The sequence below is a fragment of the Paenibacillus intestini genome (assembly GCF_030803945.1).
GTDB lineage: Bacteria > Bacillota > Bacilli > Paenibacillales > Paenibacillaceae > Paenibacillus > Paenibacillus polysaccharolyticus.
In genome coordinates, this window is sequence record NZ_JAURUN010000003.1 from 288,358 (window position 1) to 346,028 (window position 57,671).

The 57,671-nt window shown below is 45.8% G+C and carries 36 protein-coding genes (2 of these 36 only partly in view); 23 read left to right on the plus strand and 13 right to left on the minus strand.

The window, feature by feature from the left end; translation table 11 throughout:
* A protein-coding gene (locus J2T16_RS10595; RefSeq protein WP_154887894.1) for a DUF5050 domain-containing protein crosses the window boundary here: on the plus strand, positions 1–312 show its 3' end. Its footprint begins 633 nt before the window's first position; the window shows 312 of its 945 coding nt (coding positions 634–945); the start codon falls outside the window, past its left edge; its stop codon occupies positions 310–312.
* 154 nt (positions 313–466) lie between these two features.
* Here the strand turns inward: J2T16_RS10595 and J2T16_RS10600 are convergent, their stop codons facing one another.
* Together J2T16_RS10600 and J2T16_RS10605 are read right to left on the minus strand one after the other, a co-directional pair.
* On the minus strand, positions 467–5,446 hold the full coding sequence (locus J2T16_RS10600) for a discoidin domain-containing protein (protein ID WP_499018321.1): 4,980 nt from the start codon (positions 5,444–5,446) through the stop codon (positions 467–469).
* A 439-nt stretch (positions 5,447–5,885) separates the two neighbouring features.
* Positions 5,886–6,704 carry an alpha/beta fold hydrolase gene (locus J2T16_RS10605; RefSeq protein ID WP_221789854.1) on the minus strand — a complete coding sequence of 273 codons (819 nt, stop codon included), beginning with the start codon at positions 6,702–6,704 and terminating at the stop codon, positions 5,886–5,888.
* Positions 6,705–6,850: 146 nt separating this feature from the next.
* On the opposite strand from J2T16_RS10605, the gene J2T16_RS10610 reads away from it, so the two are divergent.
* Positions 6,851–7,462, plus strand: coding sequence for a hypothetical protein (locus tag J2T16_RS10610; protein ID WP_499018322.1), 612 nt, complete (start codon positions 6,851–6,853; stop codon positions 7,460–7,462).
* A 139-nt stretch (positions 7,463–7,601) separates the two neighbouring features.
* Here J2T16_RS10610 and J2T16_RS10615 read toward each other — a convergent pair whose 3' ends face one another.
* Positions 7,602–8,042, minus strand: a complete 441-nt coding sequence (locus tag J2T16_RS10615) for a hypothetical protein (protein WP_154887899.1) — start codon at positions 8,040–8,042, stop codon at positions 7,602–7,604.
* A gap of 460 nt (positions 8,043–8,502) precedes the next feature.
* Here J2T16_RS10615 and J2T16_RS10620 point away from each other — a divergent pair, with 460 nt between their 5' ends.
* Complete coding sequence (locus tag J2T16_RS10620) at positions 8,503–10,062, plus strand: acetamidase/formamidase family protein (protein ID WP_336120715.1); 1,560 nt, start codon at positions 8,503–8,505, stop codon at positions 10,060–10,062.
* 226 nt (positions 10,063–10,288) lie between these two features.
* Here J2T16_RS10620 and J2T16_RS10625 read toward each other — a convergent pair whose 3' ends face one another.
* Entirely contained in the window at positions 10,289–11,062 is a 774-nt protein-coding gene (locus tag J2T16_RS10625) for an SDR family NAD(P)-dependent oxidoreductase (protein ID WP_221789848.1), read from the minus strand.
* A gap of 125 nt (positions 11,063–11,187) precedes the next feature.
* On the opposite strand from J2T16_RS10625, the gene J2T16_RS10630 reads away from it, so the two are divergent.
* Positions 11,188–12,027, plus strand: a complete 840-nt coding sequence (locus J2T16_RS10630) for a helix-turn-helix transcriptional regulator (RefSeq protein WP_336120714.1) — start codon at positions 11,188–11,190, stop codon at positions 12,025–12,027.
* Between the two features lie 151 nt (positions 12,028–12,178).
* Here J2T16_RS10630 and J2T16_RS10635 read toward each other — a convergent pair whose 3' ends face one another.
* The gene (locus tag J2T16_RS10635; RefSeq protein WP_336120713.1) at positions 12,179–13,015 is read right to left on the minus strand and encodes a sulfurtransferase; all 837 of its coding nucleotides are present in this window, start codon (positions 13,013–13,015) and stop codon (positions 12,179–12,181) included.
* A 34-nt stretch (positions 13,016–13,049) separates the two neighbouring features.
* Positions 13,050–13,994 (minus strand): DMT family transporter, encoded by a 945-nt coding sequence (locus J2T16_RS10640; RefSeq protein ID WP_090915032.1) that lies wholly within the window; start codon positions 13,992–13,994, stop codon positions 13,050–13,052.
* A 380-nt stretch (positions 13,995–14,374) separates the two neighbouring features.
* Between J2T16_RS10640 and J2T16_RS10645 the strand changes: the two genes are divergently transcribed.
* The 3 genes from J2T16_RS10645 to J2T16_RS10655 all read left to right on the plus strand — a co-directional run bounded on the left by J2T16_RS10645 (position 14,375) and on the right by J2T16_RS10655 (position 17,080).
* Positions 14,375–15,277, plus strand: a complete 903-nt coding sequence (locus J2T16_RS10645) for a polysaccharide deacetylase family protein (RefSeq protein ID WP_253492356.1) — start codon at positions 14,375–14,377, stop codon at positions 15,275–15,277.
* A gap of 26 nt (positions 15,278–15,303) precedes the next feature.
* On the plus strand, positions 15,304–15,960 hold the full coding sequence (locus tag J2T16_RS10650) for a YkyA family protein (protein ID WP_308722849.1): 657 nt from the start codon (positions 15,304–15,306) through the stop codon (positions 15,958–15,960).
* A 226-nt stretch (positions 15,961–16,186) separates the two neighbouring features.
* Positions 16,187–17,080 (plus strand): DUF8580 domain-containing lipoprotein, encoded by an 894-nt coding sequence (locus J2T16_RS10655; RefSeq protein WP_253492362.1) that lies wholly within the window; start codon positions 16,187–16,189, stop codon positions 17,078–17,080.
* A gap of 160 nt (positions 17,081–17,240) precedes the next feature.
* Here J2T16_RS10655 and J2T16_RS10660 read toward each other — a convergent pair whose 3' ends face one another.
* The gene (locus J2T16_RS10660; RefSeq protein WP_336120712.1) at positions 17,241–18,413 is read right to left on the minus strand and encodes a mannitol-1-phosphate 5-dehydrogenase; all 1,173 of its coding nucleotides are present in this window, start codon (positions 18,411–18,413) and stop codon (positions 17,241–17,243) included.
* A gap of 46 nt (positions 18,414–18,459) precedes the next feature.
* On the minus strand, positions 18,460–19,128 hold the full coding sequence (locus tag J2T16_RS10665) for an HAD family hydrolase (RefSeq protein WP_221789837.1): 669 nt from the start codon (positions 19,126–19,128) through the stop codon (positions 18,460–18,462).
* A gap of 518 nt (positions 19,129–19,646) precedes the next feature.
* On the opposite strand from J2T16_RS10665, the gene J2T16_RS10670 reads away from it, so the two are divergent.
* Positions 19,647–20,594 carry an ADP-ribosylglycohydrolase family protein gene (locus tag J2T16_RS10670; RefSeq protein ID WP_221789836.1) on the plus strand — a complete coding sequence of 316 codons (948 nt, stop codon included), beginning with the start codon at positions 19,647–19,649 and terminating at the stop codon, positions 20,592–20,594.
* Positions 20,595–20,659: 65 nt separating this feature from the next.
* Entirely contained in the window at positions 20,660–21,943 is a 1,284-nt protein-coding gene (locus J2T16_RS10675; protein ID WP_260511009.1) for an MFS transporter, read from the plus strand.
* An 83-nt stretch (positions 21,944–22,026) separates the two neighbouring features.
* On the opposite strand, the gene J2T16_RS10680 is transcribed toward J2T16_RS10675, so the two are convergent.
* Positions 22,027–24,438, minus strand: a complete 2,412-nt coding sequence (locus J2T16_RS10680; protein WP_221789835.1) for a galactose-binding domain-containing protein — start codon at positions 24,436–24,438, stop codon at positions 22,027–22,029.
* Positions 24,439–24,904: 466 nt separating this feature from the next.
* Between J2T16_RS10680 and J2T16_RS10685 the strand changes: the two genes are divergently transcribed.
* The 4 genes from J2T16_RS10685 to J2T16_RS10700 all read left to right on the plus strand — a co-directional run bounded on the left by J2T16_RS10685 (position 24,905) and on the right by J2T16_RS10700 (position 28,790).
* Positions 24,905–25,837, plus strand: a complete 933-nt coding sequence (locus J2T16_RS10685) for an alpha/beta hydrolase (protein ID WP_090915019.1) — start codon at positions 24,905–24,907, stop codon at positions 25,835–25,837.
* Positions 25,838–26,070: 233 nt separating this feature from the next.
* A complete protein-coding gene (locus J2T16_RS10690; RefSeq protein WP_221789833.1) occupies positions 26,071–26,250 on the plus strand; it encodes a hypothetical protein in 180 nt (59 codons plus the stop codon).
* Positions 26,251–26,376: 126 nt separating this feature from the next.
* Entirely contained in the window at positions 26,377–27,075 is a 699-nt protein-coding gene (gene sigK, locus J2T16_RS10695; protein WP_090915017.1) for an RNA polymerase sporulation sigma factor SigK, read from the plus strand.
* 365 nt (positions 27,076–27,440) lie between these two features.
* Positions 27,441–28,790, plus strand: coding sequence for an amino acid permease (locus J2T16_RS10700; protein WP_154887923.1), 1,350 nt, complete (start codon positions 27,441–27,443; stop codon positions 28,788–28,790).
* Positions 28,791–28,947: 157 nt separating this feature from the next.
* Here the strand turns inward: J2T16_RS10700 and J2T16_RS10705 are convergent, their stop codons facing one another.
* The 3 genes from J2T16_RS10705 to J2T16_RS10715 all read right to left on the minus strand — a co-directional run bounded on the left by J2T16_RS10705 (position 28,948) and on the right by J2T16_RS10715 (position 31,040).
* Positions 28,948–29,802, minus strand: coding sequence for an alpha/beta hydrolase (locus J2T16_RS10705; protein WP_499018325.1), 855 nt, complete (start codon positions 29,800–29,802; stop codon positions 28,948–28,950).
* A 53-nt stretch (positions 29,803–29,855) separates the two neighbouring features.
* Positions 29,856–30,278: a MarR family winged helix-turn-helix transcriptional regulator gene (locus J2T16_RS10710; RefSeq protein ID WP_499018326.1), complete on the minus strand. Its 423-nt coding sequence runs from the start codon at positions 30,276–30,278 to the stop codon at positions 29,856–29,858.
* Positions 30,279–30,413: 135 nt separating this feature from the next.
* The gene (locus J2T16_RS10715) at positions 30,414–31,040 is read right to left on the minus strand and encodes a DUF421 domain-containing protein (protein ID WP_499018327.1); all 627 of its coding nucleotides are present in this window, start codon (positions 31,038–31,040) and stop codon (positions 30,414–30,416) included.
* A gap of 190 nt (positions 31,041–31,230) precedes the next feature.
* Between J2T16_RS10715 and rnhA the strand changes: the two genes are divergently transcribed.
* The 7 genes from rnhA to J2T16_RS10750 all read left to right on the plus strand — a co-directional run bounded on the left by rnhA (position 31,231) and on the right by J2T16_RS10750 (position 36,984).
* On the plus strand, positions 31,231–31,884 hold the full coding sequence (gene rnhA, locus J2T16_RS10720; protein ID WP_090915011.1) for a ribonuclease H: 654 nt from the start codon (positions 31,231–31,233) through the stop codon (positions 31,882–31,884).
* Positions 31,885–32,096: 212 nt separating this feature from the next.
* Positions 32,097–32,966, plus strand: coding sequence for an alpha/beta fold hydrolase (locus J2T16_RS10725; protein WP_336120706.1), 870 nt, complete (start codon positions 32,097–32,099; stop codon positions 32,964–32,966).
* Positions 32,967–33,262: 296 nt separating this feature from the next.
* Complete coding sequence (locus tag J2T16_RS10730) at positions 33,263–34,252, plus strand: serine/threonine protein kinase (protein ID WP_336120705.1); 990 nt, start codon at positions 33,263–33,265, stop codon at positions 34,250–34,252.
* Positions 34,253–34,436: 184 nt separating this feature from the next.
* The gene (locus J2T16_RS10735) at positions 34,437–35,018 is read left to right on the plus strand and encodes a hypothetical protein (protein ID WP_336120704.1); all 582 of its coding nucleotides are present in this window, start codon (positions 34,437–34,439) and stop codon (positions 35,016–35,018) included.
* 44 nt (positions 35,019–35,062) lie between these two features.
* On the plus strand, positions 35,063–35,968 hold the full coding sequence (locus J2T16_RS10740) for a nucleotidyl transferase AbiEii/AbiGii toxin family protein (protein WP_499018328.1): 906 nt from the start codon (positions 35,063–35,065) through the stop codon (positions 35,966–35,968).
* A gap of 16 nt (positions 35,969–35,984) precedes the next feature.
* A complete protein-coding gene (imm48, locus tag J2T16_RS10745; RefSeq protein ID WP_336120702.1) occupies positions 35,985–36,425 on the plus strand; it encodes an Imm48 family immunity protein in 441 nt (146 codons plus the stop codon).
* A 19-nt stretch (positions 36,426–36,444) separates the two neighbouring features.
* The gene (locus tag J2T16_RS10750) at positions 36,445–36,984 is read left to right on the plus strand and encodes an RNA 2'-phosphotransferase (RefSeq protein ID WP_336120701.1); all 540 of its coding nucleotides are present in this window, start codon (positions 36,445–36,447) and stop codon (positions 36,982–36,984) included.
* Positions 36,985–37,133: 149 nt separating this feature from the next.
* On the opposite strand, the gene J2T16_RS10755 is transcribed toward J2T16_RS10750, so the two are convergent.
* Positions 37,134–37,991: an SDR family oxidoreductase gene (locus tag J2T16_RS10755; RefSeq protein WP_499018329.1), complete on the minus strand. Its 858-nt coding sequence runs from the start codon at positions 37,989–37,991 to the stop codon at positions 37,134–37,136.
* Between the two features lie 564 nt (positions 37,992–38,555).
* Between J2T16_RS10755 and J2T16_RS10760 the strand changes: the two genes are divergently transcribed.
* From J2T16_RS10760 to J2T16_RS10770, 3 genes are all read left to right on the plus strand, one after another.
* Positions 38,556–39,032 (plus strand): DUF6790 family protein, encoded by a 477-nt coding sequence (locus J2T16_RS10760; protein WP_167375605.1) that lies wholly within the window; start codon positions 38,556–38,558, stop codon positions 39,030–39,032.
* A gap of 62 nt (positions 39,033–39,094) precedes the next feature.
* Positions 39,095–55,828 carry an amino acid adenylation domain-containing protein gene (locus J2T16_RS10765; RefSeq protein WP_499018470.1) on the plus strand — a complete coding sequence of 5,578 codons (16,734 nt, stop codon included), beginning with the start codon at positions 39,095–39,097 and terminating at the stop codon, positions 55,826–55,828.
* On the plus strand, positions 55,818–57,671 hold the 5' portion of the coding sequence (locus tag J2T16_RS10770; RefSeq protein WP_499018330.1) for a beta-ketoacyl synthase N-terminal-like domain-containing protein. 2,289 nt of this gene lie beyond the right edge of the window; the window shows 1,854 of its 4,143 coding nt (coding positions 1–1,854); the start codon lies at positions 55,818–55,820; its stop codon lies off the right edge, out of view. Before J2T16_RS10765 ends, J2T16_RS10770 begins: the two co-directional genes overlap by 11 nt.

Genomic DNA, 57,671 nt, shown 5'->3' on the forward strand with positions numbered 1-57,671 from the left:
GGTTATAGCTACAAAGGTCATTTTTCCGATTTAAATGCAAATATAAAAAAAACATTTGCCTCTAAAGAGTATATTGATCCCGTAGCATATATAAATAATAAGTTTTATTATCGAAGTTTTTCAGTAGACAAGAATGGCAAAAATAAGAGTGACTTGTATATTTATAATCGTTATACAGGCAAGAAGAGCAAGCTACGTTCTTTAGACTCAAATGATCGATTTATAGGTTTAGTAGGCGACGGTCTTGCATTCCTATCTTTTGATAAAGGTACTGTTTATAAGCTTGGATATGATGGTAAAATCAAAAAGTAATGATTAGCCTGACGATGGGCATTCTATCATATATCACAAAAGGAAACAGGGATCTCTGCCGATTATGGCTTGAGGTCCCTGTACTTTTTTACATCTTTAGTTATAAGATGTGCTGAATTTGAATCTTTTAAAGTTTAGTCATTGGTTCAGCGTATCAACGGTACAGTCTCAATTCAGCAATAGACCACCACCACTCGGGAGTATCCGCAGTCAAAGCGATTTTGACATATCGTGCCTGTTGGGTCGCAAACATCACGGAGATTACAGGATAAGTTCCCAAAGCTTCTGAAACTAAATTCCATTGCTCGCCATCCGTTGAAGTGAAGACTTTATAACTGCGGGCATAGTCATTGGTGCTGCTACCTGAGTCCATAGTTAACCGGCTGAAATTCTGGATGCTTCCCAGATCAATCTGAATCCATTGGTCTGGTTGTTGTGCAGATGCAGAGGTCCAGCGTGAGTTCAGATCATCATCCAGCAGTGCGCTAACGTCTTCAGACGTAGAAGCAGTAACTGTCCAAGACGTCCGATCCAGTTCAGTAGGTAACAAATGATCCTGGTCTCCGGGTGTCCATGGCGTCTGATCAGCGGTATAAACTGCGATTTCAGCTACAGACCACCAGTGGGAATCCGTTCCGGTCTGAACTATTTTGATATAGCGAGCCTCACGGGGAGCAAAAGCAATAGAGAGCACGGCATTTTGTCCTTCACCCGCTACCACAGCTTTACCCCAATCCATACCATCCAGTGAGGTGAATACTTCATAACCACGAGCATAATCGTCACTGCTGTGAGCACTATCCAGTACAATCCGGTTCACAATCTGTGAGTCACCCAGATCCAGCTGAATCCACTCGCCGCCTGTTTGTGTCTGGCCCGAAGTCCAGCGTGTTTGGTCCGAGCCATCCAGTATCGCCGTTGCAGCCTCCTCATTGGAAGACGCTGTAACGGACCATGCGTCTGGCAGGAGACGTTTTTGTTTTCCTGTTCCATAGTGCTGAACGAACAACTCAGAGATCGACCACCATTGGTCGGATTCACCCGTCTGCATGATCTTCACATAACGGGCCTGTTGCTCAGGGAAGGAGATAGAAAGACGTCCTGACGTTCCTTCGCCTCCAGCAATGGATGTTCCCCAGTTTTGCCCGTCATCGGAAACGAAAATGCGATATTGCCGTGGATAGTCATCCTTGGCGTTCCCAGAGTCCAACTCGACTGCATCAAAAGCACTCGTTTGTCCAAGATCAATCGTGATCCACTGTCCCTCCGTTTGCTTTCGCCCGTTCGTCCATAATGTCTCTTTTTTTCCATCCAGCATGTAAGCTGTGACATCGGTTCCTTGTGTGGAGGAAGCGGTCACGATCCAGGTTGACCGATCGGGCAACGGTGATGGAGTTGGATTTGGATGCTCAGGTGTTTGAGCCAATTTCCCAAATCGGGCGAGCTTGAGTTCCGAGATGGACCACCAACTGTCTGCGGGAGCAGTCAATACAATTTTGATATAACGCACAGTCTGCATCCCCAAATCAACGGACAAGCTCGGCGATGTTCCTGTTCCCTGTGCAATCGGCTTGCTCCAGTTCTCATCGTCTTTCGAAACGTAAACTTCATACCCTTGGGCATAATCACCCCAGTTATTGCCGGAGTTCATAAAGAGAGTATCCATCATCTGCTCGCTGCCCAGATCAATATGGAGCCAGTCTCCAGGCTGTTGCGTTTGTCCAGATGACCAGCGAGTAGCCAAATCTGCATCAATCATGCGTTCCACTGCTTCCGAACTGGAAGAGGCGGTAATTGTCCATGAGCTGCGATCCAGATAAGTGACGCCTTGTGAAGCATCCGGCTGCTTGACTACCGTATTTTCTAATGGATTGACCTTTACTTGAGCCTTCGCATAGACGGTAGCTGAACCCAAAGCCCCGCTGGCATTATAAAATCGAACCGTTTTGGCGGTATCGGACGGATTCCAGATTTGCGCTGTGTAGACGCCGTCCTTTTCGTAGACGGTTACTGCCGGAGAATCAGCCCAAATATCCATTGTACGTGTTCCCGTGGATGCCATACTGTGCATGAACCAGTATGCGTTAAAGACTTCGTTTTGCTGCATGTCTTTCGTATTCCACTTTGCAAGAGCAGCCTCCGGGTCCCCGATGGATTGGAAAGGCCAGATGATGTGTTGCCATGTGCGCTCTTGATGACCACCCAGATCCTTGATCATACCGTTGTATAGTGCGGCGGTATTCTTCGGATCACGGCCATAATAGGTCATCCACTCCGCCGGCGGCAGCCAATGAATGCCGTAAATATGCTCTGCGTCGTTGGAGAAGTACGTGCCATACAGGTAAGCACTGCCGTATACATGCCCTACGGTAGCGTGTTTGTATCCTTCCAGCCAGTTATCTCCATCGTAGTTGAACCAATATTGCTCGGCCGCTTTTTCTTCGGTGACAAAGCCCCAGATGCCTGTATCGCGATAGGCTTTATTCCCTGTGACCTCGCCCCACATATATTGCCCGACCCAGCTGAACAGAGCTTCGCCTGCCGCTTCCTGATTGTTTCCGCTGCGATTGTCGGCATAACCGCCAGCCCAGGAATGGCCTGAATAGGGATCAAAATTACGCATCCATGGGAATTGATCATCTGTACGCGAAGGGTTGGCATAATCCCGAATCAGCAACTCAACCATATCTCCATAATCCTCTACAAATGTTGGATCATACATAGCCAGCACCGCAGATGCAAAGACGTAATAGCCATACGTAAAATGATGATCCGTCAGCCCGGTGTTGACGCCGAACCCGCTTCCGTAAGGGAAGATCGTTCCCCATTGCTCCGAGTAATAAAAATAATAGGAGTGCAGACGTTCATCCGGTGAGTAAGTGTACCAGTCTGTCAAAATGTTTCTTAACAGGGACAGGTAGTGGTCCCGACGTTCGTGATCCCCAAGCTGGTCGCTAATGAGCACACCCAGCGCAAGCGGATGAAGCTTTTTCCCCTGCCAGTAGGGATCTTCGCTCATTAAATTGCCAGACGTATCTGCATCAAGCTGATCCAGATAGCTGATTAATTGCGCGCGTGAGTATGTCGGATCATCCGGCTCCACGAATTGCGGAATAATGCCGTAGAAACGATCCTGTGTCGTAAAGCTGTTGCCTTCGCTTACTTTCATCATCCCACGAATGGAAGGATAAGTGAGCTCCGTAAGTGGAGTTGTTGCAATTTTCCACTGGTGCGGGAACAAAGCCATTAATGTGCTGGTGGAAAAGTTGGCACGCTTCGTTTGTGTAACGGATCTGAAGGTCGTTGTAACTTGGGAAGTGCTCTCGTTGTAGTTGTAATCAACCTTCGTATCCGTCACAAAAGCATAGGCATGCTGATAATAGTATGCTAATTCTGATGCAGACGGCAGGGTAGCCAGCGACAAATAATTTTCGTTTGATCCCAGCTTGATCTTAAGTGTATTGCCAAGCTTTATAAGTGTGGTACCCTCTGGTGCATAAAGGCCGTAGTTTCTTGTAAAGGTTTGCGGCGAAGGGGCCCTGTCTTGATTGGTGACTTCTATACCGATATGATCTCCAGTCCATGATTCCCCGTCCTTAAGCATAATCTCACGGTTTTGATCATCAAAAAGACGTGTGATGTTCGGTGAACGGAGCAGGATCGTGTCCGGGTTCTCGAACGTGTTGTACAGGAAAGGGGAGCCTTTGACAAAGGTTGTATTGACCTTCGCCGTGTCATCATCACTCATGATGATGTTTGCGGAGTAATCTCCGTATCCGGCTACCTTGGTATTCACCTTAGCTGGGTTTATATTGCTTGTTGTCAGGATAAGGTCTGCTTCACCATCGGCATCCATCGAGTTGCCGTCAGCAGAAAGGTATCCCGCACCAGGATTCAAAACATGAAGCCCCTGCTTAGTGTAGCGATTTTTGAACGGGAGTGTAACTAGGCTGTTCCCATCTCCTAAATCCGAAACGAGAATCGATTGCCACCAGTCATTAGATGGAATCGGAGTAGTGATGTCAGTTGTGCGATTTTTTGGGTTTTTCGGTTGTAGCATCGTGATGTCATTAATAGCATAACTGCCGGCCCCAACCTGTACTGAGCTCATCTCCGGGATAGCCGGAATGGTGTAGACCGGTTGTTCATCACCTTGAATATACTCATATACATCAAAGGCATAGAGCGAAAACCCATTGGTTGTACCTCGGCCAAGTCCTGCGAACTTTACATATCTGGCTTCTGCATATACAGGAATGTCATCTCGTCCACCATTACTGTGTAACTCCCGAAACAACGTAGTCCATTGTTTTGCGTCATTGGATACCTGAATGTCATAAGCGCGTCCAAACGCATTTTCCCATTGTAGCGAAATTCCTCCGATTTCATGACGCTCGCCAAGGTCAACAACAATCCATTCCTGATCCTTGTAGATGGAAGACCAGCGTGTACCTGGGTCACCGTCTGTCACATTGCGAGCTTCATAGTTTCGCTTTTCCATCTTGGCCTTATCTTCGGCGGAGCGGCTAGGTTCGTCAATCTCTTCTGATGAAGCCATAACCGTTTTACCAAGGGCAAGGTTGGTAGCAACCGGTTTCGGAGGTGGATTTGCTCCGCCCGTTCCATACACATTGAACGCGTACAGAGATACACCGTAGGCTTGCTGTGCTCGTTCATGACTGAACAAACGTACGTATCGTGCATTTGCGGAAACCTCAACTTCCGTCATACCGCCTTGACCCTTCGTTGTGGAGTATACTTGCGTCCAGTTCACCTCGTCATCGGACACTTCAAGGTCGAAGGCGGAAGCATAAGCATTTTCCCACTCAATCGAGATGTTCGAGATGGAAGCCACTGCACCCAAGTCAACATAGATCCACTGAGGGTCTTGCTGCCAAACACTTTCCCACCGGGTATTTTTGTTGCCATCCACGGCATGATCGGCTGTATTACCGCCAAGGGATGAGGAACTATACACCGGTCTGTTCAGGGATAAGAGATATGACCCTTCTGCTGCAGCGTTTGCTGCCTTGCTTGGCCATAGCGGCACACTGCTGATCAACAATAGCATAGATAACAGCAGGTTCACGCAGATTCTGCGTTTGTTTCGTTTGTGACTCGTTCGTCCCTTCACATCTTCGTCTCCTTTGTTAGCTCTTGTCTTTCCATTAGACAGAACTTTCTCTTTTTCCTAACAACCTGTTATATGTATGATTCTGTTCTCCCGTGCCGCATTCCTGAGATCGATTTCAGGTTGCAATCATGGGATATGCGGATGTTCATTTGTTGTATATCGATCATTTGGAGTGGATTATAAAGTTTTTTTAATCGTTTTCGTAGAAAAAGAGACATATGTCCTACAGGAGGCAAGCGTGGTGTGTAACTATGAAATGCCGAATTAGGATTACGGTCGGATAGCAATATAATGTTTTCTTTTTACTTTTATCTAAGCGAGATACTATCCTTCCTCAGGCACCTCTGATCGAGGTAAGTTGTTACAGGCAATTCAAAAAGCTCGCTATTCGCGAGCTTCATGAATTTCTATAGGGAAGATTGAAACCCCGATACATAAGTTATTGCTCTAGCATAGAGATGATTGCTTGTTGCACAAGCTCAGGTTGTTCAAGGTACACATAGTGTCCTGAGTTTGGCGCAGTGACATGAGTAGCCTGATTAGACAAGGATGCTAAATCTTGTTGCATTTCAGCCCATTTGATTTCCATTTCTGGACCCATGCCGTGTTCTGTTGCGGATATTACAGTTAATGGTGAATTTCGCAAAGCATCCTTCGAACGCAGTTTTTCGATATATTTAAAGCTCTTGGTTACTTCTGCATAATCCCCTTCCGCAGTAAACTGTGACTGGTACATCTCTATAAATTCGGGCGGCAAGGTTGCCAAAACAGCTTCCTCTTGCTTTTCGTGAGAGGCATCGATCAGCACAGCTCCTGCAACTTCATTGGTATAACGATCAGCAAATCCTCGCACATTTAATCCGCCAATGCTGTGTCCCACCAGTACATATGGACCTGGAATATTAGCTTTTCGAAGCAGCTTATGTAACTCTTTCACCTGTTGTTTTGTTGTTTTATCTTTGGTAGTATCGTCACTAAGTCCGAGCCCAGCACGATCATAAGAAACCGTTAACGTTTTTTGGGATATCTCGGATTGGATACCAGACCAGACGGATGAATCGTCACCGTATCCGCTAATGAAAACAACGGTAGGGAGAGACGTTTTCACTCCTTGAATATTCGCATACAAGGCAACCCCTGTACTTACTTGATAGAGCCCGCTAGAGCCAACCTGATTCGTTTTCCCTTCTGCAAGTGGAGCTGCCATCAGAAAAACCAGACAAAAACTTAGAGTTAAAGATAGCCAACGTTTCATCATACATACCCTCCTAATATGGGAATAATTAAGATATTCATTCATATCAGAGTATATTCTTCTAAGGTAAAAATGTAAATAATTATGTTAATTATATAAATTTTTAGTAAAATATTGTTTGATTTAAAATTGAGCCTTGGAGGGATATGATGAAGCATACTTACCTTGTTTTATTGTTAATAACGATGTGGCTTACTAGTGCATGTGAACAGTCTCATCGTAGCAAGGACAAAGGGGGACATGGAGATTCTGCTTCTCTGATAGGGAGGGGCACGACCAACAATCCAAGTTTGTTTACTTTGGATACGGAGAAGGCTTATGAACTCTGTGCAGAGGCTTTATCTGGATATTACAAAGCTATATGGAACGGTCTGGAATTTGACGTTAGTAGATATATTGATAACCCGAACCTCAAACTATATACGGAAAAGAAGATCAGATCACAATATAATCTGTTTCGCAAGAACAATTTAACTTATAACCAAGTGAGAGAGGTCAAGATGGAAGCTGAAAAAGTGGATTATATTGAAGGAGAGCAGAGTTTTTATTATCTAAAAATGAATGCACGTATTATAAAGGATGTAGGTGAATATGCGGAGTCTACTGAATTCTTGGTACAAGATCTGAAAGGAAAGGTAGTTATTGTGGACTGGTATACATCTGGAAAGGATAGTTACGATTCTATTATGCGTGGGGAGAGTCAGGTGATTAATAATCCTGCCATCTGGGAGAGTAGTGAACGGGTGGATAAATTGAAATAGTGGATCAGGTATTGTAGAGCCGTGATACTTGTTACTTACTACACTCTGGCTTCAAAGCCCGAAGTCTGTGTTAATGCCCTTCAGGCTGTTGGTAGAGTATCGACAAGTGTTAGTGTCTCCGAATGCAGGCTCTATTGTTTCATCTGCTTGGCCCTGCAGCATGTTGCACAGTCAGTGATTCGGCGTCAATGGTCACCGTAAGATCGAAAAAGCGGTCACTGTGCCCCTCTCTCCAGTCCTCCGGTACATCTTCGGAATAAAACCAGAAGCGAAGCAGTCGCCGCTCAGGGTTTTGCAGGAGTTCAACAGCGCAGTCAATTGAGCATATGGACAGATCAAGGATAAGCGGCGGTGACCATCGCTGCACTGCTTCAGTCCATTCTGATACTAGTTGCTTAGCAGCTTCTACAGCAAGGAGTAAATGAAGTGCATACTCCGAACCAGTCAGTTTTTCCGCAATGGTCTCCTGGTGCTTGACGTTCGTAGCTTCCAGAAGTGCTGGAACATCCTTGCGGTCGATATTAAAGATGCTACTTGGAAATTGCAAATTCGAATGTATTCCATGATATGACTCCGTCATCGTTGTTCACCTCTTCTTGATGGATTGAGGAGGTACCCCTCAATAAGTTTAGCAGGTCTAAATCCTATTTTAGCACGTTTAATAGATAACAAAATTAGGGGCGATTTTTATTATTTAAATGAAGTCTATAGAATGAATTTGAAAGATCACGACGTGTACCCCAACCAATATAGTGCCTAAAAAGCCGATGAATAAATACGGGCACCCACCGCATTCCCCTCATAACTGATATCTGAAGAATGTTCATCAAGTTTAGGAAACATATTTAAGTTTTACACGCCTTTCATATGTTAGGTATGTTAACATCATTTTATGCTTTAAATAAGTTCATCTCGGGTTATAGCCCTTTTTTGTTATTTTTGTTAACAATAAAATATTGTTTTAAATAGATTTATATGTTATCGTTTATGCGTGTCATATAATATTACATAATGTTGCGTAACCTAGGAGGGGGGACGTAATGTTTATTAACCGAACGATTAGGAAAATTGGTGTTTCAGTAGGGATTGTGGGTATGTTTACATTTGCTCTACCTTCAGTGGGATTTAGTATGCCGTTGCAACCAACAACATTTGATAAGGTAGAAGGTGATTATTATGTAACGTCTGCGATTGAAAACGTTCGCTGGGGATCACTGCCTAATCGAGATAGCTCTCCGATTCTTACTGTGCCATCAGGAAGCGCTGTAACATTTGATACGGTATCGCATGAGGGACTGATTGAAGATCAGGGGAGAAATCCAGTGGAGTACTTCGGCAAATTCGGTATCTCCCCCGATGGCGTGTTGGATGATGCCAAGGCAATTGCGGCTTCTCCAATTAAGCATGATTATGTAAAAGACGGACCTCATATCATCACTGGGCCAGTAGCCGTTGAGGGAGCAATGCCAGGAGATGTTCTTAAAGTAGAAGTCCTTTCGTTGCAAACTCGAGTTCCCTATGGTGTCATTTCTAATCGTCATGGTAAAGGTGCCCTTCCTAACGAATTCCCAGAAAATACAGGCCCGCAAGAGGGGGCAAGCGCAACAAAACCGGAATTATATAATAATGTATCTATATTTACGCCTATTGAAGAGATCAACGGCAATTGGTATGGTTTATTACCAACAAAATCTGGAAAAAACGTACGTTTCCCGATTAATCCGTTTCTCGGTGTTATGGGGGTTGCACCAAATACCAGCGAAGTTGTGAGTTCGATCCCGCCTATTGAAACAGGAGGGAATATGGATATTAATGAGTTGGGTGTCGGTGCAACTATTTATTATCCGATTCAAGTTAAAGGCGGGCTATTCTATACTGGAGATCCACACTTTGCTCAAGGGGATGGAGAAGTAGCGCTAACTGCATTGGAAGCTTCTTTAAGGGGGACAGTTCGGTTAACGGTGTTAAAAAAAGGTGATCCTTCGATCCCGCATCGTGGAGCATTCACGCAACCCTTTGCTGAAACAGAGGATTATTGGATTCCCATTGGACTTGATGCTGATTTGGATGAAGCAATGAAAGAATCAGTACGTGAATCGATTCAATTCTTATCCGATAAGCTTGATATGGATAGAAGTGTAGCTTATGCGTACCTATCGGCGGCAACGGATTATGAAGTATCCCAGGTCGTAGACCGAACGAAAGGGGTTCATGGGCTCATTCGAAAGAGCGATTTCCTTGAATATGTTGACGTTGCAATGAATGTAGGGGGTACGACCATCAAACCGGTTGTTCATAACGATGAATTTTACGTACCGATTCGAACCATTTTGGAGCTATTGGGCGGTACAGTCGTGTGGGATAATAAGACGCGTACAACACAAATCCAATTAGGCACGAAAAATATAAGTGCTCAAATTGGTTCGGATGTGTATTCAATTAACGATAAACTGGTGTTCAATAGTAAGGTACCAAAGCTTTTAAATGGCGAAACCGTAGTTCCGGTGTCTGTTATCAATGAAATACTAGGTGCTTATGTAAACTGGACGACGATCGACAAGACGTTAACAGCAAACGTGTCGTTAAGTAAAAAGCAATAATTGATTTCAGTATTTAATCGTGGTGGACGAATGTCCATCGCGTTTTTTTCTGTTGTCGTGAATCAAAAAAAAGGGACTAACTGGGAGTTTGTTAACTCTCAGTTTAGTCCAGAAAGCCTTTTCTAAGAATATCATCAAAATATTTATTCTTCCCATAACCCGCTTGCGATTGCAATCGAAGATATGTCTACATCAATTCAGACATTCCGACCTAGACCACTGAATCTTATACACTAAGTCCACCGTCAACAGGTAAAACGACTCCAGTAACAAAAGATGAATAATCACTAAGTAACCAAGCGGCTGCGTTAGCAATCTCAATAGGCTCAGCAGGACGCCTCAGAGGTGTCTTCGCACGAATCTGTTCAATGATATCGGGGTTGATAGAAACCCACTGCTGAATCATATCCGTCATTGTGGTCCCCGGAGCAATTGCATTGACACGGATACCTGCTGGACCATATTCGACTGCAGCAGTTTGAGTCAGACTGTTTACCGCTCGTTTAGATGCCCCGTAAGCTCCCAAGCCCGGATTTCCCTTCAGACTACCCACGCTGCTGGTGTTAACAATAGAGCCTGACCCTGAAGTCTCCATCATCACTTTAATCTGGGCTTTCATGCACATCCAGACTGCTTTATAATTTACGGACTGGATCAGGTCGAAGTCTTCTTCTCTTTCATCCACCAGCGATGATACCGTGACTCCAATACCTGCGTTATTAAAAGCGGCATCAAGACGACCATATCGTTCCATTGTAGCTTTAACAGCTTGTTCAACATTGCGTGAATCGGACAGATCGGCTGTGAAATATGCAGCATCTCCACCCGATGTCACAATTTCATCCCTGACTTTACGCAACTCAGACTCTGTCCTCGCGACGAGCATCACAGAAGCCCCTTGCTGTACAAACAGTCTTGCTGCCTCAGCTCCAATGCCTCGCCCCGCACCTGTAATCATTACTACCTTGTTTGCCAACATTTGTCCTGCAATGGTTGTCATATTCATTCTCCTTGCCTGGAATTGTTGATCTCATCAACTACCTTCAGTATAATTTGACTACTAAATGGTCACGAGAACCTGCTTAATGGTAGGTTTGTGAGTGATAGGATAAGGGGGAGGTTTACTTGAACGACAGTGAGCGCCGTTTAGCGCTAGGTAATTTCTTAAGAGATTTACGCGCCTCCGTTTCTCCCCTTGATGTTGGCCTTTTGCCTGGCAATCGTCGTCGCACACGAGGCTTGCGGCGAGAGGAGGTCGCCGGGATCGCGAATATAGGACTCTCATGGTACACGCGCCTTGAACAAGGTCGTGATATTCGTCCGTCGGTAGGTGTACTGGAAAGCTTGGCTTCAGCACTCCAGCTGACACCCAATGAGCGAAGACATCTCTTTTTGCTTGCTGGAGAATCACTGCCTCCTCAATCAACGATCATGGAAGAGAAACTGAGCCCATCCATTCAGGACATGCTGAATGAATTGCATCCTAATCCGGCCTATGTCATCGGGAAAAAGTGGGATTTTTTAGCTTGGAATGAAGCGGCAGATGCTGTATTTATGATTCATAGGGTGTCACCCCCGCATGATTATAATTTGATGTGGCGCCAATTTACGGATTCTATTTGGAAAGAAGGATCGGAGGATTGGGAGAGTGTCTCACGAAGAATGATTGCTGAGTTCAGAACGGCAAGAGCACGGTATCTGAATGATGATTCATTCGACAAGTTAATTGAAGATCTGAAGAGGACAAGCGATGATTTTACAAGAATGTGGCAGTATCATGAAGTGCCAGTTTCCCTTGACGGCTACAAGAAGCTTTTGCACCCCACGTTTGGAGTTATTGAATTTGAGCATGTCACCCTTCAATTCCCCAATGAACCCGATCAGCGAATGATGATTTATATGCCTCATCCGGCAACCAAATCTTGTTTAAAGTATTACTTCACGGGCGAGAGTGGGCCACCGTAAAAGTTGAAAATCACTAGCCATCCCGTGCAACGATGCTTTTACCACTCCTGTATTCCTGGCTCACGCTCAGGAACGGAAAGTACACCGCCCCAGGCATCGGCCTGCATGGCGGTGTATTTGTCTTTGAGATCCTATAGACTTGTCCTCCGAACTACTCTTCCCCCGTCGCCACCGCGTTCTCCTCATAACTGATCCAGTCGCTCCAGCTCCCGGAATACAGCTTCACATTCGTATATCCCGCTTCTTCCAGCGCAATGACGTTCGGACAGGCGGATACGCCTGAGCCGCAGTATACAATAATTGCATCATCTTTCCCCAGCTTCACGAACCGCTCCTCTAATGCCTCAACACCAGACCAGCGACCATCCGTACCAAGCACTTCTTTCCAAAAATAATTCACTGCCCCCGGAATATGTCCGGCCTTCGCATCGATCGGTTCCTCCAGCCCCGCATAACGGCGGGCATCACGGGAGTCGATGAGCATGGCGCTACCGCTTGCCGAAGCTTGTTGCGCATCCGTAACGCTTGCGAGCATCTGTGGTTGCAGGTTCACGTCAAACGAAGATGGAATCTGTACCGGGATGTCCGTTGTCACCGGGAACTTGGCATTCTGCCAAGCCGAGAAACCTTCGTCCATGACATAGACTTGCTCATGTCCCAAGTAGCGAAGCAGCCACCATAAACGTGATGCGTTCATGCCGCCTTGATCATCGTAGGCAATGATGCGACTATTGGAGCCGATGCCAGCTTTGGCAAGGCGGCTTGCGAGTGCAGCGGGATTAGGGAGTGGATGGCGTCCGCCGTGCTCAGTGACCGGAGCGGAAAGATCCTTTTCCAGATCAAGATAGACAGCCCCCGGAATATGTCCGGCTTCATAAGCTTCACGTCCGGCATCGGGTTGACCGAGCAGGAAACGGCAATCTACGATAGCAACATCGGATTCGTACATTCTGGCGAGCAGCCAGCGCATGGATACTATATTTTTCATAACAACACACCGCCTTCATATGTAATGAATTTTTTTACACCGTCTTCGGTTCAACAGGAACTGGAGCGGCGATGGGCGCATCAGCTGGAATGGGCTGGGGTTTGGTTTTGCCGTACCGAATGAAGATCCACACCCCGAACAGGATCACGACACCTGCCGACATTTGAAGTGTACTTAGTGCTTCACCCAGCAGTACCCAGGCCAGCAAGGATGAGAATACAGGCTCTCCGAGAACACCCATCGATACGGTGGTAGCGTTCATATATTGCAGCAACCAGTTGAAGAGATAATGTCCAAAGATGGTAGGCACGATGGCAAGCAGCAGGAAGATTCCCCACTCCGAAGCCGCGTAACCGCCGAACGGATGCCCCATGAATAGATTGTACACCGCGAACGTACAGGCAGCGACAAGAAACACCCAGAAATTATACGAGAATGCACTGAGACCTGTTCGCAAAAACTGACCCAGCAACATATGCACAGCCACTGCCATCGTGCCAAGTAATGATAAGATATCTCCCTGTAGCGCGGTGCCTGCCACCTGAAAATCTCCTGCACCGATAATGATCGACCCGAACAGCGCGATACCCATGCCAATGAGCATCATACGGTTGATTTTGGCTTTGAACAGCCACACCGATCCGGCCAGAATCAGAATCGGCTCGAGAGCAAGGATGACGGTGGAACTGGCGACACTGGTTAATCTCAGTGATCCCATCCAGAGCAGGAAGTGTAGCGCAAGCATCACACCGGAAGCAAGTAACAAAACCCACTGACGAACATTCAGACGAAGCATCTCATGCCTGTGTGGCCAAACGAAAGGCAGCATGAGCACATTAGTTAAAAACAGGCGATACATGGCAATGACCGCAACATCTGCGTCAGACCAGCGTACAAAAATAGAAGAGAAAGAAATGGCAATAATGCCGACAAAAAATAACAAATAGATGGATCTGCCGGCACGGTTCATGCTTGTCATAGGTGTAGCTCCTTCTTGTAAATAGATAACCTAAATCACCTCATTATACAGGAGAAGGTCAGTGCAGGGAAGACATCAGCAGGTAAAGATACTTCACCACGCAGCAGATATCTTGATATATATAAATGTTGTATGGACGCTGAAAAAATTGGAAGCAGCATCTCGGCCATGAAACACGTTTTACTTTTAACAACGAATAAATTCAGTTGCACATCCGTGGTTAGAGAAACATGGAAAAGAGATAAGTAGATTGTAACCGAGCTTGTAACTATTCTGTCATTCACAGCGACGGTTTTTCTATTAATCTTCTATATAGAGACGTGAATCGATATAATATTCCATTCATCGGGAAAAAAAGACAGTTGGGAAGTGGCTAGGTCGTGAGAGTACAACAAGAAACAACGCGAGACTATGGAAATGCGATTCGCAGTGTCAGTCGAAAACAAACTCATAAAAAAAGGAAAATCCGCTACGGCAGATTGAGCGTGGCGATCATGCTCTTGCTTGTGTTTGTTGCGGGCTTGACATATGTGTTTATCGGTATGACCCATTGGATGAAAACGGTAATGGCACCACCGCCAATTGCTGTTATTGAGCAACCCGCCAAGCTGGGGATGATTCAGGTTACACCGGAGGCGAAAGAGGAGCCGGCACGATTTATGGGTCAGGTTCGAAAAGTGGTGTACATAACATTTGACGATGGACCAAGTCAATATACAGATCAATTGCTGGATATTTTAAAGCAACATGAAGCGAAAGCGACGTTTTTCATGATTGGACGGCAGTTAAATGAGCATCCGGATGCGGTGAAACGTTTGCTGAAGGAAGGTAGTTATCCTGGTTTACACAGCATGACACATAACTATAAGAAACTCTATAAGAGCGGAAGTTCGGCGAACTTTGTGAATGAGTTCAAAAAGGAACAGAAAATGGTCGAGAAACTGATCGGATACACACCGCATCTCATCCGTGCTCCTTACGGTAGCAGTCCGCAGATTGGTGAAGCATTCAGGGGAGACATTGCAGCGGCAGGTTTCAAAATGTGGGACTGGACGACAGATTCCCTGGATTGGAATCTTCCCGGTCAGCCGGATAAAATCGTAGCCCGAGTGAGCAATAGTGTGCACAGGGATAAGGAAGTTATTTTGATGCATGAACGGGAACAGACTGTGCAGGCGCTGCCGCGCATTATGAAGCTGCTGGAAGATCGGGGCTACGAATTCGAAGTGTATGATCCGAGCGCACACTGGGTTGCCAATTTTAGCGGGGATACACGTCTGTAGACGTTATGGCAAGAGAGGGAGAACACATGTTAATTACGAGCAAAAAAATTACGCTAGCAGCATGCAGTCTATTGCTGATGCTTTTACTTAGCGGGTGTGGAGAGCCGCAGGAGCCTGCGGCCAATCAGGTGAATCGTTTGGTGCAGAGTGGTCAGGAGATCGACAAAAGTCTGAAGGATCTGACACGGTATGAAGCAGAGGATATGGAACTATACAAGAGTATTTTGAGCAATGGAAAGAAAAAGAACAGCAATATCGAAGCGCTGCTGGATCAAGCAGAGGCTGATATTCAGCAACGTCGAGCGTTGCTTGAACAGACGGGGAAGGTTATGCAGGAGACAGGAGAGAAGATTGAAGCACTACGCGGTTCTCTCAAGGAGCTTACCATTGAGAAGGAAGAGACGCTTGCTCACGCAGGTAAAGTGCTGGATCAATATGAGGCAAGAGCCAAAACCTATGAGCTATTTGTAGTTTCATATGAACATAGCCTGAATGCTGAAGAACAACTGTACGGGCTTATGCGAGCAAGTGCTAAGCCGAATCTTGTTAAAATTAAACGTGCCATCCGCACACGTAATGAAGAATACGCCAAGCTTGCGGAAGTACGTAAACAATTCAACTTGCAGACGCAAGCTTTCAACGCGGCGCATGCGCAATTGGTTAAGCTTGATCAGGCGGGCTAGGCTGGAGAGTTGGCCTTTGAATACCGTTTATGCGTGATTGAGCTGTCTGATTCCCGTGTAAGTAAATATTATACGAAGCTATATAAATGGAACAAACAGTCTTTGCACAAAACAGCGATTGCAAGATCCCGCCGCTATCCGGAGTGATCGTGTGAAGCATCGTTGGTTCAATGGATGTAGCAACATGGACAAGCAGCATTGCGTTTAAGCTAACGGAGGTGTTCATATGCGAAAAAGGAATAGGGTAAAGGTCAGCACTACATTAGTGGTTCTACTTATGGGATTCTCACTCGTGGCTTGTGGGAGCAGTGCACCTGCACTTCAACCATCTGTGAACAATACAAAGGAAACGTCACCAGCGCCGGAACAGAAGCCGGAGGAAAGTGATGTCATTGAAGCAGAGGGCATTCTGACGGGTTGGGCTGACCCACACACGGTTGAGATTCGTGTAAAGGATAAAGCGATGTCTTTCCAGGTGGGGGAGGATATGCAGAAATTACTGGACGATATCGATGATGAGGATTCGGTTCGTTTCAAATATGTAGAAAAAGCAGTGGATGCATCAACCAAACAACTGGTACTCACCGGGATTACCAAAATTGCATCTGAGGATGGCGATAAAACGGGTACTGGGGCAGGAAATATCGTTACATCTGATCGCGCCAAAACGTCAGAACTGGAAGTGACGGTGGAAGGGATCACGGAGAAGCGGCCAGTAACTCTGGCACAGACCAAAGGGTATTCGCTATATATCTTTGAGCCGATGGCTTTTGATGCAAAAGACCATGAGTTAACGATGAAGATTGATCCTAGATACAAGGTAGAGATCGAAAAGTTGCCTTCGGACTTTAATCTGGATTATTTGAAGATGGACGCGAAGGAAGAGTTGTCCGAGGTGGGGGAAGTCAAAGAATTAACTCCTGAACAGCTTAGTAATGGGCCGATGAAAGATGCAAGACTGTTTATGATGTCTCAGAATGGGAAGAAAACGCAATATTTCATCGTCAAGGAACTGGACGGGAATGGATTCATTTTCCACATTGATGCGCCGGTTGGTGAACCTTCCGAAGGTTTCCTGCCTATGGTGTATGCATCAGTGAACTCGATTATGAATGAATAAAGCGATAACCGTGGGCAGCGTGTCTCCTGAAAAGAGGGGATACGCTGTTTTGTTGAGCCGGAAGGAACAAGAGCAAGCACACGTTCCTCCCGGCTGTTTGCTTGTTCATGATGTTGCTGTTGGTCAACGGACATGGTCGATCCACAGGCTGAACTCAAGTTCAGGTAAGTACCTTCGGTACCTTATGCTCTTGAAGCTCTTCATAACAGGTGATAATGTGCTGGTGAAGGACATGTTCTTCGGGAATGTCCATGCGTTCGCGGATAAAAGGAGAGAGTCCATCTTCATGAATAAAATGTTGCAGCTTCATGGCTTCCTCATCGCGTTTGTCATCAAACAGCATTGCGGCCGCCATCGCAGAGGTTAAGTGAGGAATAGCGATTCCGAATTCACTGGCCTGCATCGCTGGGCGAACAAGCCGATCATGAGGTGAAAGCTTGCGAAGTGGAGAACGTGCAACCCGGGTCACTTGGTCGGTGAGATTGGGGTTAGCGAACCGTCCCAATATAGTATCGATATATTTTTGGTGTGTTTCCGCGTTGAAACCGTGTTTACGGATCAGCATGGCTCCCGTCTCTTCCATGACATGACGCACCTTGGCGCGAAGGGCCGTATTGCTCATGACCTGCCGGATGGTCTTCAAGCCTGCGAGATAACCGAAGTATGCGGCGACACAATGACCCGTGTTGACCGTAAACATTTTGCGCTCAATATAAGGTTCCAGTGAATCAACATAGTGAACGCCTTCGATTTCTTTAAACCCATCCAGCAGGGCCGGGCGGTGAACAACCCATTCATAAAAAGGTTCAACCGTGACCTGCAGCGGGTCTTCGTGGTTCTGAGCCGGAACAATCCGGTCCACAGCTGCATTGGGGAATGAAATATAACGTTCGGCTTTGGCCCGGGTGGGCTCATCCAGAAAAGGATAGATACGCTTTTTCAGCCGGGTGCTACCGCCGATCGCATTTTCACAAGCGATAATGTGCAGAGGATTGTAATTATTAGCTTTCATGCGCAGATAGATGCCTTTTGCAATCGGTTCGGCGATATCCCCGAGGGCAGATACACCTACCGCTGTCGTAATGAGATCAGCGGATGCAATCTCTTCCGCGACACGATGTTGCTCGTTTACGTTAATCGCGGTTACGTTATTCACAATGGTTGTGTCCTGTTCGTTATTGGCAAGGGTGATCGGATACTCTTGCCTCTTCTGAAGCAATGATATTTTCTTTGGGTTACGTGCGACAAAGCAGACGTCATAGTCGGAAGCGGACAACATATGACCAATAAACCCACGGCCTATATTGCCCGCACCAAAATGTACAGCTTTCATGTGTGAACTCCCCCTTTAAGATTGGATGACGAAATTCGTGCAGACCTTAGGCGGTGGTGACGAGTGGCTTCGAGATCAAATCGTTAAATGGCAGGTCGGTCAGGCAGGATAGTCGCTGGTGAGGCATATCGAATGCCAACGTTCCGGTGATGGTATTCGAGATGACAACGCAATGCATACCAGCAGAAGATGCTGCACGCGCGCCGTTAGGTGAATCCTCAATGGCTACGGCCTCGTCTGCAGTTACTCCAAGGGCTTCGAGTGCTTGATTGTACAGTTCCGGATCAGGCTTTACATTGGCAACATCATCTGCCGTGCGGATCACTTCGAAATAGTCTTTTAATTTCAGTTGCTCCAGGTGTTGCTCTACCCATTCACGTTTTGAGCTGGAAGCTACAGCGAGCTTTATACCGGCTTTGCTTGCTTGTTCCAAATATTCCTGTATACCTGGGCGAACCTTTTCTTTGTTCATCAATGCAGCATGCTGCAATTGGACCGATTCCCTGAACGCATCCCGATCAATCGGAAGGTTCAAATCTGTGATGAGGTACTCATACGGATTGAAGGTTTTGAGACTGGTACCAATGCACTTGGAATACATCTCCAGTGTTAGATCAACACCATGTTCTTTGTACGCATCCCGAAATGCGATATACCAAGCTGTCTCTGTGTCAATAATCGTTCCGTCGAAGTCAAAAATCAGTGCCTTAATCATCAATTTGTTCCTCCTGTTTTCAGAATTTGTTTTTGGGTTGGAAAATGAAACACTAACTTTCGTGAATTCTCTGCAAATTAATTCCCGTACATTCATTAACTCGCGGAATGTTAGTTAACGCAAAAAGCGGGATAGGGATATTAATTTGGGAAAAAATATGCGTTGAATCTAATAAAACCGTACCACAGGACAAAGAATAGGGTCAAGTGTGTCATGAATGTTTACATTGAAAATTTTCACATGTGTGACTTACTTTCAGAAAATGTGAAACCTTGCAAACCGTTAAGCCCTTTGCATGTAAGCGGTGTAATGGATGAACGGTTTTTTCAACACGAAAAAAATAAAAAAAATTGTTGAAAATGAATCGTATTGGACCATTCAACAGCTTTCGACACGTTTATAATAGAAGAAATGAATCGGCAACTTTAGTTTAATTTGCTTTACGCCAGATCAGCGCATGTGGGACAATAAGGCCACGAGTTGCCTGTTGGATAAGTGATGTGAAGGAGGAAGAGAACATGCTGCAAAGAGATCGTTTTGAGGGCGGTTTGATTGGGCTCGCAGTAGGAGATGCGCTAGGAACAACTGTTGAATTCAGCAGTCCGGGTACTTTTGAACCTGTCACAGATATGATAGGCGGCGGAGTGTTTGGATTAAAAGCGGGAGAATGGACGGACGATACCTCTATGGCTCTGTGTCTGGCGGAAAGTCTGGTGCGTCAGGAAAATTTCGATCCCGCTGATCAGATGCGCCGCTATACGAATTGGTATAAGATCGGTTATATGAGCAGTACCGGAGATTGTTTTGATATTGGTGGAGCTACGCGAAGCGCGCTGGAACGATTTGCTCGAACCGGTGAAGCTTACAGTGGATCAACTGACCCCATGACTGCCGGGAATGGCTCCATCATGAGGCTTGCTCCAGTTGCCATGGCTTATGCGCTTCAACCGTCAGAGGCGGTTCGTTACGCAGGGCTGAGTTCGCGGACAACACATGCAGCGACGGAAAGTGTAGAGGCTTGCGAAGTGCTGGCAGCCATTCTTGTGGCGGGATTCCATGGAGCAGACAAGGCTACGATGTTATCTCCAGAGACGATGAAGCGCTGGCGGACGGAGAAAGGGAGTTCTTTTTCACCTGCCATCGAAGAAGTGGTTATGGGGTCATACGAGCGTAAAGAACCGCCCGAAATCCAAGGCAGCGGGTATGTGGTTCGTTCTCTGGAAGCAGCGCTTTGGGCGTTCAACAAGTCATCCAGTTTTTCGGATGGGGTGTTGCTTGCCGTTAATCTGGGAGATGATGCAGATACAACCGGTGCTGTCTATGGACAGATTGCGGGTGCGTATTACGGGCGAAGCGGGATTCCATCCCATTGGCAGGACAAGCTGGCAATGAGAGATACGTTTGCTCAATTAAATGAGGCTTTATGGTTAAAAGCATCGGGCAATGCCGCGCAGAAAAAATCATAGAACATGAAGAGAACGAGCTAGGCGTAACATTATGATATATGAAGGACAGGAGAAGAGAAAACATCATGAGTAAGACAGAACATTCATTAGAACCTGTTGCGGGTGAACGGGAGGAATCAACGAGTACATCACAGACCACAACATCTGGTAAAAGAAAACCGTTTCCTTTGTCGCTGCTGTGCTTGACGATTGGGGCATTCGCCATTGGCATGACTGAATTCATCATTATGGGTTTGCTGCCTAATGTGGCAACGGATCTGAACGTTAGCATTCCACAGGCGGGACAACTAATTACGGGATATGCACTCGGCGTAGCTGTAGGCGCTCCCATTCTAACCGTTTTCACGCACAAGATTCCACAGAAAAAACTATTGGTGCTGCTGATGTGCATTTTCATAATAGGTAACGCCTTGTCTGTCATTGCGCCTACGTATGGGCTACTCATCTCGGCACGTATCCTGACGGCATTTGCTCACGGCACGTTCCTTGGCGTAGGTTCAATCATGGCTACCAAGCTTGTAACACCAGATCGGAGAGCTGGTGCGGTGTCGGTAGTGCTTGCGGGACTGACCATCGCCAATATTATCGGTGTTCCGTTTGGTACATTTATCGGTCAACAGCTTGGCTGGCGTTCCTCTTTTGGGGCGATTACCATTCTGGGCATTGTTTCACTGCTTGGTATTATTCGTTTTATCCCGGTTATTCCGCAAGGTACACCAGCTAACCTGGGACAGCAGTTCCGTAACCTGATCCGCCCACAGGTATTGCTTGTGCTTCTAATCGGAGCAATGGGCTGCGGAAGTTTGTTTGCAGTTTTCACTTACATTACACCGATGCTGGTTGATATTAGTGGTTTTGCAGAGCAAAGTGTAACCTGGATTCTGGTGCTGTTTGGCTTCGGTGTTACGCTCGGGAATATGGTTGGTGGTCGTCTGGCGGACTGGAAGCTTATGCCTTCACTGATTGTGAACTTCGGTATTCTTGCTGTACTACTCGCTGCATTAACGCTGACACTACACAATCCCGTGTTGGCGGTAATCACGATCTTCTTTTGGGGTGTCGCAGCTTTTGGCATTATGCCGGGACTTCAGCTTCGCATTATGAATATGACGCGTGAAGCTCCGCTGCTGGCGACGACATCCAGCCACTCTGCATTTAATCTGGGGAATGCGGCCGGGGCTTATCTCGGCGGATTTGCCATTACACACACAGGACTGATATCAGTGCCAATCTACGCCGCAGTAATTGCAGCACTTGGCTTGCTTGGATTGTTACTCAGTTTGTTTAAGCAGGATAAGGAATCTTCGCCTGAAGGTGCAGATGGTATTCATCCCGTATCGGTGCATTAAATTAAAAACTATAGCCTAATGATAATGAAGAAAACCTCAGCCTCTTGTTATAAACAAGAAAACTGAGGTTTTTTCTACTGTATTTAATAGATTTCAAGCTCGTTAATTCGAACATAGGTTGGCTGATGTGAAGGCCCTCTGCTAGCAACGACACGTACCTTGGAGGTGTTTACTGCTGCAAAAGTATGTGATCGTGTCGTCTCCTGGTTGCCTGTGACTTGAACCAGGTTTACCCAGTTTGAACCATTCCAGTATTGCAGGTCGTAGTTGGCAAGGACATAACCCTTGGTTGTATATAGATCAATCCGCTGAATGGAACTGGATGCAGGCAGATCAAGAATGACATATTGCGGTAATGAGGAATTACGATTATTTGCCCAGCTATAACTTTCCCCAAGTGCCGTGTTACGGTCGCCGTCATTGATTCGGGCTGTTGAGTACCCCGGATAGGTGGAGGATGCGGTTATGGTTGCATTTCTCGCCAGGTTCTGCCCGGTTCCCGGATTGGTAGGATTTTTTACCAATCTTACGAGATTCCAGCGTAGCTCAAAGAGTTTGAAGGATTTATTAAATACAGCGCCTTCCCCCTTCACGAGCGCATCGATGGTAAGGGACATGGTGCTTGGAACACTGTTGCTACTTGTCCACTTTCCTGTGGCCTCAATGCCTGCGAACACACTGACCTCTAATATTTTCTTGCCTGCAATTTTCAAACTCACTTCAGCTTTGGCTCCTGCCCAAGCCGTAACTTGTCCTTCAATTTTATGTGTCACGGTAAGATAACGGCTCACATTGCTGTAAGGCTTGATTTGTACAGGAATATAGGCCCGTGTTTTACCTTTTACACCTAGAGTGACGGTATACCCCTGATCCACTTGGAATTCAAATGTGACATTGCCATCAATACCGATGACAAGGAATACTCCAACGGATACGGATCCCAGGCTACCTGCACCGATATTGAAGCCCATAATCGGCACTTTAACTTCTTTTTTGAATTTGGCGTCGCCTTTAATGTAGACGTTCGCTTTCTCACCTGCTGTGAATTTAAGATCGTATTTTCCCCAGAAACCGTATTTTCCCGTTACCTTGGGTGCGATCAATGTAAGTTTGCCGCCCGCTTCAACGTAAACTTTGTTGCCGTTTGCATTTTGTTGATTTACAAGTACTTTTTTGAAATCACAGACAAACTCGTTGCCCGATTTTTTACAAGTAGCAAAATCCCCTGCCCCGGCAGTGCGAATTAGCTCATTCATATCTATGGCGTTTGCCTCAGTGATGTCTGCGGAGTTTGCCTGATTCAAATCAACGGAAGCATCTTCACTCTGATGGATCGTAGTTTCGTCACCCTGTTGAATCAAGGTTTCGTTACTTAGACCCATAGGATCGATAGATGTGAAGGCTTGCTCGTCAGGATGATCTGGATTTGAGATATTAGCGTCTTGCTGGAGCGTGTTGTCGATGTTGAAATGTTTTATTTCTTGATTCGCATTGATCTGCTCATCGGATACAGACAAAGCGCCAAGCCGCTCATTGCTTTCCAGCACCATGTCCAGATCAGGCATGACGATATTTCGCTCTTCCAAAGAAACTTCCTGCTCAGGAATATCATAGTAATCAAACAGTTCATCTACACCAGGTGTGGTGTAATCCACCAGTAATCCATCTTTACTTTTGCTGGTGCTAGCCACTTTAATTGCCCTGGCGGAAGACTCATCCAGAAAAATCTGACCAGGGGAAAGCAGGTTTCCAATCTGAGCAGCTTCTCGGGAATTCAGTTCGATTGAACCTTTATCTTCCACCGTTTCGAAGACGGAATTAACGACGGGTAGTTTTTGCACGATGGAAGATGGCATAGGTTGTGTCGGTTTTAATTGATAATCCACCTGCTCAAACTGCCCGGAGGATGTAATCGGATTGCTGACCCCCAGGCCGTCTTCCGAAATGGTAAACGTAATGCGGAAATAAGCTTCCGCAATCGGGGCATCCACATTTGTTTTGCCTGCCCAGATCCAACGTGCACTTGTCTCTTCCGGCATGCCTTGGATTTGTTTCCATGGATCACTGCCGTAACGTCCAAAATCTGAAGCGCGCGCCCAGGATGTATCATCGAATCTTGGTTGTTCCCAACCCTCAACGTATCGTTCAGATACTTTCCAGTTGAAGTCAGTAACCAGATTTTCATCTTCATAACTGAGATCTGCCAGCAGTCCGGCATACGAACCCCAGTCCTTGGCTTGAACCGCAATAACATTGGTGCCAGGTTGAATGGGGACAGGGAACGTATAGGCTTTGGTCCAGTCATCCCCTTTACCTGCTTGTTTACCGTTAACAAAAAGCGAGAATTCATTGTCGGCTGTTATGTATAGTTTTCCCTCGTTGTTAGAAGCAGAGTAGGCATTGGTAGGCCAAAGACCGACAAGTAAAGGCAGCAATAACGTGAAAACCAAAAATGAGGCCCATGTCTTTTGAATAGATGAGCGAAGTTTGTTCACAATCATTTCCCTCCCAAGAAATAGTTGGTTTGCAGAACAATCAATCATGCCGCCTGACTTGGTGAATTAAATGCCTGTAGACAGGAAAAAACGAAAAAATATTGTAATTTGGTATAGACACCTCCTTGTTTGAGATTATAATAAGGTAAAATATTCAATTTAACAACAGTGTTTTACATTTTTTTATAGTGTAGTTTTGTTAGAAAAGAGAAGAGTGAATTCTTTGCTTGATGTTAAGAAAGATTACGTATAGATACAATGTGTCAAATATAGTTGCAAAAATTGGATAAATAAGTTTAAATATACTATATAAGTAATTTTGAGAGAGGATTCAAGTCAAATCTACAAATTTCAACGTATTCTATCCTCAGTGCGTGTGACGGAAGGGAGGTGGTGGATTTATTTGTAAGGGCTTTCATGACAGAAGTGTTGCTTGTGATTAACCCAATTGAGAGGAGAAAAGTGAATGAAGAAACGTGTTTCTATCCTTTTAAGTCTTTCTATGGTTGTTGCTATGCTTGCTCCAACGATGGCGTCTGCCACGGAATCTAGCGAAATTTCTGCTCAGAACACTGCATATGAATCCACCAATGCTTCCACCAATGAGATTAACAATACTCTAAATTCTACGCCGGTTGTACCGGCACCAGCAGGGTATGATGGCTATCGGAATAACATTCCGCATGGGAATATGAACCTCATTACCTATAATTCTACGACAGTTGGCAATGCACGGAAAGCGATGGTGTACACGCCGCCTGGATATTCACCTAATAAAAAGTATAGCGTGCTGTACCTGCTGCACGGGATTGGCGGGGATGAGCACGAGTGGGCTAACGCGATGAAACCGAAGAACATTCTGGACAACCTGTATTCGGAAGGAAAACTGTCCCAGATGATCGTGGTTATGCCGAATGGCCGTGCGATGAAGGATGACCGCCCGGTAGGTGATATTTACGCACCGGATAAGGTTGCCGCTTTTGAACGGTTCGAGCAAGATCTGCTCAAGGATCTCATCCCGCATATTGAGAGAACTTATCCCGTGTATAAGGATAAAAACAATCGTGCACTTGCTGGCCTGTCCATGGGTGGCGGACAATCTCTCAACTTTGGATTGAAGAATCTGGATACGTTCGCTTATGTAGGTGCCTTCTCGGCAGCTCCGAATACGAAGCCTGTGAACCAGTTGATCACGAATCCTGGACAGGCGGCCAGCAAACTGAAATTGCTCTGGATTTCCTGTGGAGGAAGTGATGGTCTGCTGTGGGTGAGTCAGAATTTTAAAAATGGCCTCAGCAGTATGAACGTTCCACACATTTGGTATCAGGATGTAGGTGGACATGAACCAAAAGTTTGGAATAGTGGCCTGTATCAGTTCTCGCAACGCATTTTTAAATAGTACACCAGCTTCCATCCAAAAGTAATCATCTGAACGTTCCATCCACACTATTCTCTAAGAAGAGGGTAGCGTTAAGAGGGAGTATTGGGATGAGCATCAGCCTCAGGCTTGTATTATACAGCGCCTGAGGCTTTATGTATTTTTCTCGGTGAAGCAGATTCAAATCAGAAGGGTAAATAGTATAATATGAGGCGTACATAGGTATTTTCGTGAAAGTGAGGGACTGGATAACGATGTTTTATTATAAAGGGGCATTTCGGGAAACGGATAACTTTATCTATTTCAAAAGCGAAGTTCCGCTGGTACAGCATGATGTGATTTTGTTTGGGGAGAGAACATACTTTATTGAAAGTGTGGAGAAAGAGTTTTTGTTGCTGGAGAGAGTGGGTTCAATTGTTACGGTGAGTGTGTAACGTGTTTATTTTGATGCGGATTTATTGGTACGTGCACTTCTAGGCCTCTGCCCACATACAATAGATCGACCCTGTTCCCTTATGTGCTCAGGCCAGATCGTTGTAAAACTGCAGGAGGTGTCATCTGTGCCCGGATTGTTTACCGCAATAGCTCTGTTCATCAAAGAATTAACGTTACTCGTTTCATATGTCAAAAACAATGCGTTTCCTCAGCCGCTCGCTGAGGATGACGAAGCCAAACACCTGCGCCTCATGGCTGAAGGCAATGCCCACTCGCGCAATCTGCTCATTGAACACAATCTGCGTCTTGTGGCGCATATCGTCAAGAAGTTTGATAATACCGGCGAAGATCAGGAGGACCTGATTTCCATTGGAACGATTGGTTTGATCAAAGCCATTGAAAGCTTTCAGCAAGGCAAAGGCACAAAGCTGGCGACATTTGCAGCGCGATGTATTGAAAACGAAATCTTAATGCATCTCAGATCCCTGAAAAAAACACGCAAAGACGTATCCCTGCATGATCCCATCGGTACGGATAAAGAAGGAAATGAAATCACATTAATTGATATCCTCGGCACTGAGGCCGATGATGTGGTAGATCGTGTGCAACTCAAAATTGAGAAAAGCAAAATTTATCGTAATCTCGACATTTTGGATGATCGGGAGAAAGAAGTCGTCATTGGCCGCTTTGGCCTTGAGGCTGGTGGAGAAGAGCGAACCCAGAGAGAGATTGCCAAGGAACTCGGTATTTCACGCAGTTATGTTTCGCGGATTGAGAAGCGGGCGTTGATGAAGCTGTACCATGAGTTCTATAAGCAAAAATAGATGTGAACTAAACATGTATGTGTTTATGTTTCAGGAGGGCGGCCTTTCGTTGTGAGGGGCGGCCCTTTTATGGTGGATGTACAATTCTTCTGAGCACGAGATGTATTGAAAATGAAATTTTGATGCATCTACGTGCTCTAACGTATTTCTACATAGTGAACTATATACGGATAAAGAAGGAAATGAGATTACATGAATTGATATTTCATATTCAATTACAATGAAACCCCGTGGAGGGAGGATCTTTTTCCCATATCCAATAATGAAAAGTAATGATAGGTATTCAGCGAAGATTATTATATATTAGATGGTATATTATTTTTTCATCACAGAGAGCATGAGCAGAAAGAGAGTGGTGGTGTACCATGCAGGAAGAAACGTTGACAAGAGGACTCAAGAACAGGCATGTGCAGTTGATGGCGATTGGAGGGGCGATCGGAACAGGATTGTTTCTTGGAGCGGGCAAAACGATTCAACTCACCGGCCCATCGATCCTATTCGCATATATCATTACAGGTATCGTATTATTCCTTATTATGAGAGCGCTTGGAGAGTTATTGCTGAGCAATCTGCAGTATCACTCCTTTGTGGATTTCGTGCATGATTACCTGGGAAATATGGCGGCGTTTATTACGGGCTGGACCTATTGGTTCTGCTGGATATCTATCGCGATGGCAGATATTACTGCTGTTGGTCTGTACACACAATTTTGGTTTCCGAACGTACCTCAATGGATGCCGGGACTGATTGCCTTGGTCATTTTGCTGGGCATGAATCTGGCTACGGTCAAGCTGTTTGGAGAGATGGAGTTTTGGTTTGCCTTGATTAAAGTTATCGCTATTCTGGCACTGATCGTGGTCGGTTTGTATATGATCTTTACAGGTTTTACAACAGATCAGGGTGCTGCAAGCTTCACGAACCTCTGGAGCCACGGGGGCTGGTTTCCGAATGGGATGCATGGTTTCATCATATCATTTCAGATGGTCGTGTTTGCGTTTGTAGGCATGGAACTGGTGGGGCTGACCGCAGGGGAAACGGAAAATCCGGAGAAAGTCATTCCGAGAGCTATTAACCAGATTCCCATTCGAGTGTTGCTTTTCTACGTGGGAGCCTTGCTGATTATTATGAGTATCTATCCGTGGAGTGCGATTGTGCCAACCGAAAGTCCGTTTGTACAGGTATTTGCGGCGGTAGGGATTGCGGCGGCAGCCGGAGTGGTTAATTTTGTCGTGCTGACGTCTGCCGCATCGGCATGTAATAGCGCTATTTTCAGTACAAGCCGTATGGTATATTCTATGGCCAAAGACCAAAATGCCCCTGATTCATTTGCACGTGTAAACAAAAGAAAGGTTCCAGCCAATGCACTTTTTTTCTCCACCATTGTGATCTTTATCGCGATTGTGCTGAACTACATCATGCCCGAAGGGGTTTTCACACTGATTACCAGTGTCTCAACGGTATGTTTTATATTTGTCTGGGGAATCATGGTGATTTGCCATCTGCGATATAAGCGTACTCAACCCGAACTGGCACGTCAAAGTCGGTTCAGACTGCCGCTATATCCATTTTCCAATGTGTTAATTCTGGCGTTCTTGGCTTTTGTGATCGTTGTGTTGGCGCTCGCAGAGGATACAAGGGTGGCGTTGTTTGTAACACCCGTATGGTTCCTGATCGTTTCAGTTATTTATATGATCAAGAAAAGAGCGAAGCAGTAAGGGGAAATGTTCATTCTAATTGAAACAGAACACCCGTTGGGGAGTAAGGAACTAAGGAACTAAGTAAATAAGTATTAAGAATTAAGGGAATAAGGAAAGAAAATAGAGAAAAGAGAGAATAGAGAAGAGCAATCTCCAAGGAGGTTGCTCTTTTCTTTCAGCCCGTTTTTTTACCCGAATAATTGGAATCAAGCCACTCCAGAATCACATCTACAGCTTCCTTATATCGCTGACCCACAAGTAGACCTGTATGTGTTGTATCCCAAAGCCCGGCATAACTGGCTCCTAGTTGCTTCGCGGTTAATCGGCCTCTTTGTTCCTCGTCCTCAGACAACACAGCTTTGATCACCAGACCGGGACAAGTAATGAGATCCCCATCAACGGATATCCCTTTTGCCCCGCAGAGGGCGGAGAAGGTTCGAAATGCTTTTGCCGATTCCATTTGCAAATAGTGTCGTTGAAAAGCGACATCCTCTGCTGTTTCATCGATCGTTTCGTTCTCCTCGCGTAGAGGAGCTGGCATGATTATTCCTGCTTCTATTCGATCCGTCAGGGGGTAAGGGAAGGCATCATGGACTTCTTTGCTGATACTGGTGTCAATGATTATTAAACCTGCCAAGTCAGCGGTTTCCGCAACCTTTTGGCTAAGTATGCCGCCCATGCTGAAGCCCACCAATATAGGAGGTTCATCAAGCAGAGATAATACCTCACGAATGTCTTCCAAATAATCCTCCACCGTAATTCGAGTCATGTCCATCACCCGGCTTCTATAATGGCTTCTGAGATTCATTGCAAAACAAGTCCATCCATGCTCTACAAAGTGGGGGATATACTTACTCCACATCCAGCTACCTGTGTATGCCCCGTGAACCAATAACAGCGGAGGATGCGTGCTTATCGATGTTGTGCCTGATCCTTGATTTCGATTTCCCCTGTAAACTTCAACGTGAAGTTCATGTTTACCCATTCGCTCTACCTCATGTACAGGTAAAAATTGTGTGTAATCAATCATAATAAATCCTCCTTGATAATTAGTTTGAAATCAAACTATTAATTCAAAAAAAATTAAAAGTTATCGTGTATTTTGATCAGAATGCGAAGCAGTTCATTTTTCTCATCATCTGTAACGTCCGTATAGAAGGTATCCAGCAATCGCTGTGAAATATCCTCAAAGATCGGTTGTAATGCTTCGCCCTTGGCAGTTAACGCCACATGAACAATACGGGAATCGCCTGTATCTCGTTCTTTGGCAACGTATCCGGTTCTCACCAATTTGTCCACAAGTGCGGTTACTGTCGATTTATCTTTGCGAATTTTCTTGGCAATCTCCGCCATGGTCATGCGCCGATGGTTGTAAAGTGCGTAGATGATATCTCCATGTGAAGTAGCCAGATCGTGAATACCCTGTGCTGTCATTTCGGTCAAAATAAAACGACTTGTTTTCTCTTTAATTTTGGATATAAGTGAAACAGCATCTCTTGTTTTCATACTTGTAATATAATTTGATATCAAACTAATGTCAAGTGACTCATATAAGTGGAAAAAACTCTTGTTTGAGTCATAGAAAAACGGGTTACCAGGGTGGGCGATGAAAAGCGCTAATGTTTATAGTAAAAAGTGTATCTATTGAAGTTTGGGACTAACAGGGTGAGTGTGATCTCCGTTGATGACCTCTTCGAAAATGTCCGTTGAATTCGTACTCGTCTCTGTGGGCCTTTGTTTACTGAAATTGTGTTGTAGATCCGTATCAGGTTTAGTTGTAATGGTGTAATTACGCAAAATCTCTTCCAGATCGCCAACGGTCACTGGGCGAGCGTGTCGTTTCAGGACATACCCGAGTTGCCCGTTGGGTTCGACCGTCGCAGTCTGCAAATCCTCTACACTTTTAATTCCTGCCTGTCTTAAATGCATCTCTAGCTGATCCATCGTATAACGCATTCGTTTCAGATTCGGAATGATGACTTTACCATCTTCCACAACAACCTTGGAGCGCCCGCTCATGATACGTTCAAAAAAATTATATTTCATCTGTAGCTGCTCTACGATGAGCAAGGTTGCAATAAACACGGCTGCGGAGCCAATCGCTTTCCCTAATTCGTGGTTAGCAATCGGCTGCACAATCGTGGTCCCGATGGAGATCATAATAACGGTTGTCGCAACACTCATCTGTGAGATCGATTTGCGACCTGCGATTCGCAGCAGGATCATGCCAATGAGAACAAGTAAGACGGATTTCCAGATCCAATCCATGCACAGCATCCTTTCTCTTCCGGTGTGTGTACTCTGCTTATTAGAATGTTCTGGAATGAGAGGGAGTATACTTAATTCATCCGTTGGTTATACCTCTGTTCTGGCGCTGAGGCGAATAACGAACTTTCATTTCAACCACCTCTTCGTTTACAATAGGGTATTGATGCAGTAAACAAAGGAGCGGTTACGCATGGCAAAACAGAAATATTACGTGGTATGGGAAGGGAAGCAACCCGGCGTATATGATACTTGGGCGGCGTGCAAAGCACAGACAGATCAATATGCTGGAGCCAAATATAAATCATATGAGTCCAAGGCAGCTGCCGAAGCAGCATATCGTGCTGGCTGGAAAGGGAACTGGGGTTCAAGTGCAGGTGGCGCTTCCAAGTCGAAGTCAGGCAGCAGCGGCAGAAGTGCTGGGATGGAGACATCCGAGGAAGTGGACTATGATAGCATCTCTGTTGACGTAGGCACACGAGGCAACCCAGGGCCAGTAGAATATAAAGGTGTGGATACCCGCACAGGTGAGGTGCTTTTTTCCGTCGGCCCGATCTCGAAAGGCACCAACAATTTGGGAGAATTTCTGGCGATTGTGCATGCGCTGGCTTATCTCAAAAAAGAAGGTAGTAATAAAACGGTCTACACCGATTCGGTGAACGCGATGAAATGGCTGAAACAAAAAAAAGTTGCGACAACACTCCCACGTGACAACTCAACGGAAGAAATCTGGTTGATGATTGACCGGGCAGAGCAGTGGCTTCGCACGAATACGTACACGAATAAAGTGCTCAAATGGCAGACGAAACAGTGGGGCGAGATCAAGGCGGATTATGGCCGAAAGTGACACTTCTACTCGAGTTAAAAAAAGATAAGCATGTCTATTAGAAACGATATTTACAATTTCCAATTTCCATTCTATAATCATCAGCATATGATAAGTCGCACATATGGAGGAGCCTGTCATTTTAACAGGCCCTCTTTATCTTTTTGGGCCGGGAATATCCGGATTTTGATCACTGGAATAGGTGAGATGAGTACACATTGCAGGAGGCAGACATGAGTTCCATTTATAGAAGTGAAGAAGGCAAGAGCAGTATTCTGGAAGAATACGAAATTTATTTGAGTGAGCTGGGCGAAGGATTTACAAGAGAGTATGTGGAGACACGTTTTGGGAAAACACATGTGTTGCTGACTGGGCCGGAAGATGGCAAGCCGTTATTTATTCTTCAGGGTGGCAATTGTGTGAATCCAATGACTCTGTCCTGGTTCTCTTCCTTATTTCAATCCTATCGGATTATTGCGCCGGATACGATTGGCCATCCCGGGTATAGCGAGGAAACGAGCATTTCGGCACGTTTTGACAGCTTGGCCTTGTGGGTTTCCGATCTGCTGGATCATTACAATATTGAGCAAAGTGCGTTCATTGGTCCTTCATTTGGCGGCGGCATCATTCTGAGATTGGCTACTTATATTCCGGAGCGTATTGCATGCTCGGTGCTGGTAGCTCCCGCAGGTCTTGCGGTCAACTCCAGAATGAAAACCGCTCATGATATTACACTTCCACTCGTTAAGTATCGTATGACTTCTTCGCCAGCTTCTTTGCAAAAGATTACGGATAACCTGTCATGCCATTGTATGAAGGAAGCAGATAAAAACTTGATCGGCAAGATATTCAAATATGTCAGTCTGGAGCAGGATTTGCCCAAACTCGCAGAGAGAGAAGAACTTGAAAATTATACCTCGCCTACACTACTTCTGGTGGGTGAGAAGGATGTCTTTTTCCCAGGAGATAAGTGTATTGACCGTGCTCAGAAAATTATTCCGAATGTACAGGCGATCAAATATGATACAGGCCACTTCCCTTCTCAGGATGTACTAAGAGAAATGAATGAGGAGATTCAGCAATTTTTAAATAAGCATTATTAGAGGCGATTAGCATAGGAACATGGGGCAGTTCGCATTTTTACGAACAGATTAACGAAACTGCCCCTTTTGTCGATACTATGTATAGAAGAGTGCTTGCATCTTCGATCTAGAAAACGGAAGCTTGAACGAAAATACACTTTCCGCGAGAAAAATGTTTCAAACGGTGGTGTATGGTTTATAAAGATGGTTAGCGATGATTCGACTGTCTGATTGGATTTATTTCCGATGCGTTCCAGGCTCGAATTCGTCGTTATGTGGCAAGTCTTCCGATCGACAAGCTTGAAAAGAGGTTTGGGATGAGAAAAAATAACTGGAATATGGCTTTGCAACGCAATGTCATTTTGAATGATACATATCAGGTAAGACAGGTATTGACTAGTAGTGAATTAGCGATTGTGTATGTTGGGCGGAATCGGCATACAGGTGCCAAAGTCGCTATAAAGGAATTTTTCCCCCATCGGATTGCTGCACGTCAGTCAGACAAGCGCAGTGTATTTTGTGCATCCCGAGGATACGGCGGACAATTCCATGAACTGTTATCTGTATTTCTTCAGGAGGGTGAGTTGTTGTCATCTCTTAATCATCCTCACATCATTACATATGTGGATCATTTTGAGGCCAATGATACGGGATATCTGGTCACAGAATATTGCGCCGGCATGATCTTGACCGATTATTTACAGGAGCGTAACCATGCGCTGCAACCCGAGTTTATTACAGATACGCTACTGCCGCTCGTGGATACGCTTGATTACATTCATAAACAAGGCATTCTCCACCGGGATGTCAAACCTTCCAATGTCATGGTGATGGAGGATGGCACGCCCAAATTGCTGGACTTTGGTGCGGCTGTGCGCTGGCCGATGCAGACCGGAGCAAAACAGGCGATTTTTACCTCTAAAGGGTATTCGCCGCTTGAATTTTATTCCGAGAAAGCAGTTCAGGGACCCATGTCAGATATCTATAGTTTGTCTGCCTTGCTTCATTACTGGACTTGTGGTCAGCCGCCTCTGGATGTGAAGCAACGTTTGTTCCAAGATGAATTGCCTTCCGTCCGCAAGCACAATGAATATGTCAATCCGTGGCTTGCCCGGGTCATTCATTGGGGACTTATGGTGCGTTCGGAGAAGCGTTGTACCTCTCTGTTTTGGGTGAGAAGATCACTTCGCATTCAGGCCTTGGTGTGGAAGGTTCGCAAACCAGGTATGGTGGAGTGGATGCATGAGGAAAATGAGCATACTCAAGTCTATGAGCCGGAGCCGAAGAACCAACATGAGACGGCCTGACCGTGGTGAGTTTTAATGAAAGTGGAGTATGACTTTGTTGCGTATGTAGCTGTGGTGTTTAAAGTAGACCAAATCGACTCTATCTGCAGAGAAGATTTGGTTTTTTTACTATTTTGGGTTTTACTATAATAAAGGTAGAGTTAATCTAGTATAAGCACGTTGGAGGAAAGAAGGTTGTGAACGAATGGAGTTTGAATTTCATGTTACCCTGAGTGACCTGAGCCAGCAAGAAAAGCAAACTTTTATCCGTATCTGTGAAGAAGAGAACGTAAAACCGGTCCTGATCGAACTCGATCAGGGAGAGCACATCCATCAACCCATGATTACGGGCATTGTCCATAGCGAGGATTTTCAGGATGTACAGCGTGTCATTGAAGAGATTTCAATAACATTTAGGAATAACGGGTTCACTGTGGTACGTACAAAAGTAGAGATACCGGCTAAGGAGGAACGGTTTTTCAAACAACCGATGGTGCCTCAGTACAGACCTTATTTTGAGTGGCATGGTAAGGTTCAAGTCGAAGATGTGAATAGGCTGAAGCGTATATGTGCGGGTACAGGTGGCCATATCTCCCGTAATTCGCTCCATAAGAATGGCAGTATAAGGTTTGTAACTGTGCGTGAGTATGAGCATGCAGATCATTTTTATCGTAGCGTTGGGGAAATTCATAACATTTTGCAAAGCAATCAAATTGAACTAATCAAGCAACAATATGAGCTGTGTATATATGATAGTCGGGAAGAGTTGGATCGGGGCTGGATCTGATTGAACCAGCTTGATGTGTTTAAGATAAGATTGGAGGAACAGTTGTGACGAGAAACGGGAATGAAATACCCATACATCGCTTCAATGAAGACGAGAGATTAATTATTGTTTTGGAAGCGTTATTGAAACGGGCTACGCTAGTCCATTCATCCTTTATTTTGAAAGGTAGCCTGTTAACGAGACAGTACTTGGAGAATCCAAGTCTGCGCTATGCTGAGGATATCGACTTTTTGTATAAAGGTACGATTGAACATGCGGATCAGGCCAAGCAGATTTTTACGGATTGGATGATTCAGGTGACCGAACTTGATCTGAATGATGGAGTTCATTTTCGCAGCTTTCGGGAGAATGCATTCTGGCGTGAAATTGATTACGCAATGGATGATGACTTTCCAACGGTGAATACCGATATCGCCTATGCGATCCAGAGTGAGTCCAGTGAAGGGAATCGGTACGAAGATGAGCTTTTTCTTGATATTTCATTTAATCTGAAGCTGGATGCAGAGCCTGTGGAGTTAAACTACCAACCGTTGAGAGGTGAGCCTTTTGTAGTTCCCTACTCGGTTCCGTTGTCCACTCAAGTCGCTTGGAAGTTGCATCAGACGATTGTGAGACCGAGGTTCAAGGATCTATATGATCTGCAGTATCTCGTATCTCACCCGTCCTATGACAAGCAGGCTGCAGAAGATACGCTGCAGACACTCGTCAATGAATGTAGCATGACGACTAGTATTACGAGTGAAGATATGAAGAAAATATTAGTCGAAGATTTGCATCCACTGTATCAAGGTTTGGAAAACGATTATCTATTGAAGCAGCTTGCAGGGGATCGGGTACCTGAAGTTTATTTCATGGAAGTTGCTACTCGCTTGCGAAAAGCGCTGAATCGTGCGGGTATCCATCAAGAGGCTTTCAAACATCTGCCGTCCCCGATATGGAATAAAGGATAGAACGGAGAATATGGATATGAATGATTTTATGAACAAGGATGATAAGAATGATGTTATTTTGGGCGCAGCAGCCCATGAACTGGAGCAGATGGTAGAACAGGTCTGCGAACTGATTGGCACACCACTCGCAGAAACGACAGAACTGCAACGTCAAGTGCTCGCCGCTTTTGGTTTTGGTGCGGTGTACAGCATTACTCATCGTGATCGGCTGGCCGAACCCCAGGCTCATGCGCTGAGCATTCGGATGTTGATCAAACCATTTAAATACAGTGAACAACAGGCAGTTGATTTTGCTGACGATCTGATTCGTGTTGCATCCAAGGAAGAGGTTCATCCAGTGATGAATACGATTATTCATCGCGGTATTAATGGACATATCCAGTTTACGCAGGAGGATCACGAAGCTCTTGCTCGTAACATTCAGGAGATTATGGCGGCAGTTCAGCAACAAGGATAGATGTGGGAAGGTGAGAGACATGGACTACATGAAACTGAGCAAAGAGCTTTCCTATGCATTGAGACATGCGCCATGGGAATACGAGCTTGAGCTGGATGAAGAGGGATGGGTAGAGATTTCACAACTGCTCGTCGCTTTGCACGAAAGCCCAGGGTGGCGTAATGTAACAGAAGATGACCTGAAACATATGATTGCAGTCTCCAATAAAAAGCGGCACGAGATCAATGCCGGCCGAATTCGTGCACTTTATGGCCATTCCACTCCGCAAAAAATATCCAAAATAGCTACACAGCCTCCCGAATTGTTGTATCACGGTACACCCGTACGTGCTGTGTCCTCCATCATGGAGCACGGTTTGCAGCCACGGCAACGGCAGTATGTGCATCTATCGGCTGATATGGATACGGCACGTCAAGTTGGACAAAGGCGAGATGATCAGCCTGTTATTCTACGCGTTAAGGCAGGGCAGGCCGCACGTGAAGGTATTCTTTTTTACCATGGCAACGAGAGTATTTGGCTAGCTGATGTGATTCCTGCGCGTTATATTGAGCAAGGTTAATCGATTAGTTAGGTTAAAGAATGTGTAAGTTTTGTTCGAAGAGCTCCATAATAATGTATACGAAAAGGGCTGTTCCCCGTCATCATGTGACGTATGGAACAACCCTTTTTCTATATCCTGTATGTTACCGTGAGGGCAACATGACGAATTTAATTACCCAAAATAGCTTTAAAACCTTCACTTAACGGTTGAGCTGGACGCCCAAGCAATGTTTCTAGTGCATCGCTCTCTACAGCCAGTGCGCCTTGGCGAATCGCGCTTTGCATTTCAACCAGCATGGATACAACAAAATCAGGCAAACCTGCACCTTTCATGATGTCCGCATAAGCCGCATCGTCGACATTTTGTACGTTGATTTCCTGCCCCAACACTTCACCAGCAATGGCAGCAAGCTCAGCTTGTGTGCGCAGTTTACCAGACAATTCATAGACCTTGTTCTCATGTCCTTCGCCTGCAAGTACAGCAGCAGCAGCTTCAGCATAATCACGTCGAGTAGCCCAGCCGACCTGGCTGTCATTCGTGGCATGTACCCAAGGAGCACCATGTGTTACGGCTTGTACACTGCCAGCTTCATTTTCAAGGTACCAATTGTTACGCAGGAACGTATAAGGGATGCCAGACTCGCGAATCGTTTGTTCTGTCTTGCGGTGTACCTCAGCAAGAGAGAGTGGGTTATGCTCGGCGTTGACCACACTTGTATAAGCGATATAACCGACACCTGCTTTTTTGGCAGCTTGAACAGCAGTCTGGTGCTGACGGATACGTGTCTCGTTATCACCGTCTGTGGAGATCAGTAGCAGGCGGTCTACACCGGCAAAAGCTTTCTCCAATGTTTCCGGTTGATCAAAATCCCCATGACGAACGTCTACACCCTGCGAGCGCAATGCTTCTGCTTTTTCTGGTGAACGAACACTAACAGCCAAGTCTGTTGCAGCTTTTGTCTTCAACAACGCGTCAACAACCAGTGAACCAAGTTTACCCGTAGCGCCTGTAACTAACAATTTCATTTTGTTTCCTCCTAAAATGTGGTTTGCAACATTTGCATCGTTAGCAGCTTCATTGTCATTGTTGAACAATCGTGTATGTACAGCGTACCTCTAGAGTATTAAAGCAATACCACTTCCGAGGAGTAGCTGTGGATGTGTGAAACAAAGTGTTTATCTATGTAACTATAATAGTTACATAATAAAGTGTTGTCAAATTTTAATATCTATAAAGACGACTAAAGTAGTCTGAATATATGGGTAATAGGAATCAACCAATGGTTATTAAATTTTTTCGACTATGGAATAAATGAGAGGTGGTTCTTTTGGAGTGTTAAAAAAGAAACATATATTGGTTGAATATATGTAAAAATGGTATATAAGACCCAAAAATTTCAAGTTATATAGAACTAAGTACGATAGATTCATTGCGTATAAGAGAAGAAAAATGGTAAAACCTTCGACAAAATAGAAAATTATGTACGAATTGACAAATGTAAAAGCGATTATATAATGTGGGTATCTACAAATTAATCCATTTAGTTACAAATGATTCCAAAATAACGAATTGGCAGGAGTGAAACAGCGATGTGGTTTTTGGTTCTATGGTTATTTGGGCTTATTTCAGGAACGATCCATCTTTGGATGCTCGGTTTCCCTGGCGAAATGAGCGAGATTAGCAGAGTGTTATTGCTTCATCAGTTTGTGGTTACATTTGGACTTGTAGGTGTTATTGGTTACGTGGTTAACATTGCTAGAGCAGAACAGACAGCCAAAATGCTAGGTTGGCCAGGAGGACCGTTTCAGGTCAAATATGGATTCTCGCAAGTCGGACTTGGCGTTATGGGTATTATGGCGATCTGGTTTCAAGGGAACTTCTGGGTGGGTGTATTGGTTACGATGTACATATATGGTTTGAGTGGTCTGTGGTCACATACTTATGTCATGATCAAGAATCGTAAGGCAGATGGGGACAGTATCGGCAATTTGATAATGGATGTTGTCTATCAAACGTTTATCACCGTTCTTTCCATATGGGCTGGCGGCATCTGGGTAATGAGCTAGACAGAGACTGGATTTATGACAACACAGCTTGAATCTCAATTAATGAATGAGGTGTGGTCGTGATGGTACGTAAAACCGTGGAACTCTCCGAAACACAAAAGGGAATCTATTTTGATTGCCAAGTGAATGATCCATCTTCTTATAACATCTCCGCTTCGATACAAATCGAAAGGCTTCAACTTGAAGCCTTTCGACGTTCCATCGAGTTGCTCATGCATGAACAAGTCGTGCTCCGCACGCACATTGAGATACAGCAGGACAGACCAGTTCTGGCGATCCACGATGATGTGGAGTACTCACTGATTTTGCGGGATCTGAGTCAAGCTCATCAGGATGGCAAGGAACAGCAACTGGAGGCATACATTGAAGAATGTATTCAGGCTCCCTTCATATTGGAGCAAGGCCCTTTATTTCGAATCATGCTTGTACATATGGACGAGAACACACATGTTCTTACTTTATGTATCCACCATTTAATCTGTGACGGTATGTCTCTGGAAATTTTTAAAAATAAACTTCTCCATGCGTACACCTGCATCCTGCAGGATCTACCTTTGGACATAAAGCAGGATCAGGGCTTTATCTCTTATATCGAATCAGAGAATACGAAAATACAAGAGAACAAGTATAACCGTGAGCGTGAGTTCTGGTTATCCAAAATGAACGGTGCAGAGCCCCTGGAACTGCAGCATGACTATCCGGCTGGCGGTTCGCAGACCGGTGTGGGACATGAGCTACGTTTTGATATTCCAGAGGCGTTGATGGCGGATATTACAGAGATGTCAAAGGAGCATGAGGTTACGGTATTTATGTTTTTCATGGGGGCATTCAGTATTCTCTTGAATAAATATGCAGGCAAAGAGGATATCACGTTTGCTTCTCCGTATTCCCATCGTCCGGATATCGAATTGGAAGAAACGATTGGCTGTTTTGTACATATGTTGCCGATGCGGTTCCAGATTGACCTTGAATCTAAATTTGGTTCTCTCCTTAAGCAAGTTACTGCAGCCTGGATCGATACGTATAAACACATTGGATATCCTAATAATTTAATCGTCAGAGACAGTATGTTGCAGGTGCAACCAGGCTCACCATCGGTATTTGATATCTCCTTTGTGTATGACTCATATGAGGAGGATCTGCCAGGAAGCCAGCTTGTGGAACAGGATAAGGTTACTTTCCCAGGTGATCTGATGGTTGTATTAAACGGCACACCTCAAGGTACACAGCTGAAACTGCAATATAAACCGAATGTGTTTCGAACAGACTCCATTGAACGAATGGGTCAGCGCTTCTTATTCCTCATGCAACAGCTGGTAACTGCACCAGAGAAGAGCATTGGTGAATACAGCCTGCTGATGCAGGAAGAGCAGGAGCAATTGCTGCATCAATTTAACCAAACTTCATATTTTCCCTACACTCCGCAGCATATCATCGATGTTTTTCATACAAAAGTAACAAAGCACCCAGAACGAGTAGCTCTACTCGAAGGAAAAGAAAAACAAACCTACGCACAAGTTAATGCAAAGGCCAATCAATTGGCAAAACAGATCATCGCACGGAAAAAGACCGAAAACGAGGCAGTCGGCGTACAAATGCTACGTTCTTCCGATCTGGTCATCGCCTTGCTGGCTGTTCTGAAGGCTGGATGTGCTTTTGTTCCCCTAGACCCTTCCTATCCGGTATCCAGAAAAGCCTACATTTTATCCGATGCGAATATATCCACCGTTATTGCCATCCGGCCAGAAGCAGAGGATGACTCGCTTCCGGCTCACTATATCTACACAGAAGATGGGATGGTATACACGGGAGACAGCTCCAATCTCGAAGATCCTCTAGATCCTTACAGTCTCGCCTACATTATGTACACGTCGGGATCAACGGGCAAACCTAAAGGGGTCATGATTGAGAATCATAGTGTGGTCAATACATTGCTTGATTTGGAACGTCGTTTTCCAGTACAAGCGAGTGATGTGTATATGTTAAAAACTGCGTATACCTTTGATGTATCCTGTACAGAATTGTTTGGTTGGTTTATGGGTGAGGGAGCATTAAGTATTCTGCCGCCAGGCGAGGAGAAGAACCCGGACCAGATATTGACTACAGTAGCTGAACATCAGGTGACTCATATCAACTTTGTGCCGACGCTATTCCGTCTTTTTCTCGAGACGATGGAACTTCGTTCTGATCTCTCAGGACTGGACACGCTGAAATGGGTATTTGTAGGCGGAGAGGCCGTCACACCCGATATCATTAAAAAATTCAACCAACTGAATATCCGGGCAAGCCTGGATAATGTATACGGTCCTACGGAATGTACGATATGGGTCTCCCATTATCCATTGAGTGCCTATGAAGGGCATGGAAACATACCCATTGGTTCCCCATTGAACGAGTCCAGATGGTATGTCGTTGGAAGCCGGGATGAATTGCAGCCTTTGGGCATTCCGGGGGAACTATGTCTGAGCGGTGTAGGTCTTGCACGCGGATATTTGAACCTGGAAGAAATGACAAGGGAAAAATTCGTTCCTAACCCTTTCTTTGACGAAGAGAAGGACCCTGAGTATTTCAGAATGATGTACCGCACTGGGGATATGGTTCGCTCCCTTCCAAGCGGAACGATTGAATACCTGGGGCGCATTGATTTTCAGGTCAAAATTCAGGGTGCAAGGTTAGAGACAGGTGAGATCGAAAATACTCTTTCATCTTACCCGGGAGTCATTCAAACCGTCGTTGTGATGAAATCCTCCGAGACAGGGTCCGGTTTACTGTATGCCTATTATTTGTCGGAGCAGGAATTGCCTGTGGCTGATCTGAGAGACCATTTGTCCAAATCTCTGCCAGCTTATATGATTCCATCTGTTTTTGTACATAAATCGGAGTTCCCACTCAATAGTAGCGGGAAAATTGATCGCAATGCACTAATTGCAGATACCACTCATATTCACACTTCAAGCACGGCTTACGTTGCTCCAGCCACGGAATTAGAGCGGCAGATTGCATCGGTATGGGCAGAAGTGCTCGGTGTCGAGAAAGTCGGGAGAGATGATCATTTCTTTGAACTTGGTGGCAATTCATTTTCCGTTATTCAGGCTCATAATCGTTTAAAGCATCGTACTGATGTGGATTTCCCAGTGCCCCGCTTTTTTGAGCGTCCTACACTGCGGCAGTTTGCAGCATTGGGACAGAAACAGGAGACAGCACGGATACCGATGTTGCGAGAAGAACGTTTTGGACGGAAAGCGGGTATTCTGCGTGATGATATTGCCATTGTAGGGATGTCCGTGAATGTACCCGGAGCAGAGGATATTCATGAATTCTGGCGTAATCTGATGGCACAAGAGGAGAGCATTCATTTTTACAGTGATGAGGAACTGAGGACGCTCGGTGTAGACGAGGCATTGCTGCGTTCTCCTCGTTATGTTAAAGCCAAAGGGCGGGTCAACGGGATTGAGGAGTTTGATGCTGGCTTTTTCGACTATACACCTGGCGAAGTTAAAATGATGTCCCCTCAGTTCAGACTAATGTATCAGGGAATATGGGAAGCATTTGAGGATGCTGGGTGCAGACCTGATGAAGCAGGCAAAGTCGGCGTTTTCCTCGGTGGATCGGATGACTTTGAGTGGTATCGACAAGTGCTGTTCGGGGATGCGGGATACAGCAGCAAATATGAAGCATTTACACTCAGCACCAATCATTTTTTGGCTACACGCATGGCCTACAAGTTGAACCTTAGAGGTCCTGCTTATACAGCTCTTACGGGATGTTCAACGTCTTTGGTCACTCCACATCTGGCATGTCAGTCTTTAATCGTTGGAGAATGTGATGTCGCTGTGGCTGGTGGAATTACAGTAGAGCTGCCGAATGAAGGTGGCTACGTGTACGAGGATGGCATGATGTTTGCCTCGGATGGCCATTGCCGTCCATTTGATGCAGCTGCAAGCGGCACGGTGTTCTCCAATGGGATGGGGATCGTGGTGTTGAAGCGGTTGAGTGATGCATTGCGAGATACAGATCATATTTACGGTGTCATTAAAGGTTCAGCCATTAATAATGACGGTCAGGAGAAGCTGAGCTTCCTTGCGCCAAGTGTAAGCGGTCAGGCAGAGGTCATTCAGGATGCGTATCAGGCAGCCGGAGTTGATCCCGAAACGGTTAGTTACATTGAGGCGCATGGCACAGGCACACTTCTGGGTGATCCGATTGAAGTTGAATCGTTGACACGTGCTTTTGCCTCCGAGAAAAAGCAGTTCTGTTATCTTGGCTCAGTAAAAGGCAACGTGGGACATATGGATACAGCGGCTGGCGTTGTTGGTTTGATTAAGGTTGCACTTAGTCTTGATCAAGGATATATCCCGGGTACCGCCAATTATGAACAACCGAATCCGAAGATTGATTTTGCAAGCACGCCCTTCAAGGTCAACTCGCAGGGGGTGGACTGGAAACCAGGTGAAGCTGGTGTTCTGCGTGCAGGGATTAATTCATTTGGTGTGGGAGGCACGAATGCTCACATGGTGTTGGAGGAGGCTCCAAAGATGGACAAGTGCAGTCCGGATGATGATGTCAATGTAATGATTTTTTCAGCCAAAACAGAGTACTCGCTGAGCCGCACTGCTGAACAAATTATGGAGCATCTCGCGCAGCATCCAGAGATATCCATTTCGGACGCAGCGTGGACATTGCAGACCGGTCGAACGGGTTTTGCTTATCGTAAGGCACTGGTTCTGGATAAAAGCTGGAAAGATGATCCCGAGCAATGCATGCGTCAGCTGGAGAAGGCAAAAATGGTTCATTCGCCGCAAGATCGGCGTCCGGTTTATTTTATGTTCCCTGGGCAGGGCAGTCAGTATCAGGGCATGGGTGCAGCATTGTACAAATCGACAGAGCAGTCAGGCATTGCACCACTTTTCAAGAAGCATGTACAGCAGATTGTGGATCTGCTTCCTGAAGAAGAGCGAGAAGAGATTCTGTCTGTTGTATACGGTGATCAGCATCCAGAGCGAATTAACCAGACGGAGTACAGCCAATTTGCGCTATTCATGACCAGTTATGCCATGGCTCAATCCTTGATTGATCTGGGCATCAGGCCAGATGGCATGATCGGACATAGCATCGGAGAACTGACAGCAGCTGTGGTTGCAGGTGTATTTGATCTTGCAGATGCTGTACAGATCGTAAGGCTACGGGGACGTTTGATGCAGCAACAACAGCCAGGTGTCATGCTCGCCATCATGGAGGACTCTCCGTTGGTAAAATCCCAATTGGAAGAAGGTACGTGGCTGGCTCTAGTCAACACAACAGGTTCCAGTGTCATTGGCGGGACGGCAGAGGCGATTGACCGAATGGAAGAAAAGGCCGGAAGACTCGGCTGGAAATGCGTTCGTGTGAAAACCTCCCATGCCTTCCATACACCGATGATGAAGGATGCTGCGATGGAATTTGAACACAGTCTGTCCGCTTATTTGCTGCATAGCCCGCGGATTCCATTGCTTTCGAATACGAGCGGAACATGGGCATTGCCGGATGAGATCGTAAGTCCAGACTACTGGGCAAGGCATATTTTAGAGCCGGTGTTGTTTGAAGCAAACTTGGCTGAAATGTTAAAGGAAGAACAAGCTGTATTCATTGAGGTTGGGGCAGGACGGACATTAAGCTCATTTGTGAGACAGCACAGTCAGTCCAAGGAAACACAATCCGTATTGAATATGTTGCGTCACGTTAGAGAAACAGAACCGGACGTGCTGTATACAAACCGCAGAATCGCCGAGTTATGGTGCGAGGGCCTTCAGCCGGACTGGAAAGTACTCAAGGGACAGAACGTGCGCCGCAAATGCTCCTTGCCAACCTATCATTTTGATAAGCAGCATTATCCAATTGGCCAGTCGCTTATTGGTGGTTCGACGTTGGAAGGAACAAGCAGTAGTCGACATACACCTCAGTCGAGTGAACAATATAGCAACACGTCCCTTTCCGTTGCGGGAGGTTATGCAGGTAGTCTGGAGGCCATGAAACGGGTTGTTCTGGAGGCGTATGAAACGATTTTTGGCATAAATGACCTGGAAGAGCATGTTAATTTCTTCGCCGTTGGTGGAGACTCGCTCAAAGCAGTCAGTTTGTCCGCATCGATTCGGTCTTCCATCGGGATTCAGGCAGAGGTTGCGGATGTGTTTAACCATGCTACACCAGCCCAACTGGCGGAACATCTCTTTGCAATGGTTGAGCCGCAAGTACAGAAGCAGAACATGATTGAGGCTGCGCCGATAATGGATGCCTATCCAATCTCATCTGCGCAGATGAGTATGTTCACTCAATCCATGCTGGATCCAAATAGCACGGCGTATAATTTGCCGTCGGCTACCCTGATCGAAGGAGATTTGGATCATGCCAGAGTAGAGGCTGCACTGGAAAAGCTGGTGCAATGTCATGAAGCGCTTCGAACGACGTTTGCAATACGCGGAGATCAGGTGGTGCAGATGGTTCATGCATCCGTTCCTTTAGATTTCAGCTTTACCGAGCAGTATTTAGCCGATGAACAAGAGACTTCTGCTTTGATTCAGACGCTGATTCGTCCTTTTGAGCTTCATCAGGCTCCACTCATGCGAGTGAACCTGATTAGAACAGGAGCGCGCAAGCATCTGTTGTTCTTTGATATCCATCATATTATTGCGGACGGTACTTCCGTTGAGTTGATTACACGCGACTTCAATGCACTGTATTTTGGGGAGGAACGCACTGTCCGGTTACATTACAAAGATTATGCGGTCTGGCAACAGCAGCGTCTTACCTCTCAGGCTTATCAGCCGCATCAAACATACTGGCTGGAACGGTTGAGTCCAACACCGCCTGTACTGCAGCTTCCACTTGATCATGATCGTCCATTACAGCGAGAGATGAAAGGTGAACGAGTTCATTTCACGTTGAGCCACTCGTTAACGGAGCGATTGCACAAGCTGGCTTCATCCACGGAAGTTTCCATGTATATGGTGATGTTGAGTGTATGGAATCTTCTGTTAGCGAGTCGAACAGGTCAGCAGGACATCGTAGTCGGGACCCCCGTAGCGGGTAGGTTACAGGAAGAATGGAAAGAGACAGTTGGAATGTTTGTGAATATGATTGCCATGCGGAATTATCCAGCATCAGATCGGACCTATACCGCTTTTTTACAAGAGCTGAAACAGCATACACTCGATGCTTTTGCACATCAGGAGTATCCATTTAATGAGCTTGTAACGCAGCTTGGACTTAAGCGGGAACTGAACCGTAATGCCATCTTTGATGTGTGTTTTGATTATCAGAACATGGAACTGCATGATCTTGAGCTTCATGGACTTCAATTCAGTTCTATTCCTGTGGAGACCGGAGTCTCAACTTATGACCTGTTGTTAACATGTCAGGAGAACAGGGAGCAGCAAGTCATTGAAGGGTACATTGAATATGCGTTAGACCTGTTCCGGGGTGAAACGGTTGAGCGTATGATTCAAGAATTCATTGAACTATGTGAGCAGGTTGTGCAACAACCGGATGCACCTCTAGGTAAGCTGTATGAACGAGTCCAGCGTGCTTCGGGAGCTGAGGTTCATCGGTTGGCGGGACCCATTTTACATTATGATCATACCCTGAGCTTGCATCGTTTGTTTGAACTACAGGCAGAGCGTATACCAGACCAGACTGCACTTATTGTTTCTTCGGGCAAGGAACTTACCTACCTTGAGCTTAATGAGCGAGCGAATGCGTTGGCTTGGAAGCTAATTGATCGAGGGGTACGTAGAGATGAACCTGTAGGCATATTAACTGGCCGGGATGAAACTCTCATTATTATGTTGATCGCAGTACTCAAAGCGGGTGCAGCTTACCTGCCTATAGATCCAGCATTTCCACCGCAACGTATTCTGGACATGATGCAAGATAGCAAGATGAAGTTGCTACTGTGCACTGCTAATGAGGCCAATGTCGTGGCTTTTGAAGGCGAACGCATCGTTTATGAGCCTGATTTTGCTGACGAACGTTCAACTATTAATCCGAATGTGGACGTTCTATCTTCTGACTTGTCTTGTGTCATCTTCACCTCTGGATCCACCGGAAGGCCTAAAGGGGTAATGATTGCTCACGATGCGATGGTCAATTTTGTGGAAGACATCAGGCATCGAAACCTTTTTGAATATGAAACAGATCGAATGATTAGTGTAACAACGGTATCTTTTGATATTTTCGGATTTGAAGTGTGGGCACCATTGTGTACAGGGCATCCTCTATATTTGGCAGATGAGCAGGAACAGCTTGATCCCGTTCTTGCCGCGCGCCAGATAAGGCAGCATGGCGTAACGCATATTCTCAGCACGGTATCCCGGATTAAAGCATTTGTTGAAAATTCGGAATTTGCCAAGGTACTCCCTCATCTTCGGTGTGTTCTTACCGGAGGAGAAAGTGTTCCGGCAGGACTTCTGACTGATATTAAAAAATATTCGTCCGCCCGTGTCTTTAATATGTATGGCCCTACCGAAACGACGATTTGGTCAACGACCAAAGAGTTGCAACAATCTGGACTCATTACGATTGGCAAACCTATTGCTAATACGGAGCTTTATATCGTGGATGAAGAGGGTGAATTCCTGCCTCCCGGAAATTATGGAGAACTCTGCATTGCAGGCCGCGGGGTGTCCAGAGGTTACCTGAATAATCTGACCGAAACGACTGCCAAGTTCATTGACAATGCAAAGGTTCTGGGTGGACGTATGTACCGGACAGGTGACTTGGCTCGTGTGTTGCAGGACGGGGAGGTCGAACTAGCGGGACGTTTGGATCAGCAAGTGAAGATCAGAGGATACAGGATCGAATTAAACGAGATCGAGCAAATGGCTATGAGCTATGAACGTTTGAGAGAAGCCGTCGTGAAGGTCGAAGGAAACCAGCCTGAGCAGTTGCAACTGGTGCTCTACTACAGCTTGAAGCCGGACATAAGTGTATCGAATATGGAAGAGCAGGACACTTTGCTCAGGTCTTGGCTGAAACAGAAGTTGCCACAGTATATGATGCCTTCACGCATCATTCGTCTAGACAAGCTGCCAGTTCTGCCGAATGGCAAACTGAATCGGAATGCCCTTCAATGGACTGACTTTGGAGCGATTGAGGCGATCGAAGCTAATGAGAAGCCAGCTCCATCTTTAATGGCTGGTTCTTCTTCTCCAGTGGGAAGAGAACAGGCTCGCAAAGAGCTGGAGCAGATGCTGGTTGAAACATGGAAAGAGATGTTGAACCGGGATCATGTCGGAGTACAAGAGCACTTTTTTGATATTGGCGGTAACTCGCTAGGTCTGATCTTGATTAATAACCGGTTAAACGCTTATCTTGGGAAAAATATTCCGCTTGTGCAGTTGTTTGAACACTCTTCCATTACTTCGCTCGTTGATCATCTGATGTCTGAACAGATGTCAGCTTCTGTGGATGTACCTGTTCAGAATGAACACGAGCAAGAGCATGTATCCAGGGAAGTCATCGCGAGCACGAGCACTGCGGTCAAACCTGATCCTTCAATGATGCAAGAAAGAGTGATAAACATCAAAACAGATGCGGATGTGAACAGCAGGAACAGAAGCACTTCCCCATCGGATATCGCTGTTATAGGTATGGCCGGTCGTTTTCCAGGATCAAAAAATATCGAGGAGTTCTGGGATAATCTGATGGCAGGTAAGGACGGCATTACCCGACTGACTGAAGAAGAATTGGCAGCAGCAGGGGTGCGGCCTGAAGAGTATAAACATCCTGAATATGTTCGAGCCAAAGGCGTTTTGCAAGATACCGAGTTTTTTGATTCCGGATTTTTCGAATACCCGTATCAGGAGTCCGATATGATGGACCCGCAGATTAGACTGCTTCATCAGTGTTCCTGGGAAGCGCTTGAACATGCGGGCTGTGATCCATACCGGTACTCAGGTTCCATCGGTTTATTTGCCGGAAGCGGATTGAGTTTACCATGGATGGTTCAATTCCTGGGTCGTTCAGGTGATCTGCTGCAAGCTTTTGAAGCGATGACGCTGAATGAGAAGGATTATATTACGACACGTATATCTCACAAGCTGAATCTAAGAGGGCCAAGTATGGCTGTGCAGACGGCATGCTCGACCTCGCTCGTCGCGATTCATCAGGCAGCAGAATCACTGATCCGGGGAGAATGTGACGTGGCTCTCGCAGGGGGAGTGTCTATCTCTTATCCGCTCAAAGAAGGGTATCACTGGCATGAAGGCATGATCTATTCCAAGGACGGGCATTGCAGAGCGTTCGACGAACAGGCCTCAGGTACGGTTTCGGGGAACGGGTGCGGCATGGTTGTGCTGAAGCCGCTTCATGATGCTTTGCGCGATGGGGATCAGGTCTTTGCGGTGATCAAAGGCTCAGCGATTAACAATGATGGATTGGATAAAATCGGATATACTGCGCCAAGTGTTACCGGACAGGTGAAGGTCATTCAAACCGCACTTGACCGCTCGGGGGTGTCTCCACAGGAAATCAATTATGTGGAGGCACATGGGACAGGCACCAAGCTCGGTGATCCCATCGAGATCGAAGCACTTAGACAGTCCTGGGGAACGGATAAACGTAATTATTGCGCCCTCGGTTCGGTCAAAGCAAACATCGGTCATCTGGACGCTGCAGCGGGTGTTGCCGGATTTATCAAAACCGTTCTAACGTTGCATCACCGAACAGTTCCGCCGCAGATTTATATGGAAAGAAGCAATCCTATGCTGGAACTGGAACGCAGTCCTTTCTACATTAATCAGGAGCCGCAATACTTCAAAGATCAGCAGCAGGTTCTGCGCGCAGCGGTAAGTTCCTTCGGCATTGGCGGCACGAATGCTCACGTGATTTTGGAGCAACCGCCCGTACGAGAGAGTCAAAGTGTGTATCAGCCTGTACACTTACTCCCGTTCTCGGCCAAGAGCGAATCCGCTCTGGATCGAACGTATCATTCGGTTTTACAAGCACTCGAAAAAATGCCGGAACAGATGCCGAGTGCTGCTTGGACATTGCAAGAGGGAAGAAGTCGATTTAACTATCGTAAAGCTCTTGTCGTTGTGGATGGCTACGTCCCTTCGCAAGATCAGGTGGAGGAACATGAAGCACAAGCGAGTGTGAACCAGGGGGATAAGCCTAAAGTAATGTTCTACATCCGTGGGGATGTTTTATGGGAACCACACGTGATTCGGGAACTTTATGCTTCCAGGTATCGTAGTCTAGTGTCTGAACGATTCAAGCAATACTTTGAAGAAGTACTGAGCTTTTTTGAATCCAAGGAACAGTATGCACTTCGTCAAAGTATAGGCAGGCCAATTCGGGATTCAGACCTGAAATTTATGTATTGCTTTGTGGTGCAGTACGCTCTGTTTGCAACGTTGATTGAGTCAGGGGTTAAACCGGATGGAATGTGTGGAGAAGGTGTCGGTGAACTGGTCGGACAGGTCATTAGCAATACGCTTGAGTTGGCTCATGCGGTGCGTCTCTTATATAGCCGTGAAGATTGGCAGACACAAGAAGGTGCCTTGTCTGAGGCAATGAGTACGATCGACACATCAAAGAATTCTTTACTGTCTGCGGAAAAGATACTTTGGGTTACAGCCTGTCCGCTACAGAACGGAGAGCTTGTAGACAACGATATATTGAAGGATGCGCAGGTTATCTCTCTTACCGGAGATCGTTCCAGCTCGCTTGAAGCCGATATCTATTTCATGAAAACACTGGGATATTGCTGGTGCAGAGGCATCGAACTGAATTGGGCACATATTAACGGACAGAGCTCTGGGCAAAAGATATCTCTCCCTACTTATTCGTTCGATCCAATCGTTCATAAGCATGATGTTCCGCTGTACCTGCTTACAGGTGTACCTCAAACTGCGGCTTCTCAGACTTCATTACCAGAACAGGCGAACACAGGCAAGAGTAGAGTCCGTTTGAATGTGGATGAAGTATACGACACCACTGCTCAGTTCTGGCAAGAGTTGCTTGGTTGTGAATCAGTGAACTCCGAGGATGATTTCTTCCAGCTTGGTGGACATTCCCTCAAAGCTATCACTCTGGCATCCCGAGTCAAGGAAACATTCGGAGTTGCTATGGGACTAGAGGATGTCTTCGATCATTCTGTGCTTGCCCGTATGGTGGCATGGATCGATCAGCAACAAGACAATGGGTTGGATCATTCGGGATCAGGAGACAGCATTTTCCCAGCAGCATACAAAGACCGATACAAGACGACTTCTGCGCAACGAAGAATGTTCGTGGTACATGAATGGATGCAAGGCGAGAGCACAGCCTACAATCTTGCAAGTTCGTACCGGTTGAAGGGAGCGCTCGATACGGCACAATTTACAGCGGTGATGGATGCTCTCGTACAGCGGCATGAGGCGTTTCGTACGCGCTTTGAAATGCTTGAAGGTGAACTATACCAGGTCATTGAGGATCAGGTTTCAAGTGTAGTGGAGTTGCTGGAACTTGAAAAAGAAGAGCCGGAGCAGCAATTGATGCAATGGCTGCAACCATTTGATCTGACCCAGGCACCACTGGTTCGTGTAAAGCTTGCCCGCCTGTCCGATGACGAACATATTCTGTTCATAGATATGCATCATATTATCTCTGATCAGAGTTCCATCGCGATTCTTATGCAAGAATTTGCCCGGTTATATAGTGGGGAATCTTTAGAACCATTATCGATTCAGTACAAGGACTATGCTGAATGGATTGATCAATCTACATCAGACGGGCATGCTGCCGAAGATGAGGCGTTTTGGCTTGAAGAATTCAAGGATGTGCCTGCGTCTGTCGAATTGCTTACAGATTACCCGAGACGTGGAGAACTTTCTAACCAGGGTGGCCGAATTAGCAGTGAGTTTGGAGAACAGTTAAGTGAACAGATTAATGATTTTTGTGCAAAACAGGGATTGACTCCCTACATGTTATTCATGGCGGCTTTAAATGTGTTGATCTCCAAATACACGGGACAGCATGATCTGGTCGTTGGCACAGCTGTAGCCGGAAGAGAGAAGCCAGAACTGAATCACGTAATGGGTATGTTTGTAAACATGCTCGCCATTCGTACTATATTAGACAAGGATCAGCCTGTTGAGCTTTATCTGAACGAAGTTCGTAGCAAGCTGTTATCCTGTTATGAACATCAGCAATATCCATATGAAGCGTTGGTTGAGAAGCTTGATCTGATGGGTGATGGGAGCCGTAATCCACTTTTCGATATTGTTCTTAATTACATTAATATGGGTACGGATGAGCTTGAAGCAGGGACATTACAAGTTGAGTCCTGGATGGATGGCAAGGTGGATGCCAAGTTTGATCAGACCTGGACGGTTGTTGAACACCACCAACAGTATACGCTTGAACTGGAATATCGTTCTGAATTGTTCCATGCACGATCCATGGAAATGATGATGGACAAGTTCCGGTATATCTTAACTCAGATGGTCACAGGAGAGGTAGAGCGGGTTCGTCAGATCAAGCTTACTGTGCCTGAAGAGGATGAATGGCTGTTATTCGGTGTCAACGACAACCACATGGACTATCCGCGGGAAGCAACAATTCCCGAACTATTTGAGGAACAAGTTCAATTACATCCACAGAAGACAGCCTTGGTGTGGGGGAACGAGGAGTGGAGTTATGCTGATGTGTATGCACAGGTTCAGAAGCTTGCATCTCGCATACTCGGACAAGACGTGGCATCAGGCTCAAGTATTGCTTTGATCCTGGACCGCGGACCGATCCAGATGATCAGTATCCTTGCTACACTAACCATAGGTTGTAAATATGTACCAATTGATTCGGCATCACCGCCGGCTCGCATTGAATTTATTTTACAAGATTGCAATGCGTCTATACTTTTGACCGAAGAATCGTATGCCTCGGCATGGAAATCAGCGGTTCCACGTGTTATGGTCCCGTCCGCAGAACTGGAATCGTTTGTTTCAGGAGAGTCTGTAGAGCCTATAGTCCAGCAGATAAAGACTGTTGCAGTCGATCCGGCATATATCATCTATACGTCAGGTTCGACCGGAATGCCAAAGGGAACGGTGATGAGTCACCGCAATGTCATTAAAGTGATGAAGAAAAGCAATTTTGTGACGGTGGTGCCTGAGGACCGGGTATTACAAGTTTCCAATTATGCGTTTGACGGTTCGATCTTTGATATTTTTGCTTCCTTAATTAATGGGGCTACCCTGGTACTTATTCCAAAAGAGATCATTCTCGATATGGCACGTCTGGCGGCAGTGATTCGTCAGCAGCAAATATCAGTATTTTTCATTACAACCTCGTTGTTTAATATGCTGGTGGATTGGGATGCAGCATGCCTGAAGCATGTTCGCAGAGTGATGTTTGGGGGCGAAGCGGCATCCGTGAGCCACGCAAATAAAGCAATGGCATGTGTCGGACCAGGCGTACTGTTAAATGGATACGGACCGACGGAAGCGACTTTCTTTGCCTCCTATTATTTACTGGAGCAAACAGAGCCGTATACCGACTCTCTGCCTATAGGTTATCCATTGTCCAATACAGCTCTATATGTTCTGGACGAGGATATGAATCCTGTTCCTGCCAATGTGCCAGGCGAGTTATATATTAGCGGGGATGCGGTAGGTATTGGATATTTGAACCGGGAAGAGCTGACTTTAAAACATTTTATAGCTGATCCTTTCCGCAAAGGCGAACGGATGTACCGGACAGGAGATATCGTCAAGCGTCTACATGATGGCCGTTTGATCTTTATTGAACGATCTGATTTTCAAGTGAAAATCAGGGGGTTCCGAATTGAGTTATCGGAGATCCACAATTGCTTGGAGCAGCTTCCGGGAATCAGGGATGCTTTTGTGATGACAGCGACAGATGCATCTGGAAGTTTATATGTCACTGCATTTTATACATGTGAATCCAACATCTCACGAACGGTTGATAATGTTCGAGCAGAGTTGCACAAGCGGCTGCCTGAATACATGGTACCTGCACAGATCTGGCGAATGGATCATCTGCCTATTAATGCTAACGGCAAGGTGGATCGGAAGGCTTTAGCTGATCTGGTAGAAGCGCAGTCCGTTCCTACAGCGACAGATTCTGTCCTGACGGAGATAGAGCAAAAAATCCTTGCAGCCATGAGAAAGGTACTGAGTAATCCGAACTTTGGCGTAAACGATCATTTCTTCCAAAATGGTGGACATTCGCTTAAAGGTATCGCACTCACGCAAATTTTGTCAAAAGAAGGAATTGCCATCAGTGTGAGCGAATTATTCCAATATCCTACAGTTAGAGCGTTTGCGAATTCGCTGGAAATGCTGAATTCTCCATCTAGTTTATTCGAAGAAAGCCTGCATATTCAGTCCCCTATCGCAGTTCCCCAAGACATATCACTTCATGAGAAACAATTAGACAGCCTGGTGTTACATGTCTTGAATAATTGTAATCAGGTTTCAAGTTTCATGGCGGGAACACCTGTTATCGGTTGCTTCCCACTATCTCCAATTCAAAGAGCACATGCTTCTACAACTGCACGAGCAAGCGGTTTTACAACCATATTGGAGGGTAATTTAAATGAATTTACTGTGAAAAGACTGATTCTCGGCGTGATTGCCCGTCATCAGTTGCTACACAGCATTATATATGAGGAAGACACGTTACAGTGGCATCAGTGTGATTTGTCCGAAGCAGCAGATATGTTGCAACAACTCATTCCATATCTTGATGTTCGTCCCTACGCCCTTGCTACGCTGGAAAAAATGGAGCACAAACTAATTCAGTCGCTATTACACAAGTCGCATACACTCGATGGTTTGCCATGGCGTCTGTGTATTCTGCGAACAGGAGCTAGTAAGCACAAACTGATTTGGAGTTTCGATCACCTTGCCTTTGATGGCATGAGCGCCGAGATCATTAAGCAGCAACTTGAGTCGGCAATTGCCCGTAATCAGCAATCTGGAATGATCGCTACAGAAGGTTCATTGGAGATACGCAAATATGAGGATTATGTAAACATGCTGTCTCGAGGGCCTGTTAACATCACTGAGCATGAACTCGAGGAGCGGTATTCCATTCAGGCTTGGCAACATTGCAATAGTAGCGTTATGAATCAACTGTTAATCACCACAGGCGAGTCAGCGCCTTCAGCGATGACGGTTGAAATACCGCGTACAGATATTACAGACCAAGATCTTAATGAGTCCTGGTGGAACTATTTTAAATCCTTTGCTGGCATTATCGCTTCTTATCTGAATGCGAAAGAGTTGCCTGTTGCGCTTGTGCATTATGGCCGAGAGTATGGACAAGAAACGTATTATGATCACGTAGGTGAATTCCTCGATCTGATTCCGATTCTTGTGCATGCTGATTTTGCTCAGGAAGATTTGGTGGAACGCTTGGACTTCACGAAACGACACAGCATTAACTTTATGGCGCTGACAGATGACTCGTTCATGACGTCTCCGTATTCCAAAATTCAAAGACAATTGGCTACAGCCTACAGACAGACGGGTCAGGAGCCAAGGAAACTTATTTTGTTCAACTTCCAGGGCTTTATCTCCAGCGAGGAGACCATCCCAGAGTTCGAACAGATCGATGACTCCGGGTCTAATCCGAGCCTCGCATACATGGAATGGGTCATTCGATACGATGAAAATTCTGTGTACGTGCACCTGGGGTGTCATACAGGTCTGGATACGGAGCGCTTGAAACAGCAGATTGAGGAGCAACTCGGCAGTTACGAGAATGTAAAAGTGAAAGTTCATAATGAGGCAGCGGAGGTGCAACATGTCCAGTAAATCCATACAACGAGGGCCGGAGTTGATTGTGCCGGAGCATTATGCAACAGTTGCTGAACTTCTTATGTATATCGCTGACAAACATCCGGATAAGGGAATCACTTATATCAGTTCATCCGGCGAAGAACAGTTTGAATCGTATCCTGAGCTGCTGAAGCAAGGACGTCTGTATCTTCAAGGCTTGCTTGAGAGCGGGTTAACTAAGGGACAAGTCGTTATATTGGAGATTGATCATTCACAGCAGTTTTATCGTACATTTTGGGCTTGTATTCTGGGCGGCATTATTGTCGCCCCGGTCAGTCCTCCTGCCTCCTGGGAGCCGGGTTCAGCTGGTCTGGAGAAATTCACGAAAATATGGGGAATCCTCGGGAAACCTGTGGTAGTCGTAGAAGAAGCATTTTTGCCAAAATACGAACAGCTTACTGAGAGTCCAATTTTTGAGGGATTGAACTGCATTAGCGTTAGCAAGCTTCAGACAAGTTATACAGTTGCCGAAATAAGTCTGACTGCTCCTGAAGAGGTCGTATTTCTACAGTTTTCGTCAGGAAGTACAGGTATCCCTAAGGGAGTACAGTTAACGAATCGTAATATTATTGCGAACAGTATTGCATGCAAGACCTTCCTTGGTGCTGAAGAAGGAGATAACGTGTTTACTTGGCTGCCTCATACGCATGACATGGGAATGTTCGGGCAACACCTAACGACTGTACTAAGCGCTGCTAATTTAATGGTTATGTCTCCGTATACCTTTGTAAGATCCCCTTACTTGTTCCTACGCAAAATTACGGAACATCAAGGGAAGTGGTTCTGCTGCACAAACTTTGGTTTTGAATGGATGGTTCAAAAGATCCCGGATTCCAAACTGGCTTCGCTTGATTTGTCTTCGCTGCGCATGGCCCTAAACGGTGCCGAGCCCATATCGACCAAAGTTATTGAACGATTTGCTCAAAAATTCAGTTCCTGTGGTTACCGCACGGATATGATGTTTCCTGCTTACGGCATGGCTGAGGCAACTGTGGGTGTGTGTACCTGGAGGTTGAAAGAGGAGCCGCGCATCGAACAAATATCACGTAAAGCGCTTGTGCAACAAGGAAAAGCGATTCCGGTGGATGCCGCTGTTCATGACCCGGCAGATCTGATTGAGTTTGTGCATGAAGGTTATCCCATGACGGGAATCCAGATTCGAATAGCCGATGAGTACGGCGAAGTTGTCGATGAGCGCACGGTGGGTGAAATCCAGATTCGCGGGGAATCCGTAACCTCCGGATATTACAATCTGCCAGAAGTCAATCGAGAGCTATTCGTGGACGGATGGCTGAAGACGGGGGATCTCGGTTTTATGGCGGAAGGTTCCCTTGTTGTAAGTGGACGAATCAAGGATATCGTATTCATCCGTGGTCAAAATCATTACGCACATGATTTGGAAGAAATTTTATATCAAAATGGCAGTATTCCAAGAGGCAATCTGACGGTTGTGGGACATTTCAATAACATTTCCCAAACGGAAGAACTGCTTGTATTTGTAAAATATAAATCGAACACTCCGCAGTTTCTGGAAATAAGGCAGGACTTAATAGATCGGATGAGGGCTGGTCTAGGAATAGAGATTACTCATGTTCTTCCGATTAAGGTTATTCCGAAAACGACTAGCGGCAAAGTTCAGCGTTTTATGCTGAGAAACGAATATGAGGGCGGTGCATTTAACAAGGATATCGAGGCCATTGAAGCCATGCTCCTTCAAAACCAATCACAGTCCATTGCGGAGAGTGTTCATCCGTTAACTTTGGAGCAGACTGTGCGTGGGGCTTGGGCTGAAGTTCTACAGTTGCCTGTGGAGAAAGTA

Excerpts from the sequence above, each read along its gene's own strand:
- J2T16_RS10750 (WP_336120701.1), top strand. The coding sequence starts at position 36,445 with ATGGACTACATGAAACTGAGCAAAGAGCTTTCCTATGCATTGAGACAT.
- J2T16_RS10710 (WP_499018326.1), bottom strand. The coding sequence starts at position 30,278 with ATGAAAACAAGAGATGCTGTTTCACTTATATCCAAAATTAAAGAGAAA.
- J2T16_RS10610 (WP_499018322.1), top strand. The coding sequence starts at position 6,851 with ATGAAGCATACTTACCTTGTTTTATTGTTAATAACGATGTGGCTTACT.
- J2T16_RS10605 (WP_221789854.1), bottom strand. The coding sequence starts at position 6,704 with ATGATGAAACGTTGGCTATCTTTAACTCTAAGTTTTTGTCTGGTTTTT.
- J2T16_RS10660 (WP_336120712.1), bottom strand. The coding sequence starts at position 18,413 with ATGAAAGCTGTACATTTTGGTGCGGGCAATATAGGCCGTGGGTTTATT.
- J2T16_RS10665 (WP_221789837.1), bottom strand. The coding sequence starts at position 19,128 with ATGATTAAGGCACTGATTTTTGACTTCGACGGAACGATTATTGACACA.
- J2T16_RS10655 (WP_253492362.1), top strand. The coding sequence starts at position 16,187 with ATGCGAAAAAGGAATAGGGTAAAGGTCAGCACTACATTAGTGGTTCTA.
- J2T16_RS10615 (WP_154887899.1), bottom strand. The coding sequence starts at position 8,042 with ATGACGGAGTCATATCATGGAATACATTCGAATTTGCAATTTCCAAGT.
- J2T16_RS10620 (WP_336120715.1), top strand. The coding sequence starts at position 8,503 with ATGTTTATTAACCGAACGATTAGGAAAATTGGTGTTTCAGTAGGGATT.
- J2T16_RS10685 (WP_090915019.1), top strand. The coding sequence starts at position 24,905 with ATGAAGAAACGTGTTTCTATCCTTTTAAGTCTTTCTATGGTTGTTGCT.
- J2T16_RS10635 (WP_336120713.1), bottom strand. The coding sequence starts at position 13,015 with ATGAAAAATATAGTATCCATGCGCTGGCTGCTCGCCAGAATGTACGAA.
- J2T16_RS10625 (WP_221789848.1), bottom strand. The coding sequence starts at position 11,062 with ATGACAACCATTGCAGGACAAATGTTGGCAAACAAGGTAGTAATGATT.
- rnhA (WP_090915011.1), top strand. The coding sequence starts at position 31,231 with ATGGCAAAACAGAAATATTACGTGGTATGGGAAGGGAAGCAACCCGGC.
- J2T16_RS10690 (WP_221789833.1), top strand. The coding sequence starts at position 26,071 with ATGTTTTATTATAAAGGGGCATTTCGGGAAACGGATAACTTTATCTAT.
- J2T16_RS10715 (WP_499018327.1), bottom strand. The coding sequence starts at position 31,040 with ATGGATTGGATCTGGAAATCCGTCTTACTTGTTCTCATTGGCATGATC.
- imm48 (WP_336120702.1), top strand. The coding sequence starts at position 35,985 with ATGAATGATTTTATGAACAAGGATGATAAGAATGATGTTATTTTGGGC.
- J2T16_RS10700 (WP_154887923.1), top strand. The coding sequence starts at position 27,441 with ATGCAGGAAGAAACGTTGACAAGAGGACTCAAGAACAGGCATGTGCAG.
- J2T16_RS10675 (WP_260511009.1), top strand. The coding sequence starts at position 20,660 with ATGAGTAAGACAGAACATTCATTAGAACCTGTTGCGGGTGAACGGGAG.
- J2T16_RS10640 (WP_090915032.1), bottom strand. The coding sequence starts at position 13,994 with ATGACAAGCATGAACCGTGCCGGCAGATCCATCTATTTGTTATTTTTT.
- J2T16_RS10650 (WP_308722849.1), top strand. The coding sequence starts at position 15,304 with ATGTTAATTACGAGCAAAAAAATTACGCTAGCAGCATGCAGTCTATTG.
- J2T16_RS10765 (WP_499018470.1), top strand. The coding sequence starts at position 39,095 with ATGGTACGTAAAACCGTGGAACTCTCCGAAACACAAAAGGGAATCTAT.
- J2T16_RS10730 (WP_336120705.1), top strand. The coding sequence starts at position 33,263 with ATGAGAAAAAATAACTGGAATATGGCTTTGCAACGCAATGTCATTTTG.
- J2T16_RS10725 (WP_336120706.1), top strand. The coding sequence starts at position 32,097 with ATGAGTTCCATTTATAGAAGTGAAGAAGGCAAGAGCAGTATTCTGGAA.
- J2T16_RS10760 (WP_167375605.1), top strand. The coding sequence starts at position 38,556 with ATGTGGTTTTTGGTTCTATGGTTATTTGGGCTTATTTCAGGAACGATC.
- J2T16_RS10670 (WP_221789836.1), top strand. The coding sequence starts at position 19,647 with ATGCTGCAAAGAGATCGTTTTGAGGGCGGTTTGATTGGGCTCGCAGTA.
- J2T16_RS10735 (WP_336120704.1), top strand. The coding sequence starts at position 34,437 with ATGGAGTTTGAATTTCATGTTACCCTGAGTGACCTGAGCCAGCAAGAA.
- J2T16_RS10705 (WP_499018325.1), bottom strand. The coding sequence starts at position 29,802 with ATGATTGATTACACACAATTTTTACCTGTACATGAGGTAGAGCGAATG.
- J2T16_RS10755 (WP_499018329.1), bottom strand. The coding sequence starts at position 37,991 with ATGAAATTGTTAGTTACAGGCGCTACGGGTAAACTTGGTTCACTGGTT.